Source organism: Ruminococcus sp. FMBCY1, assembly GCF_023921805.1.
GTDB classification, from domain to species: Bacteria; Bacillota; Clostridia; order Oscillospirales; family Acutalibacteraceae; genus Ruminococcoides; species Ruminococcoides intestinale_A.
In genome coordinates, this window is sequence record NZ_CP074197.1 from 461,369 (window position 1) to 519,039 (window position 57,671).

Consider the following 57,671-nt stretch of genomic DNA (forward strand, 5'->3'; position numbering starts at 1 on the left):
TACCTTAATGAGGCGCTTGAGGACTTCAAAGATGACAGCATTGTTGTAAAATTTATCGGAGATAAATCTCATTTCAGCTTAGATTTGCAAAATCTTATGATTGAAAACGAGGAAAGTTCAAAAGACCGTGACGGTATGGTGCTTAATATTGCTATGAATTACGGCAGCCGTGACGAAATTGTGCGTGCCGTTAAAAATATAAGCACAGATGTAAAAAGCGGTAAGATTGATGTTGAAAATATTGACGAAGCGCTTTTTTCAAATTATCTTTATACCGCCGGTCAGCCCGATCCCGATTTGATTATCAGACCGAGCGGTGAATACAGAATTTCAAACTTTATGCTATGGCAGGCTGCTTATACCGAGTTTGTCATAATGAATAAGCTCTGGCCTGATTTTGAAAAATCAGACCTTGACGAGGCTATTAATATATACTCTCAACGCAACAGGCGCTTTGGAGGAGTATAAAGAAGCAGGTAGATCAGTTATGAAATCATTAAAAGCAAGACTTCTTACAGCGGTTGTCGGCATTTCCATAATTTTAGTTTTGCTGTTTTTGGGAGAAATACAGCCGCTCGTAATCGCCTTTGCGGTAGCTGCGGTTACGGCGTTTATGACAGGCGAATACTTACACGCTAACAAGCTGTTGAAAAAATATTTTATTTCGGTTCCGTGCATACTATTTGCAGCAGTAATTCCCATAGTATTAAATACGGGCTTGGTATATCCGATTATTGCCGTTTTTATGATAGTGGGGTTTGCTATGCTGATATATAATCACAAGCAAATCAATTATCTTGACTTTGCGTATGCGATGTTCGGCACACTTCTTATCACATTCGGAATGAGTGCGTTTTCGGCTCTTTGCCTTAATTGCAAGCCGTTGAGTTTTTACTTTGCAACTATTTTTTCACTTCCTTGGATGGCGGACGCAGGCGGATTTTTTATCGGCGCAAGCTTTGGCAAACATAAACTTTGTCCGAATGTCAGCCCTAAAAAAACAGTTGAGGGCGCAGTCGGCGGAGTAATTTTCTGCGTATTGACTGCCGTTGTACTCGGTTTGCTCTTTGCATTTGTAATTGCTCCCGAATATAAGTTTAACTTTGTTGCTCTTATCATTCTCGGTGTTGTTGACGCCGTGGTTTCTATTTTCGGCGACTTGAGTTTTTCTCTTATCAAGAGAAGTGTAGGCATTAAGGACTACAGTTCTGTATTTCCGGGTCACGGCGGTATGCTCGACAGATTTGACAGCATTATTTTTACCGCTCCTGTTATGCTTGCAATCAATCAGTTTTTGCCTTTTGCTACGGTGGTGTAAATTATGATTAAAAATATTTCCGTTTTAGGTTCAACAGGTTCAATCGGTACTCAAACGCTTGATGTTGTCGATAAACTTAATTTGAATGTTACAGCGCTTACCGCAAATTCAAATGTAAAGCTAACGGAACAGCAGATAAGAAAGTATAAGCCGCAGATTGCAGTGCTTTTTGACGAAGAAAAAGCAAAAGAATTACAGCTTGCGGTCAAAGATACAAATACAAAAGTTCTCGGCGGAATGGACGGACTTATTGCGGCGGCAACCGAAAAAAGCTGCGAACTTGTACTTAATTCCGTTGTGGGAATGGTAGGCTTGCTGCCCACAATTGCGGCGGCAAATGCCAAAAAAGACATTGCGCTTGCAAATAAGGAAACTCTTGTTGCGGGCGGACATCTTGTTACGGATGCTGTCAGAAATAATAATGTAAGGCTTTTGCCTGTTGACAGCGAGCACTCGGCAATTTTTCAGTGCTTGCAGGGGATGCCGCAGAATAAGGCGCTTAAAAAGCTGATACTTACGGCATCGGGCGGTCCTTTCTTTGGCAGAACCCGTGACGAACTTAAAAATGTTACGGTAGAGCAGGCTCTTAATCATCCGAATTGGAGTATGGGTGCTAAAATCACCATAGACTCTGCTTCAATGATGAATAAGGGACTTGAAATTATAGAGGCAAGCAGACTTTTTGATGTTGAGGGCGACAGAATTGATGTTGTGGTTCACAGAGAAAGTATAATCCATTCGCTTGTTGAGTATGACGATAATTCGGTTATCGCTCAACTCGGCTTGCCCGATATGCGTATTCCTATTCAGTATGCTGTTACATATCCCGACCGTTATGAGTCGCCTGTGGGCGAGCTTAAACTTGCGGATATTGCCAAAATGACATTTTTTGAGCCCGATTACAAGACCTTTGAATGTCTTACAGCATGCAAGAAAGCCCTTGATACAGGCGGTACGGCTACGGCTGTGGTAAACGGAGCAAATGAAGAGGCAAACGCTTTATTCCGTCAGGGAAAAATATCTTTCCTTGAAATCGGCAGTCTTGTTACGGAATCATTAAATGCCGTAAAGACAATTAATCAAAAAAATGTTGAGGATGTTCTGAACGCAGACGCACTTGCAAGAGAGTTTGTACGCAGAACGGTAAACAAATAATTAGATTTTGCGGAATTTTTATCTGGAGTTGATTGACCAAATATGCAAATATTAGTAACTATAGCCTTGGTAGTAATTGCGGTGCTGCTTTTTGAGCTGATTATAGGATTACATGAGTTCGGACATTTCATTACGGCAAAGCTTTCGGGCATTAAGGTAAATGAATTTGCACTTGGAATGGGGCCAAAGCTTTTTAGTTTTAAAAAGGGCGAAACACAGTATTCTTTAAGACTTTTTCCAATCGGCGGATATTGTGCAATGGAGGGCGAGGACGAAGACAGTCCCGAGCCGCGCTCGTTTAATAATGCAAAGGTCTGGAAACGAATGATAGTCATTATTGCGGGTGCGGTAATGAATATAATTCTTGGCATAATTTTTTCTTTTATAATGGTCATTCCGCAGGAGGCATACACTTCTACGACTGTTGAACAGTTTGACCCACGCTCTTATTCCGCAAACTGCGGTTTACAGATTGGCGATAAAATCGTTAAGGTCAACGGATATGATATTTACAATTCAAAGGATTTATCTTTTTCGTTTGCAGGTGTAAACTGTGAAAATGTTGACGGTAAGTCTGTATCCGTATATAAGCAGGACTGCGCAAATGCAATCTGTACGGAGTACAGTAAAATTGCAACCGATAAAAAGCCCGATGACGATACGCTCCTGAAACTTTACAATATCACAACCGACGGTTGTACGGCGGTGAATAATTCTGCCGACAAAACCGAGGCTAAAAAAGTGATGGACGATACTGTCAAAAAACTTTATGATACAATCGGTGTAACAGACTATACTCTCCCGACAATTACCGAAAAAGATACCCGTCAGCGTTATACTGCAACTGTTACGGTAATAAGGGACGGCAAAGAAGTTGAGCTAAACGATGTTCAGTTCTTTACTTACTATAAAAACGAAGAGGATAAAGAGGCAGATAAGCCGTCGGTTTCTCTTGATTTTTATGTTGAGCCAATCGACAAGACATTCACTTCTGTAATTAAACAGGGATTTTCCGAAGCTTTGTCAGTCGGCAGAATGGTATGGCAGTCGGTTGTATGGATTGCGCAGGGCAGATTTGGATTTAAAGATATGTCAGGTCCTGTCGGCATTGCATCTGCGGTAACACAGGTTGCCTCACAGGGACTTGAAACAAACTTCGGTTCTGCGGTATTTAATATTTTAAATGTTATGACCTTGATTACAATAAATCTCGGTATATTCAATATGCTCCCGTTCCCGGCACTTGACGGCGGAAGATTTTTGCTTTTGCTTATTGAGTGGATATTCAGAAAGCCGATACCGAGAAAGGTTGAGAAATATATCAATGCGGCAGGCTTTATTATTCTTATGGGCTTTATGGTTGTTGTAACCTGTAAGGATATCTGGCAGTTGTTTACCGGACAGCTAAGCCTGTAGCACAGGAGGAATTACGGTGGGAAGTAAAAAACAAGTTAAGGTCGGCAATGTGCTTGTCGGCGGGGGTGCACAAGTAAGCGTTCAGTCAATGCTGAATGTACCGTCAACTGATATTGAGGGTTCGGTTAAACAGGCGGTTGAACTTGAAAAAGCAGGTTGTCAGATTATAAGAGCCGCTATTCCTAACAAGGATGCGGTTAAACTTATTCCGGCATTAAAGCAGGCTCTTACAATTCCCGTTGTTGCCGACATACATTTCGATTATAAATTGGCGCTTGAGGCTTGTGCCGCAGGTGTTGATAAAATTCGTATCAATCCCGGCAATATCGGTTCTGATGACAGGGTAAAGGCGGTTGCCGACGCTTGCCGTCAGAGAAATATTCCTATCAGAATCGGCGTAAATTCCGGCTCGCTTGAAAAGGAAATTCTCGCAAAGTACGGTCACCCCACACCGCAGGCGCTTTGCGACAGTGCGCTTTATCATGCGTCTTTGCTTGAAAAGTTCGATTTTAACGATATTGTTCTTTCAATGAAAAGCTCAACCGTTCCGTTTATGGTTAAGGCTTATGAGCTTGCAAACGAGCAGTGCGATTATCCGCTCCACCTTGGCGTTACCGAGGCAGGTACCGAACGAATGGGCATTATCAAGTCGGCTGCAGGTATCGGTTCGCTGTTGCTTCACGGAATCGGCGACACAATCAGAGTTTCTCTTACGGCTGACCCTGTAAAGGAAATCTATGCCGCTAACGATATTTTAAAAGCGCTCGGACTTAAAAAGAGCGGTGTGCAGTTTGTATCCTGCCCGACCTGCGGCAGAACAAGAATTGACCTTGTAAAAATTGCGGGAGAGGTTGAAAACAGACTTAAAGACTGTAAAAAGAATATCAAAGTAGCTGTAATGGGCTGTGTTGTAAACGGCCCCGGAGAAGCAAGAGAGGCTGACATTGGTATTGCAGGCGGTGACGGTTGCGGTCTTGTATTCAAAAAAGGTGAAGTAATCAGAAAAGTTCCCGAGGAGCAGCTTGTTGACGCTCTTATGGATGAAATCGATAAATTATAATTCTTATAAGGAAGAATATGAAAACACTCGGAGAAGTCTTTAATCCGTATCTTGCGGATAAACCGCTCGCTGATGATATATCATCAGCCGAGCTTTTAAAACTTAATATTAACAGTAATAATCGCTCAATCACAATGACTGCCAAATTTGGCGGTCTTGTGTTGAGGGATAACCTTTTTGCTGCCGAAAAACAAATTTCCAAATCCGAATTAAATCTCGGCTCTGTCAGAATTAATCCGATTTATGATTCTAAACTTTTTTCAGCAGATTATTTTCCTGAGCTGTATAAGGCGGTTAAGCGTGATATTCCGAGTATTAACGGCACACTTAACAACGCATTTGTTACCTATGAGGAAGGTAATTTGCAAATCACACTTAATAACGGCGGCAAAAGCCTTTTAGATGCCAAGGGTTTTGACAAGGCTCTTAAAAGGCTTGTTGCAGAGGAATTTTCGCTTGAAATCAACATTATATATACAGGTACGCTTGAAGTTGACGGACAGAGCGAAGAATATATGCAGGCAATGAAAAATGCCGCAGAAAAAATCGAAAGACAAAAGATTGAAGAAAGCGTGCACGATACTGCGAGCAATGAGGCTGTTACAAAAGCTGTAAAGGAAAAGAGAAATTCCGATGCAGTGCAGGAAATTGAAGTGCGGGAGGGCAAGTTTTTGCTGCCGCAGATTGTTGAAGCCTCAATAAAACCTTTTTACGGCAGGTCTATACGAGGTAAAATCGAGCCAATCAGCACAATTGTTGCCGACACAGGCAGAATAGTAGTATGGGGCGATATTTTTGATATTGAAAAAAAGGTAACAAAGTCGGGAGATAAAAATATTTTTGTAATCGACATTACCGACTATTCGGGTTCTACATCCGTAAAAGTTTTCGGAACAATCAAAGACACCGCAATTCTCGATAACCTGAAAAAAGGTGACACTGTAGTTGTTCAGGGCGATGTTGAATATGACCGCTACGCAGGCGAGCTTATGCTTATTGCAAGGTCAATCGGCACTGCAAATAAGGTTAAGGTTGTGGATAAAGCGGAGGAGAAGCGTGTCGAACTGCATTTGCATACGAATATGTCGCAGATGGACGCAGTAACCTCGGCAGGCGACCTTGTAAAAAGAGCCGCCGATTGGGGACACCCGGCAGTTGCAATCACAGACCACGGTGTTGCACAGGCTTTCCCTGACGCTATGAAAGCCGCCGATAAAATTAATAAAGACGGCGAAAAAATCAAGGTTATTTACGGCACAGAGGCTTACTTTATGGATGACCTTGTAGAATCTGTTTCGGGCAAAAGCGAAGAACCGCTTGACGGCACATTTATCTGCTTTGATATTGAAACTACCGGTCTTTCCGCAAATCGTGACAAAATCACAGAAATCGGTGCCGTAAAGGTTGAAAACGGACAGATAACCGATACTTTTTCAACTTTTGCAAATCCGGGTATGCCGATTCCCGCAAAGATAACCGAGCTTACGGGCATTACCGACGCTATGGTAAAAGACGCTCCGTCACAGAGCGAGGCAGTTAGCGCATTTCTTGAATTTGCAGGCGACAATGTGCTTGTTGCGCATAATGCACCGTTTGATACCTCGTTTATCCGTAAGGCTTGCGAAAATATGAACAGGGAGTACAACTACACTTCCATTGACACCGTTGCAATTTCAAGAGCCATTTTGACCGATATTAAAAACTGCAAGCTGGATACCGTTGCAAAGTATTTGCGACTTGGCGACTTTAATCATCACCGTGCAACCGACGATGCGGAAATGCTTGCAAGAATTTTTATAAATCTTTGTACCCGTCTTAAAGATGACTACAATATTACAAAAACCAACGAAATCAATACACAGATTGCAGGCGGCGGTGACTTCAAAAAACTGCCGACTTATCACCAAATAATTCTTGTAAAGAATTTAACAGGTCTTAAGAATTTGTATAAATTGATTTCTTACGCTCATCTCACATATTTTTATAAAAAACCGAGAATACCTAAGAGTGAACTTGTTAAGCACCGTGAGGGACTTATAATCGGCTCGGCTTGTTGTGCAGGTCAGCTGTATCAGGCTATACTTCTCGGAAAGCCGTGGCCTGAAATCAAAGCAATTGCATCATTTTATGACTACCTTGAAATTCAGCCTGCGGGAAACAATAATTTTATGATTCGTGAGGGCAGATTTGCCAATGAGGCAGAACTCCATGAAATTGATAAGACTATAGTAAAACTCGGCAAAGAACTCGGCAAGCCTGTTTGTGCTACTTGCGATGTTCATTTTATGGACCCGAAGGACGCCGATTACAGAAAAATTCTTATGGCTGGTCAGGGCTTTAAAGATGCCGAAGACCAAGCTCCGCTTTACCTTAGAACCACAGCGGAAATGCTCAAAGAATTTGAGTACCTCGGCAAAGAAAAGGCATACGAAGTGGTTGTCACAAATCCACGCAAAATTGCTGATATGTGCGAGTCGATAAGACCTATTCCGAAGGGAACTTTCCCGCCTAACATTGAGGGTGCGGAGGAAGAACTCGTTTCTATCACATGGGAAAGGGCAAAGGAAAAATACGGTGACCCTCTTCCTGAAATTGTTAAGGCTCGTCTTGACAAAGAACTTAATTCAATTACAACCTATGGTTTCTCCGTACTTTATATGACCGCTCAAAAACTCGTTGCCGACAGCGAGGCACACGGTTATCTTGTAGGTTCCAGAGGTTCTGTAGGTTCGTCATTCGTTGCGACAATGTCGGGTATTTCCGAAGTAAATCCGCTTTGTCCGCACTATATATGCCCAAAATGTAAACACAGCGAATTTATTACAGACGGCAGTTACGGTTCGGGTTTTGATATGCCTCCTAAGAATTGCCCCGAGTGCGGCACTCTTATGGACCAGGACGGTCACGAAATTCCGTTTGAAACATTCCTTGGATTTAAAGGCGACAAAGTGCCTGATATTGACCTTAATTTCAGCGGTGAGTATCAGTCAAAATCGCACAGATACACGGAGGAACTGTTCGGTAAAAACAATGTGTTTAAGGCGGGTACTATTTCTACCGTTGCGGAAAAAACCGCTATCGGCTATGTAAAGGGTTATGCCAACGATAAGGGTATGATTCTTCATAAGGCTGAAATCAAGCGACTTGCTCTCGGCTGTACGGGCGTTAAGCGTACAACGGGTCAGCACCCGGGCGGTATGGTTGTTGTACCGAGAACAAGCGAAGTTTACGACTTCTGTCCTGTTCAGCACCCTGCAAACGATATGAAGTCCGACAATATTACCACTCACTTCGACTTCCATTCTATTCACGATACAATTACAAAACTTGATGAGCTCGGACACGATGTTCCGACAATTTATCACTATCTTGAACTTTATACTGGTATTCCCGTTATGAAAGTATCAATGAGTGACCCCGAGGTTATGAGCCTGTTTACATCAACCAAAGCTCTCGGTGTAACTCCCGAAGATATAGGCTCAGAAACAGGTACATTCAGCTTGCCCGAATGCGGCACTTCCTTTGTACGAGGAATGTTGGTAGAGGCTAAGCCAAAAACATTTACCGACCTTTTGCAGATTGCAGGTTTGTCACACGGAACAGGTGTATGGCTTGGCAATGCGCAGGAGCTTATTCATAATCATACCTGCGATATTTCAAGCGTTATCGGTACTCGAGATTCCATTATGACTTACCTTATGCATAAGGGACTTGAGCCGGGTATGGCATTTAAGATAATGGAAATTGTCCGTAAAGGTAATGCGACAAAATTGCTTACCGAAGAACATTTCAAGGCGATGAGAGATAACAATGTTCCCGAATGGTACATTGATTCCTGTATGAAAATTCAGTATATGTTCCCGAAAGCCCACGCCGCCGCATATATGATTTCTACATTGCGACTTGGCTGGTACAAGGTGCATAAGCCTGTTGAATATTACGCAGCTTACTTTACGGTACGAAGCGAAAACCTTGACGGTGTTGTGCTTATGCAGGGACATCAGGCTGTTAAAAACAGAATGAAACTTATAAAGCAAAAGCAAAGCGCCCACGAATCGTCTACAAAAGAAGATCAGGAGTACGCTACACTTCAGATTGTAAATGAAATGCTTGCAAGAAAAATTGAAGTTCTGCCTGTTGACATTTACAAATCCGAGGCTAAAATGTTCAAGGTTGAGGACGGCAAAATAAGACTTCCGTTTTCAACAATTCCCGGACTTGGCGAAAGCGCCGCAATATCTCTCGCTGAATCGGGAAAGGTAAATACATACCTTTCCATTGAAGAAATGCAGATAAAGACAAAGGTTTCCAAGTCTATTATTGAGTCGCTGAAAAATATCGGCGCACTTGAGGGACTTCCGGAAAGCTCACAGATGTCATTGTTTTAAGGAGTGGCGTAATAAATGAAAAAACTTTTTACATTAAAAAATGTCCTGATTTGTATTCTTTTTACAATATTTTTGCTGTTTGTAAAGGATAATTTCAGTGTGGTATGGAACGCAATTTGTATGTTTGCATCTATTCTGACACCGTTTGTAATAGGATTTTTGTTTGCGTATATTTTGAATTTTCCTTACAAATTCTTTTATTCAAAAGTATTCGGATTTTTGAAAAACAAAAAAGCTTTTTTTGCGAAAATGCGCAAACCTTTATCTATAATTTGCACATATACGGCGGTAATTGCCGTACTCGGATTTTTGATTGCCATTCTTGTTCCGCAGATCGGCGACAATATTTCGAGCCTTGTTGAAAGAGTGCCGTCATATTTTAATTCAGTATATGAATGGCTTTCAAGCGTTGCCGATTGGGCTAATAAGACTTATAATGCAAACATTGATATTGACGCATCTTTTGCTCAACTCGGCAAAGAGATTGCAAAAAATTTAAACGGCACTACAATTGCAAATTTCTCAAAAAATGTGTTGTTTGATACTCTTCTACCTATGATTACAAACACCACGGCGGGAATTTATAACTTTATTATGGGTATTGTAATTTCCGTTTACTTCCTGTCAGCAAAGGAAATGCTGTGCAGACAGGTAAAGCGCCTTGCCGTTGCGTTTATTCCGATAAAATTCTTGCCTAAAGTTTATGAGATTGTCGATATTACCGATACAAAATGCGGTAGATTCCTTGTTGGCGACATTATTGACGCCGCTTTTATCGGAGTGCTCACATTCATTACAATGTCTATTTTTCAATTGCCGTATGCCGCATTGATTGCGGTTCTTATAGGCGTAACAAATATTATTCCTTTTTTCGGACCTTTCATAGGTGCAATCCCGAGTGCTATTATTCTTTTCCTTGAAAGCCCTTGGGATATGATTATATTCATTGCTATTGTATTTGTTATTCAACAGCTTGACGGCAACCTTTTCAAGCCGAAGATTATCGGCAGTCAGGTCGGACTTTCAAGTTTCTGGGTACTTTTCAGCGTTATCGTCGGCGGAAGTTTATTCGGTATGGTAGGCTTTATTTTAGGTACTCCTATATATGCGGTTATTTATACGCTGATCGGCAAAAGAGTTAAAAACGCTATTGACAACAAAGGCAAAATCGCTCAGGAGGCACTTGACTTTGAGGTACTGAATTATGTAAAGATTGCCACAGAACAAAAGAAGATAAGAGAAGAAAAGGAAAACGCTCAAAAGGAAAAGCTTTTGAAGTTTATCAAACCCGATAAACATACAAATTCCGAAAGCGATGACGATAATAAAGACGACAAAGAATAATATTTATTTTGCAGAGCAGTAAAATTGTTTGCTGCTCTGTAATTAAAAATATTTTTGTTATAAAATTGACAAGTACATTTTTATGTGTTATTATATTAGCATATTAGCACGCTAAAGCGTTTTATAAAGAGGTTTTTATGAAAAAGAATTTAAAAATTACCCCCGAAGGAATGAAAGATTTTCTTTTTGCAGAGTGTTCGGCAATGGACGATGTATGCGGCAAAATAGAAAAGGTATTTACAAAGGGTGGTTTTAAGAAAGTAATCACACCGGGCATTGAATTTTACGATATTTTTTCAATGGAATGCAGCGGAATTGACCAGCAGTCAATGTTTAAATCAGTTGACAACAAAGGCAGACTTCTTGTTATGCGTCCCGATTCAACACTTCCGATTGCAAGAATGGTGTCGTCAAGACTTAAAAACAGCATTATGCCTGTAAGACTTTACTATAAGCAGGCAGTGTACAGAAATAACCCTACACTTATGGGCAGAAGAAATGAATTTATGCAGATGGGCGTTGAATTGCTCGGCGTAAAGGGCAAGAGGGCAGACCTTGAGGTGCTCTCTACAGCAATCAGAGCGATTATGAGCGTAGCTGACGATTTCAGAATCGAGCTTGGACACGCACAGGTATTTAACGCACTTATCAGTGAAATAGATATTGACGAGGATTTCAAAGAGAAAATCAGAGTTACCATTGAGGGCAAAAACTATTCTGCTCTTAATAACCTGCTTGACAAACTTGAGCCTTGCAAGGCTGTAACCGCTATCAGAAGTTTGCCGTCGCTCTTTGGCGGTGACGAAGTGTTTGACAAGGCAACAGAGCTTTGCAGCGGCACAAAGGCTGTTGACGCACTCAATTATTTACATACACTCTACGATTCGCTTAAAACTCTCGGACTTGGGGACAAACTCATTGTTGACCTCGGTCTTGTACAGAGAAACGATTATTATACAGGTTTTGTTTTCTGCGGATATATTTCAGGCATAGGTGACGCAGTTCTTTCGGGCGGCAGATACGATGACCTACTTTCTGAATTTGACGCTCCTATGGGCGCAGCGGGTTTTGCGATTGATACGGACGCAATCACAGAAAAACTGCTCTCGGACAAAAACACAAGCTATACTGATGTACCCGATGTTCTTGTATATGCAAATGATGGTGCGGAGATTAAAGCAATCAACGCTGTTGCCGATATGCAGAAAAACGGAATTAACGCCCGTTTCTGCGTGCTCGAAACTCTTGAAGAGGCAAAGGCTTTTGCAGAAAAAATGGGTATAGACAAAGTACAAATAATCGGCTGAAGTGCGAAAGGATTTTCTAAATGAAACCATTAAGAATAGCTCTTACAAAGGGCAGACTTGAGAAAACAACTATTGAGCTTTTTCAAAAAATCGGTTACAACTGCGACGAGGTTATCAATAAGGGCAGAAGACTTATTCTTCCGATTGGTGACAACGACTTTGAGGTTGTGCTTGCAAAGGCGGCCGATGTTATTACATATGTTGAGCACGGTGTGTGCGACCTCGGTGTTGTAGGTAAAGACACCATTCTCGAAAACGGCAATTCTTTTTATGAATTGCTCGACTTAGGCTTTGGCAAATGCAGATTTGCCCTTGCCACTAAAAAAGGCATTGATTTTTACAGCGGATACAACACAAAGACTATTGCAACTAAATATCCGAATGTAACTCGTGCGTTTTTTGATGATAAAAATATGGATGTCAGAATTATTAAAATTGAAGGCTCGGTAGAGCTTGCTCCGCTTGTCGGACTTTCTGACGGCATTGTTGATATTGTAGAAACAGGTTCAACACTCAAGGCAAACGGACTTGAGGTTATTGAGTGGGTAACTGAGATTTCGGCAAGACTGATTGCAAACACAGCAAGCCTTAAACTTCGCAAGGCTGAAATTGAGGAACTTCAAAAGAAACTGGAGGCTGTAACAAAATGATTACTACTGTAATTGCTGACGGAAAAAAGGAATACGATTTTATAGAGCTTCTCAAAAGCAGAGCGCAAAATTCAGACAAGAATGTTATTCCGATTGTGTCTGAAATCATTGAAAATGTTAAGACAAACGGCGACAAGGCGGTATATGACTACACCGTTAAATTTGACGGCAAAGCACCTGAAAAGGCAGAGATTTCTGCTGATGAAATCGATGCCGTAATTTCTGAATGTGACCCTAAATATATCGAAACAGTAAGAAAAGCCGCAAAGAATATTGAGGATTTCCATAAGCGTCAGGTTCAGCAGAGCTGGCTTACCACAAAGAATAACGGCGTTATTATGGGACAGCGTATCAGAGGTTTGAAGCGTGTCGGCATCTATGTTCCCGGCGGTACAGCTGCGTATCCGTCATCTGTACTTATGAATGCAATTCCCGCTAAAATTGCAGGTGTTGAGGAAATTGTAATGTGCACACCTCCTATGAAAAACGGCAAGCCAAACCCAAATATTCTTGCAGCCGCCAAGCTTGCGGGTGTTGACAGAATTTTCCTTATGGGCGGCGCACAGGCTATTGCCGCTATGGCATACGGCACAGAGAGCGTACCTAAGGTTGACAAGATTGTAGGTCCGGGCAATATCTTTGTTGCCACAGCAAAAAAACTTTTGTACGGTACAGTTGATATTGATATGATTGCAGGCCCGAGCGAAATTCTTATTATTGCCGATAAATCGGCTAATCCTAAGTTTCTTGCCGCCGACCTTATGAGCCAGGCCGAGCACGACAAACTCGCCTCTGCAATTCTTCTTACAGACTGCGAAGAACTTGCAAATCAGACTGTAAAAGAGCTTGAAAGACAGGTTCAGACCCTTTCGAGAAATGAAATTATAAATTCTTCACTTGACAATTTCGGTGCGATTATTGTGTGCAGTGATATGAAACAGGCTGTACTTTTCGCAAACGAGCTTGCTCCGGAGCATCTCGAAGTATGCTGTGAAAATCCGATGGAGTATGTAGGCAAACTCGACAACGCAGGTTCGGTATTCCTCGGCAACTATTCACCTGAACCTCTCGGCGACTATTTTGCAGGTCCTAACCATGTTCTTCCTACAAGCGGTACAGCAAGATTTTTCTCACCGCTCTCGGTTGACAGCTTTGTTAAGAAATCAAGCTTTATCTGCTACACAGAAGAGGCATTAAGAAACGATGCGCAGGATGTAGTTCGCTTTGCGGACACAGAGGGACTTACAGCACACGCAAATTCAATCAAAGTCAGATTTGAGGACATTGATTTTGAATAAATGATTTTGAGTTAAAATGAATAGTGATTTGACAGAGTGTTTTGTCAAAAAATTATTTGATTTAAATTTACGGAAATTATTAAAATTTTGTAATATTTATTGTAAATCGTCTTTAAAAAGGATATAATCATATAGACTGAGCTTTTAGGCTCTGTTTAGATAACTTATTTGAGGTGAGAAAATGCGCCAAACAGAAATCAGCCGTAAAACCAAAGAAACCGACATCAAGCTTTCACTTTGTCTTGAGGGCGGAGATATTTCAATTGACACAGGCATTGGTTTTTTTGACCATATGCTCAATTCGTTTGCCACACACGCAGGCTTTGGTCTTGAGCTTAAGGTTAAGGGCGATTTGTATGTTGACGAGCATCATACAGTTGAGGATACGGGTATAGTCCTCGGCAAAGCATTTTCTCAAATTTTAAAAGATAAATCTTCTATCGACCGTTTCGGCAGTTTTTATGTACCGATGGACGAGGCGCTTGCGTTTGCCTCTGTCGATATAAGCGGCAGACCTTTCCTTGTATTTGAAGCAGAATTTCCGCAGGAAATGTGCGGTCAGTACAATTGTGCAATGACTGTTGAGTTTATGAGAGCACTTGCTTACAATGCAGGCATTACTCTGCACATAAAGTCTTTGTACGGTGACAATTCTCACCATATTACAGAAGCAATTTATAAAGCGGTTGCTCACGCATTAAGACTTGCCGTAAAGGAAAATACCTCAAATAAACCTCTTTCCACTAAAGGAGTGTTATAAATGATTATTTTACCTGCAATAGATATTAAAGACGGTAACTGCGTAAGACTTTTTAAAGGTGATTACTCAACAGTAGAAAAGGTGTGCGACACACCTTATAAAGCGGCTGAACAGTTTAAAGCTGCAGGCGCACAGTATATGCATATGGTTGACCTTGACGGCGCTAAGGACGCTACTCTCGCAAATGCAGACCTCATCATTGATGTGGCAAAGCAGAGCGGACTTAAGGTAGAAGTAGGCGGCGGTATTCGTGATATGGCTGCTATTGAACGCTACCTTAACAACGGCATCGACAAGGTTATATTGGGTTCGGCGGCTGTAAAAAATCCTGACTTTGTAATTGAGGCGGTAAAGGCTTTTGGCGACAAAATTGTTGTTGGCATTGACGCTAAAAACGGTATGGTTTGTGCCGAGGGTTGGATTGACGAGTCGGAAATCAACTACATAGAGCTTGCAAAGCGTATGGAGGATATTGGCGTTGGTCAGATTGTGTTTACCGATATTGACCAGGACGGTACACTTGCAGGCCCTAATTTAAAGCAGCTTGACGACCTTGTTCACGAGGTAAACTGCCGAGTAGTAGCAAGCGGCGGCGTGTCTGTTCTTAAAGACATAATTAACCTTGCGGAGCTTGATGTTTACGGCGCAATCTGCGGTAAGGCTATCTACACAGGCAACCTCGATTTGAAACAGGCTATTGAAATTACAAGCAAGATTTAAGGAAAACACTATGGAAAAAAATATTGATTTTGATAAATTTTTTGTGAAATCAGATTTAATTCCTGCAATTATTCAGGAAAAATCAACAGGCGAAGTGCTTATGCTTGCCTATATGAATAAAGAGAGTATGAAAAAGACCTTTGAAACAGGCTACACATGGTTTTGGTCAAGAAGCCGTCAGGAGCTTTGGAACAAGGGCGCTACATCGGGACATCTTCAAAAAGTAATTGAAATTTTCGGAGATTGCGATGACGATACTTTGCTTATTACGGTTGAGCAGACAGGCGCAGCTTGTCACACGGGCAATCATTCCTGTTTTTATACACAATTAAAATAATATATAAAGGGTGAATACAAGTGAACGAGAATGAAATTCTTTCAGCACTTTATCAGACAGTTGTAAACAGACGAGATAATCCAAAGGAAGGTTCATATACTTGTTACCTGCTTGACAAGGGAATTGACAAAATTCTCAAAAAAGTAGGCGAGGAGTGCAGTGAAACAATTATTGCCGCAAAGAACGGCGACAACAGCGAAACTGTTTATGAGATTGCAGACCTTATTTATCATCTTACGGTTATGATGGTTCAGCAGAACATCCCTCTTGAAGATGTGCTTGCAGAGCTTGACAAGCGCAGCGAAAAGACAGGTAACTTAAAGAAGTTCCATACTGTTGATAAAAATTCCTGATAAAACAAAAACCCTATGGCAAATGTCATAGGGTTTAAAAATGCGTAAATTTTATTTATGCGGCAACCATATATTTTGAAAGCGCATTTGTAAAGCTTTCTGTCGGCTCGGAGCTTAAAACAAGCTCAACAGGCTTGTTAATATCTAACGAGAAAAATCCCATAATAGAGTGTCCGTCAATGGCGACATCGCCGTTTTTTATCATTATAGTTTCGTGGGGAAATTTTGTGAAAATTTCAAATACATCCATAATTTCTTTTTGACTTGTAATTGTAATCGGAATATTAAACATCTTATATCACCTCGTTAAAATAATAACAGCACTATAATACCATTTTTTTGACATTTATTCAATAACAAAATAAGCAATATTTTAAAATCCACATATTATACGAAAAAAAGGAAAATCAGTATGAATTTTAATATAATTACCCTCGGTTGTAAAGTAAACCAGTATGAATCACAGGCAATGCGTGAGGATCTTCTGAAAAACGGATTTGAACTTGCCAAGCCAAACACACCTGCCGATATTACTGTTGTAAACAGCTGCACCGTAACTTCGGTAAGCGACGCTAAAAACCGTAAACTTATCAATAAAATCCGCAGAGAAAATCCTGACGGAATTATTGTGCTTACAGGCTGTATGCCGCAGGCTTTTCCCGACAGACAGGAAAATTTTGAGAATTGCGACATAGTGCTCGGAAACGCAAAAAGAGCGGAGCTTGTTCCCGCAATTTACGAATATATTGAAAACCATATGAAAAATGTTTTTATATCACCGCACCCTGTAAAAAACGAGAAATTTGAAGATTTATCCATATCTTCTCTCGGCGAGCATACAAGAGCATTTATAAAAATCGAGGACGGCTGTAACCGCTTCTGCTCATACTGCATTATTCCTTTTGCGAGAGGCAGAGTTCGTTCAAAGAGCATAGAGGCGCTTAAAGCCGAAGTGGAAAAAATCGCAAACAACGGTTATCTTGAGGTTGTGCTTGTAGGTATCAATCTTTCCGCATACGGTCAGGACGAGGGACTTAACCTTGCCGATGCCGTAGAATGTGTGTGCGCACAAGAGGGAATTGAGCGTGTCAGACTTGGTTCTGTTGAGCCGGAGCAAATGGACGAACCGATGATAAAAAGGCTTGCCGCTCAACCTAAGTTTTGCCCACAGTTCCACCTTTCACTTCAGAGCGGCTGCGACAACACATTAAAAGCAATGAACAGACATTACGATACCGCCGAGTACAGCAAGATTGTATCTAACATCAGAAAGACATTTGACAATTCTTCAATAACAACCGATGTTATGGTAGGTTTTGCAGGCGAAACCGAAGATGACTTTAAAGATTCTATGGATTTTGTAAAGCAGACAGGTTTTGCAAAGGTTCATGTATTCCCATATTCAAGACGAAAAGGCACTGTTGCCGATAAAGCGCCAAATCAGATTGCGCCTCATATCAAGGAACAGAGAGCCAAAGAAATGGGCGAGCTTGTAGCAAAATCAAGAGCCGAATTTTTGAAAACTCAGGTCGGAATGACCGAGTCGGTACTCATAGAGCGCCTGCGCCACGGCTATCTTGAGGGTTACACAAAAAACTACACACCTGTTCATATTATATCCGACGACGAAAACCTTTGCGGTCAGATTGTGAATGTTAAAATTACATCTGCCGAAGATGATTACTGTATGGGTACTGTTGTTTGATTTTCGGCATCTAAATTATTGCTCATAGCCTTTGTAAGATTAGCAATCTCCGTACTTGCGTTTTCGTCTTTAAGTGCGGAGTATGAGTAGAGCATAATTCCGCTGACTTTTTCCTTATTAACAGCTATTTTATATTCGTCGGCAAGAATATTGTTGCTGTAAACCCAAGTGCCCTCGTCGGCATCGCTGTTTGCTTTATAGCCCGCCAATCCGACATATAGTTTTACCGATTTATTAATATCAAGATTAGACCATGCGGTGAGTGAATCTTCAAATGTCAATGCGGGATTGTCAAGGCTGTAATAAAGCTGTGGGCAGATATAGTCCACAAAACCTTTGCAGATACACCATGTTTTTACATCGGCGTAAATCTGTGCATTGTTGTCGATATTTCCCTGCGGGGAAATGCCGAATTCCACATCATCACTGATTTTATGAATTGCTCTGTAAGTATCACAAATCAGTGTGTTTACATTGGCAATTCGCCAGTTATCCACCGACATACAGTTCATTGCACCCACAGTGTCCACATATTCGGCATATTCCGTATCGTCAAAATCACTGTCTTGCGTGGGATAAAAATAATCGTCAAATTGTATTCCGTCAACATCATAATTCCTTACAATTTCGGTTACACCGTCGATTATAAGGTTTCGTGCCATTTTGTTTGCTGGATTTAAAAAAATTCCGTTTTCGGTTTCTTCGCCTATTTCGTTGTCAATCACATACGGATTGGTTTCACTCAAGGCTTGCGGAGTGCTGTCTGTGCTGATTCTGTATGGGTTCACCCATGCGTGAATATCAAGGTCAAGCTGCGAACAGACCTCGCACATTACCTCAAGTGCATCATAACCCGGATTTACTCCCTGTTCGCCGCTCAAAATGTGCGAATACGGGAAAAACTTTGAATCGTACAGTGCGTCACAAAACGGACGGACTTGTACTATAAGCGTGTTAAATCCTGCATTCTTGCTGTTGATTGCTATATTTTTAAATTTTTCTCTGAATGAGGCTTCACTTTTGTCCGTTTCGTTCTGCATATCAAGTTCTATGTAAGAAACCCACACGCCACGCATTTCTTTTTCGGCTTTTTTTGGCTGCTCATCGACTGCACTGTCGATTGTGGCAGTGTCAACCGTTGCGGTTGAGGTTGGTTTTACTTCGTTTTTCACCGAGTACGCTCGTGCCACGAGGGCGGTTATCAGCAGAACGGCAGATACAATTACAGGTGCAAGTTTTTTTACAGACATCTAAATCCTTCCTTTTGAGGTGTAATATGGAAATTTATTCACAATTGTTACTGATTTATCTTGTACTGATAAACCTTGTATCAATCATTGTAACAATATCAGATAAAGTAAAAGCAATTAAAAGAAAGTGGAGAATTCCCGAAAGCACCTTGCTTTTGCTTTCGGCGCTCGGCGGCAGTGTGTCTATGTATATAACTATGCTGATTATCCGCCACAAAACCAAACATCCGAAATTTATGATTGGTATTCCTGTAATTTTTGCACTTCAATGTATTTTAGTATTTCTGATATGGAGATATATTTATGTCTGATAAGCTGATTTTTACCGTTCCAACCGAATATAACGGGGTGAATGCCCTTAGCTTTCTGCGCTCGTTCTGCGGACTTTCATCAAGAATGATAACACGATTAAAGCGTGAAAAAGACGGTATTTTGATGGACGGAAAAATTTTGCGTACGATAGATACTGTGTCGGCAGGAAAAACTGTAGAAATCAGTCTGCCCGATGAAAAAATCGGTATTGAGCCTGTCGAGGGCGAGCTTGACATTTTGTACGAAGACGACTATATTTTAATTGTAAACAAGCCGTATTCAATGCCTGTTCACCCTGTAAAACAGCACCAAAGCGACACGCTTGCCAATCTTGTGGCATTTTATGCGCAGAGCAAAGGTAAGGAGTTCACTTTTCGTGCAATCAACAGGCTCGACAAGGATACTTCCGGTATAGTTTTTATTGCCAAAGACCGATACACGGCAAATGCTGTAAAATTTGCTCTTAATAAAACATATATTGCAGTCTGCTCGGGAATTATAAATGAAAACGGCACTGTAAATGCACCGATTGCGTTAAAAAAAGACTCCAAAATGGTGCGAGAGGTCACATCAGACGGCGCACCGTCCGTTACGCATTACAAAGTCCTTGTAAAGGGCGAAGACTGCACGCTGGTAAGTCTTGTGCTTGAAACAGGCAGAACGCATCAGATTCGCTGCCATATGGCATACCTCGGTCATCCGCTTGAGGGCGATGATTTGTACGGAGGCAGACTTGATAAAATTCAAAGGCAGGCTTTGCACTGCGGTAAACTTGATTTTGTGCACCCGATAACAAAACAGCTGATTACTGTCACTGCGCCGATTCCCGATGATATGAAAAATATTTCTCGGGAAATAAATGCCGCTCTCAAAAACAACATTGTTTTATAAAGTGTCCGCATCGGTCGGCAGGTAGTTGTAAACTTCTTTGTATGACTCAAGCTGTGCCTCGTTTTCGGGCTTGCTCGGAATTAGCCCTGTGCAGTCGTAGGTTGAATAAGCGTTCGCCATTTGGTCAAGGCAACGCTCAAGATTTTTATTTGCGTTTGCAAATTCATTTTCTTTTGCCGCATTGTTTGTTTTATTTTTACTTTTCATAAAATCACCCCATAGTTATTATTTTACGCAATGCCGTAATAATTCGGTGATATTTTTAATCTTGTCGGTGAAATGTCGCAAAGCGGCAAAAGGTTAGCCGTTTACGCAGAAAAAACTGTAAGTGCTAATTATATATATAAACCATAATATCTAAAAACATAACCTGTGTGAACAAGTATTTACACGATGCTTTACACACAGCTTTTCTTAAAAGGAAAGTTAGCTAAAACTAACTTAATGAAAATAACTTTAAAAGAAGTTAAGAAAATGATTAAAATTACAAATTTATCGGAAAACGAGTTTAAGAAGATTGGCTTGGCTTATGCTGTGTTTACCCGACCGATGATTGCTAAGTTATAAAAATACAATTGGATAATTTACAACTTGCGTTTGCTGTGATATAATTTTATTAATTGATTTTTGTATTATTTTGCAGGGTACGGTGATAAAATGAAGAAAATCGCAGTCGGAATACTTGCTCATGTTGACTCGGGAAAAACCACGCTTTCAGAGGCGCTTATGTACTGTTCGGGCAATATTACAAAGCTTGGCAGAGTTGACCACAGGGATTCTTTTCTCGACACATTTTCGCTTGAGCGTGACAGAGGCATTACCATATTTTCAAAACAGGCTGTAATGAAGTACAACGATACCGAATTTACTCTGCTTGACACCCCGGGGCATATTGATTTTTCGGCCGAGGCGGAGCGCACCTTGCAGGTTCTCGATTATGCAATTCTTGTAATCAGCGGTACAAACGGTGTGCAAAGTCACACTGCAACACTCTGGAAACTCCTTAAAAGATACAATGTGCCGTGTTTTATTTTTGTAAATAAAATGGATCTTGACGGTGCGGATAAACTTGCGGTTATGGCACAGCTTAGAACAAATCTTGATGAAAACTGCATTGATTTCACATACCGAAATACAGATGCTTTTCGTGAGAGCGTTGCTGTATGTGACGACAAAATTCTCGAGAAATTTTACGAAACCGACAGCGTTGAAAATTCGGATATTGTAAGAGCGATTAAACAGCGCAAAATTTTTCCGTGTATGTTCGGTTCGGCACTGAAGCTTGACGGCGTGCGTGAATTTATAGATTGCTTTGACTTATATACACAAATGCCCGATTATCCCGATGAATTCGGTGCGAAAGTCTTTAAAATCGCAGAGGATAATCAGGGCAACAGACTTACTTTTTTAAAAGTGACGGGCGGAAGTTTAAAGGTGCGTGAAGTGCTTAAGAGCGACAAAAATGTCAATGCCGAAAAAGTGAACCGAATCAGAGTGTATTCGGGAGAGAAATTCACTGCGATTGACGAGGCGGCGGCAGGTACTGTCTGCGCAGTAACAGGCATTACCTTTGCAAAACCCGGTGACGGGCTCGGTGCACAAGCGGATTCCGATTTGCCAATGCTTGAGCCTGTTCTCACTTATCGTGTCGACCTTTTGGACGGAACAGACCCACACACTGCCCTTACAAAACTTAAGATTATAGAGAATGAAGACCCACAGCTTAATGTGGTTTGGAACAGCCGACTTGCGGAAATTCATATTCAGCTTATGGGCGAAATTCAGCTTGAAGTGCTCAAAAGTATAATTTACGAACGCTTTGGTATGAAGGTTGAATTCAGCACAGGCAGTATTATTTATAAAGAAACCGTTGAAAATACCGTTGAGGGAGTAGGCCATTTTGAACCGCTCAAGCACTATGCGGAGGTTCATCTGCTTATAAAACCGCTTAAGCGTGGCAGTGGAATTATCATAAATTCACGCTGTAAAGAAGATTTGCTTGACCGTAATTGGCAAAGGCTTATTCTTACTCATCTGCACGAAAAAACGCACATCGGAGTGTTGACAGGTTCACCGATTACTGATGTTGAAATTACGCTTGTATCGGGCAAAGCGCACGCAAAGCATACCGAGGGCGGAGATTTCAGACAGGCAACTTACAGAGCTGTAAGACAAGGCTTGCGCTCGGCAAAATGCGTTTTGCTTGAACCTGTTTATGAATTTACGCTTGAAGTTCCCAATGAAAATATCGGCAGGGCAATGACGGATATTCAGCGTATGAACGGTACATTTTCATCACCGGAAAGCAGGGGAGATGTTACGGTTTTGAGCGGCACCTGCCCTGTTTCGGAAATGGGAAGTTACACAAAAGAGGTTATGCAATACACTCACGGCAAGGGCAAACTTGCGTGTATTTTAAAGGGATATGAGCCGTGTCTCAATGCAGAAGAAGTTATTGAAGGTATCGGTTATGACTGCGATGCCGACTTGGAAAATCCCTGCGGCTCTGTCTTTTGCTCGCACGGTGCAGGTTACAATGTGCCGTGGAATGAAGTTGCACAGCATATGCATTTGCCGAGTATTCTTGAACCCGTTAAGGAGGACAGCGTAAGTACAAACAGAAAAAACGCCTTTGAAAAATGCAAAAATCAGGACGATGTTTTTGCTCTTGACAAAGAACTTATGCAAATTTTTGAACAGACTTACGGCCCAATTACTCATAAAAAAGCACCCGAAAAGCGAAAGGTTACTGCGGTTTCCGCAATAGATAAGGCGGCCGAAAAATTAATGAAAAATCCGCAGTACAACGGCACGGAATATTTGCTTGTAGACGGATACAATGTGATTTTTGCCTGGGAACACCTCAAAGAATTGACGGAACGCAGTCTTGACGGTGCAAGGCAGGTGCTTATAAATATTCTTTGCAATTATCAGGGATACAGCAAGTGCAATCTCATTCTCGTATTTGATGCTTACCGTGTAAAAGGGCAGTACAGAGAAGTGGAAACCGTGAACGGAATCAGCATTGTTTACACCAAAGAGGCGGAAACGGCTGATATGTACATAGAGAAAGTATCGCATAAACTTGCGAAAAACAACAGAGTGCGTGTTGTCACTTCTGATGCACTTGAGCAAATGATAATTCTCGGAAACGGCGCATTGCGTGTATCCTCACTCGCTTTTCTTAAAGAAGTAAGACAGGCGGAAGAAGAAATCAGAAATATTATAAATAACGATTAAACTAAAGTTGGCAGAATACAATCTGTCGGCTTTTGCTTTGTGAAGTATTGACAAATATAAATACTGATAATATAATTAAATTGTTATTAATATTACTGATTTTTCAAGGTGATAAAATGGAATTTTTATGTGATACTAATTATATATTGTTCCCGACAAGCGATAACGCACAAAACAAAAGACTGTATTTTTATATTGACAATCAACTCGTTTATGATATAGTTTTAAAACTTGACAATGCTTCTCCCGATTATAAATTTCCTGTTAATATGAGAAGATTTAAGGGTAACAAGATAAAAATTATATCCAATCCTATGATGAATATTTGCTTTGATAAAGCCGAAGAAATCAGCTTTGAATATGACGGCAAATACAGACCGCTGGTGCATTTTACAGCCGCCAAGGGTTGGATAAATGACCCGAACGGACTTGTGTATGCAAACGGAAAATATCTAATGTATTTTCAGCACAATCCGGTTGCCACAACATGGGAAAATATGCATTGGGGCGGCGCAGTAAGTGATGACCTTATTCATTGGGAAGAAATCGGAGATGTACTTTTTCCCGATAAAGACGGCACAATGTTTTCGGGCAGTGCAATAATTGACAAGAAAAATCTGACAGGATTACAGAGAGGTAATGAGCCTGCAATCTTATATTTTTATACTTCTGCGGGAAATACATCTGAAACCTCTAAAGGCAAACCGTTTACACAATGTCTTGCTTACAGTAATGACGGCGGCAAAACGCTGATTAAATATGATAAAAATCCTATAATTAAAAATATTATAAAAGAAAACCGTGACCCTAAAGTAATATACTGTGAACCTGATGACAGTTATATTATGGTGCTTTTCCTTGACAGTCACAGCTTTGCGATTTTAAAATCCAAAAATCTGCTTGATTGGTCGCAAATACAGGAAATTACATTACCCGACGATGGGGAATGTCCCGACTTTTATCCGCTTTGCGCAGACGGTGACAGCAAAAATATTAAATGGATATTTTCAGCCGCCTCCGACAGGTATTATATCGGCTCGTTTGACGGCAATAAATTTATTATTGAAACCGAACAAAAAAGACTGAATTTCGGTAATGCGTCATATGCCGCTCAATCCTGGTCAGATATACCTAACGGCAGACGAGTGAGAACTGCTTTTGCGTCATTTGTAATACCGAATAATCCGTTTGGCAGTTGTCTTAATATACCGCAAAATATGACTATAAAAACAATTAACGGTGAACCGTATCTTTCGGCATTGCCTGTAAAAGAATTTGAAACGCTTTATAAAAACAGAGATGTCAAAACCAATGTTGTGATTAATTCGGATATGCCGTTTATTAAGAGTATTCAAAGCAAAGCCTGCGATATTTCTGTTTCTGCAAGTGCTGAAAAATCTTTTTCTTTGGAGCTTTTCGGTCTTAAAATATCTTTTAATGCAGATGATAAAATATTGCAGTGTCTTGATAAATCCGCACCGCTTAAATGTGAGAACGGCACAGTAGATTTGAGAATTATTTTCGATACTTTATATACTGAAATTTTCGCTGACTTCGGCACTGTATTTATGGGTATGACATATATCGCCGACAGTAATCTGAATAGCTTGAGTATCGAATCAAAAAACGCAACAATTCACAATATAAGAGTTTCCGAGTTAAATTCAATTAACTAAAATTTTTATTTACTGCTTGAATATATTTACAAAATGTGATATTATATATAATGTTTATAAAATATTTAAAAATACGGAGGAAAATTATGTCTGTTTCATATATGACACACCCGCTTATCCGACACAAAATCACATTGCTCAGAAAAGAGAGCACATCTACAAACGAGTTTAGAAAACTTGTTGAAGAGATTGCTATGCTTATGGGATACGAGGCACTTTCTGACCTTGAAACACAGGAAATTAATATTAAAACTCCGCTTGAAGAGTCAAAACAGCCTGTAATTTCAGGTAAAAAACTTGCCGTAGTACCGATTTTAAGAGCCGGTCTTGGTATGGTAAACGGTATTCTCGCACTTGTACCGTCAGCAAGAGTAGGTCACATCGGACTTTATCGTGACCCTGTCACTCACGAGCCTCACGAATATTACTGCAAGCTTCCCGAGCCGATTGACCAAAGACAGATTGTTGTTGTAGACCCTATGCTTGCAACAGGCGGTTCGGCAGTTGCCGCTGTAGATTACATCAAAGAGCACGGCGGTCAAAAAATTAAATTTATGTCAATTATCGCAGCACCTAAGGGCGTTGAAACCCTTATGAAAGCGCACCCTGACATTCAGCTTTATGTTGGCGCACTCGATCGTCAACTCGACGATAACGCATATATCCGTCCGGGCCTCGGCGATGCCGGCGACAGAATTTTCGGTACTAAATAATAAAAAACGCTGATAAATATAGGAGTAGCCATAAAAACCGACCTCCAAAAAGTTAGATTTTCAGTCTAACTTTTTGGGGGCGGCTCAAATTTACGGTTACTCCTTTTTATGACAGAGCAATTGCCTTCAAAGCAGTAGGTCAATCCTCTTTGATATAATATAGTGTATAATGATAATGACCTGACAGCCGATATAGTTATACACAGAAATTGGAATGATATTTATTCTTACGGTCTAAATTATATTTGATTAAGGTGGACAGCATTTTTGTGCTGTCTGCTGTAAAACAAAATATAAAAATCTCGCCTATCCGATTGACTTTTATTAATTGATTTGATATAATAAATCTGTTAGTATGATATTTTTGAGTATCGCTAACCTGTCGCAAGAACACAAATTAATAAATATGCAGGTATGGCGGAATTTAAGTGAGTATCCAAATCTGTGATTTGGCAATACGAACTTATGCAAAATCTATTTTAATAGATTTTGTAGGCAGACTAACCTGTCGCAAGAATACAAATTAATAAATATGCAGGTATGGCGGAATTGGCAGACGCGTATGGTTCAGGTCCATATGAAAGCAATTTCATGCAGGTTCAAGTCCTGTTACCTGCACCACAAAGAGGTATTAGTACACATAAGTATTAATACCTCTTAAAATTTTGTTGATTTTCTTTCAGGACTTGAAGACGAGCGTTAAGAAAACAGTCCGGTGGACTGTTTTTAGCGAGAGCGTTGATGATACTTTGACTATGGACAAGCCGCAATAGGCGAGGTAAAAAGTTTTTTCTAAAACAAAAGTATGTTACCTGCACCAAAAGAGTAGTTTTTAACTGCTCTTTTTTCTTTTCTGAAAAACTAATTATAATATTTCGGAAAATTTAAAAAACGGTTCTTGCGGTAAGGATAAGGGGATATGAATAAAATTCAGTATTAAAAATTAAAAAGCACAGGCTTTTCAAAATAACGAAAGTCTGTGCTTTTTATTTTCCTGTAACTATTTACTATTTCCTCTAAGCATTACATCGGCGGTGAAGATGCCGTCTTTTTGCGTGAAACGGCAGTAGCCGCCGCCCTTTTCGGCTATGCGACGGACGGATTGTGTGCCGATGCCTTCGCCGCTGTGTTTGCTTGATTCAAAAATTCCGTTCTTTTCTTTTACAACTCCGTTGTAGAAGTTTTCTACTTTAATAAGCACTACATTATCCGAGTGCATTCTTGCAAACACGGTTATTCTTCGTTTGTCGGGTGCGGTTCGCATACTTGCCTCAAGCGCATTTTCAAGCAAATTAGAGAGCACAAGGCAAATATCAATTTCAGATACGGAAAGTTCTTTTGGAAGTTCGAGCTTGAATACACACGGTATTTCCAAATCTTTATACCTATGATAATAATGCCCCGCTACTCCGTCAATCGCATTGTTTTCGCACAGCTTGAGTTCCGAACTCGGAATACTCTTGCTCATTTTGCTTAAATAATTTTCAAGTTCTGCCCAATCTTTTCGTTTAACAAACGAATTAAGAATCGACAGATGATGCCGCATATCGTGACGGGCATGTCGGGTTTCTTCAATCGCCTTATTAAGCGTGTTGTACTGCTCTTGCTGCATATACAGAATTGTGTTTTCCTGCGTGAGCTTGTGATTGTTATTAAGGCTTTTTGCCATTATGTAAAACAGAGCGTAAAAAAGCAAAAGCAAACCGAGCATCGTACAACAGATTACAATATATCCCTGCATAATTCTTCCTGTATGCAGAATGTTTGGATTCCACGGTATTATAAATATGTTTATGGCGATAAAAACAGTGGGCAATATCCAGAACGCATACCATGTGTGAGCAATGTTTTCGTCGTCTATTAGGTCGCATACTGCGTGAGAGGCAGGGTAAAACGCAAGCATTACAAATATCCAGCAAAAAATATTGAAAACAATTCCGCCCGTAAGCCCGAACCAAGGCTCGATATTTTTAGGATAAACTATTGAGTCAATGGCTCGTGTTATGCTTGCAAGGCAGGCATAAACGCCGCACACGGCAAGTGCAATATTTGCGGATTTCAATATAGATGTCCTAAGCGTTGCGCAGTAGGCAATGGTCATAAGCATAAAGGCAGGCAGGATTAAAGAAATTGTTTTTATTTCAAACGAATAACAAAACAGTCCGCCCACTATGCAAAGCATAAGGAGTGTTGACAGCCAAATTGCCGTCAATGCGCCCATTTTTATTTTTAAATGCTCTTTCATAGGCAGGTATGCAAGTAAAGTGCCGGGTATCAGCACGGCAAGCTCAAGCATAGGTCGTAGCATTTCCGTCACAATATCACCTCTTGTTAAAGATAAAATCGGCGAACCGACTTTTTGCGGATTTTGTAAGACTTCGGCTGACCGAAATTCTCACTCCGTTGTTCAGTATAAATTCCGTTCCGTCAAAATCGCTTGCGTAATCAAAATTAAGAATTACTCCACGGTTGCACATAAAAAATCGTTCGTCGCTTTCAAGCTGTTTGCTGAACTCCGCAAATGTACTGCGAACCACGGTGGTTGCACAGTCGCTTTTGTATATGTTGATGCAGTGCTTAAAATGTTCGGCGTAGATTATTTCATTCAGCCTGATTCTCTGTGTGCCGCCGATTACTTTTACTTCTATATATTTGTCCGATGACGGCAGGCGGTTTAAAATATCCGTGAATGCAATTTTAAGTTCATCTGTCGTATATGGTTTGACAAGGTAGTCAAATGCCCTTACTTTAAAGCCCTCGAGTGCATAGTCCGACGAAGTGGTTGTAAAAATCAGGATACATTCCTTATCAAATTCTCTAAGCAGTTTTGAAATTTCTATTCCGTTTTCTTTATCTATGTAAATATCCATAAATGCAACTTCAAATGCAGTTTGCTTTGAGGCATTTATAAAATCAATTCCTTTTTCAAATTCGTATATTTCTCCGTTAATGCTATTATCCGAAAGTAACTTGTTAAGCCTGCTTATCAGCAATTGTCTGTCACTTTTCAGATCGTCAATAACAGCAATGCGCATTGTAATCCCCTCGGTATGATATAACTATATTCAACATTGTACCACATTTTTTTGTAAAAATCTTGTCTTTGCATATCAATTTGTGACGGATTTCTGCAATTCGTGCTATTTGTATAGAATAAATCGCAAAATATAGGTATAATTATAAAAAATAAAAATATTGTTAAAGAAGGGAAACAAATGAACAAAGCAATCAGACTGACTAAATCGTTCACGGCACTGCTGCTCACAGCGATTATTACGCTCGGCACTTTTGCAGTGACTGCAAATGCGGCAGAGCCAAAAAGTATGGACGCCTCAAAATCGGCAAAGTTTGATACAGCCAAGCTGTATTATATTTATCTTAATTTGCCTGATAATGACACCGATAAGCCGCTTGCCCGCAACGAGTTCCGTTGGAACATCAACGGTACAGGATATGGAGCAAATGTAGCTCATCTTGATTATCTCGGCGGTAAGCAATGTAAGATGAAGCTTCAGCAAAAAGATGATTATTACGGTATAAAATGTGATGATTTTAAAAAATGGCTCGATGTTGAACATAAAAAGTCGGAGGTAGGTAATGTTATTCATCAATGGGACGACACATTGAAAAATGATAATCAATATTTCAGATTTGAGCCTGTACCGAACAAAGCAGATACATACTACATAATTGCTAAAATTACCGACCAAAAAAACAACAATCTTTATGTCGGTACGGAGAATAATGCTTATAAACAAGAATCAAAAATTGCATTGACATCTAAAAAAACAGAGTGGGTTGTTAGGGCTACGGATGATGTATCCGAAAATTTCGGAGAACAGCAGATTCCCGGCGGTGATTCCAATAAAATAAGGCCGCAGGAAAACGCTCCTGTTTTTATGCTTTATCCAAAAGATTATATCAGTGATGTAAATGTAAATAATGACGCAAAAGTTGAAGGTAATTGCCTGCAGCTTTATTACACCGGCACAACTCCTAAAATTACTGCGGAATGGGTCAGCTCAAGAAGAGCTTACAGACTGAGAAGCTATGATATTAACGAGAATGTTCCGTATAACATTTATGATCCGTCACTCTCGTATGACGCCGTATGGGATGTAGACGGTACGAATAACCCCGATAAGGCTGTTATTCATGTTTGGGAAAATTTAGGCGACAATCATTTGAGTCAGCTTTGGAGATTTATTCCTGTTGATTCCGAAGCTAATGTTTATTACATTTATAATGTAGGCAACAAGCTGTATCTTTCGATTGAGGGATATGAAAATAAAAACGATAACAATGATGTAAAACTTATTCTTTCCAAAAAAGCTTTTAAGTGGGATTTGAAATTTCTTAACATGAATTCATTAAATTCATATACTGCCGAAGATGTAAAAAACAAAACCGATAAAAGCTATGCAATAAACAGCGGCAATTGGATGTCACATTTGCCTGATGATATGTATCTTTCAGAGGTTAATATGCCCGGAACGCATGACACAGGCGCAACTTATATGACTGATGTCGCAGAACAGGTTTCAAAAGTATGTTGTCAGCAGCTTTATCCCGACGAACAGCTTAATTCGGGAGTAAGAGCATGGGACATAAGAATTAACAGAAGAAAATCAATTAACGAAGACAGTAATCCTACTATTATTCACGGATTGAATTATTACGACTGCCACAACAGGGACGGCAGTGATATGACTCTGCGTAACATAATGGACACTGCCAAAGATTTTCTTAAAGAACATCCTTACGAAACTGTCGTGATGACCTTGAAGGGAGATTCGGGCGGCAGCGACGAAATTATCGGTGATATTGTTTTAAAGCAATATCTGAATAATAAAAATTATCCGATTTACAAACCGCAGAAAGGCGGAAGTGAGTATTCGCCTAAGCTCAAGGATGTAAGAGGAAAAATTGTGTTTGTTCGCAGACTTGATTTTTCAGACAGTTACATTAAAAAAATGGAAAGCAAAGATTTAGGCTTTTCTGTAATGGACGCTTTCGGTATGGATGCAAGCAGATGGGACGATAATGATTATTCTCTTAATAAAAAAGCCGTTCGTGTAGGAAACAGCAATATTTATGTACAGGATAATTACGGCGAGCGCGACGCAGATACAAAACTCCTTTATTTTTACAGCACAATTTCCGATGCTACTACGAATAAATATACCGAGCAAGGAAATTATCTTTTTAACTATTCGGGTGCTAAGGATAATATTAATCAGCCAAGAATAGTAAACAGGTCGCTTATGGAGGACAGCTTTTTGTCACAGCCTGCCACATCAAGCGCTATACAAAGCATTGGTTTTGTTATGGCAAACTATATTGACGCAAAGCTAAGCGAAAGAATTTATATGACAAACTTTGTATCCCAACACACTCATACATATAATGAAAAGGGCTTTTGCACAATTTGCGGTCAGTATCAGCCTGCCGTTTATAATAAGAGCACCGATGTTTATACGATAAACAACGCAGGTCAGCTTTTCTGGTTCTCATCACTTGTAAACGGCGACCACAGCTATGCTGATTTTGATAAGCAAAATGCAGGTGCAAACGCAGAACTTGCCGCAAACATTGACCTTGAAAATAAGGAATGGGCGCCTGTCAATAATTATAAAGGCAATTTTAACGGCAAAGGACACAGTATTTTAAATCTTAATATAAGCAAGGCTTCAGATTACACAGGACTTTTCGGTTCTGTAAACGAGGGCAGTGTTTCCGATATTACGGTTTACGGCGACATTACAGTCAAAAATTCCGCAAGTCATATTGGCGGTGTTGTCGGCTACATTAATTTGGGTTCTGTCAAAAATGTAGTTTCTTATGTAAATATAAATAATGACAAATACGGTTCGCAGGTAACGCACGCAGGCGGCATTATCGGCTCTGTAGGAAATGATAAAACAGATATTGAGAAATGTATGTACTACGGAAACATTCACCTCAATAATTCTTCCGATTGTATCGGCGGCGTAATAGCTTACTCAAACGGCGGCGCAAGAGTTAAAAACTGCGCAAACTCAGGCACAGTTACAGCAACGCAAAGCGGCGCATATGTCGGCGGTATTCTCGGCTACCTTAACAATACAAACCCGACAATCGAAAACTGTTACAATTACGCAAAGATAAGCGATAACGGCAGTGGCATACATTGCGGCGCAATTATCGGTTGGGCAAGGAATTTTAACAAGTCGAATATTGCAAACAATTATTACAACAAAGATACGGGAAACACTCCGTTCGGTACAGACAGCAAGTTGGGGTTATCGGCAAACGAAAAAACAATTTCCGAATTTAAGTGCGGTGAAGTTGCTTTTAAACTCAACAACGGTGTTACCGACGGCACACAGGCTTGGTATCAGAACATAGACAACGGTCTTACTCCTGACGATTACCCCGTATTTAACGGCGGTACGGTTTATTATGCGGACTTTGACAATACATATTCAAACTTTGAGAGAACACCCGATGAGTTTGACAAGGACGACGACGGCAACTTTATTATAAAAACCTACAGCGACCTTGTAAAACTTTCACAGGTTGTAAGAACCGATTACAAGCGATACGGCGACAAGAATTATATTCTTGTAAATAATATTTACGCAGATGAAAATTCAAGCTGGGCACAGGGAATCGGCTCTGTTGCTGAAAACAAACCGTTTAACGGCACATTTGACGGCAACGGCTACAGCATAGGCGCACTTAATATTTCCGCAGGCGAATACGGCGGACTGTTTGAATTTATCGGAGAAAAAGGAATTGTAAAAGATTTGTTTGTTTATGACTGCGACTTTAAGGTCAGTGCAAAAACAGGCGGCGGAATTGCGGCTGTAAATGACGGTGTGATTGACCATTGCGTAAGCGGTATAAACGCTGTTTCGGGTACAATCTTTATCAAAAATTTAAAAATCAACGCATCGGAGCTTAACTCGATTCTTAACGCAGATGTCTGCGGCGGTGTTGCGGGTATTAACAACGGTAAAATTACAGGCACACGAAATTGCTCAATTGTAAAGGGCAACGAGTGCGGCGGTATTTCGGCAATTAACACAGGCGAAATTTACGGTTGTGCAAACACAGGCAAGACAGGACTCGATACTTCAACGGTTGCAGGCGGTTTAGTCGGCAAGAACAGCGGCAAAATAGAAAGCTCATATAACTGCGGCAATGTACTTTGCAAAATCAATTCTGCAAAGGGTTCGATTGTCGGCTTGAACGGCATTGCGGGAACTGACGGTGTAACAGTCAAGAATGTATTTTACACAGCACAAAATTCACTCAATGCAGTAGGCACGGATTCACAGGCAAAAGCCGACAGTACAAATATTGCATACGAAAGAACGGTTGAAATGGCAAGCGCAAGCCTTGCGGATAAGTTAAACAGTGTTACAGATGACAGCATAAACTTTATTTGCTCTGACTTTAACAGAGGTTATCCGTACATCAAAGGCAGCTTCCTAAAGTACAGCGTTAAATCTGTAGGCAGCGGCATTACTCTTTCGGGCAATATGCACTCGTCACTCAATGTAAGCTACACTGCTTATTCAACAGATGACAAACAGTATAAAAAATTCGAGTCGCTTATTAAGGGCGGAAAAATTCTTGATTTTTACAAGGGCACACTTTCGGACAATAACGGAAACTCTGCATTTGCGGAATTTTGGTGTGACAATAATTTAAAACTCACCTTGCCGGTAAGCGGCAAAAATGTAAGCCTTGCGGTACTTGACGGCGACGGCGGCATAAAATACATAAAGCCCGACTCTTTTGAAAACGGAAAAGCAGTGTTTACATTATCACAGCCGACTGATTTTGCACTTGTGGAAACCTCGTCAAGCGGCGGCAACAACACAGGCAATACACAGATTGACAATACAACAATAAAGACAGGCGCAACCGTGATTTATACAATTTCATTTACGGCAATTATCGCTTTGCTTGCCTTTGCTGTATTGAAGAAAAGAGGACGCATTGAAAAATAAAAAAATATATATTGCAATTACTGCGGCACTTATTGCTGTAATCGGAGCGCTAAGTGCAGTATTAATCTACAATAACATAAACTCTCAACCTGCCGCACTTGGCGCACTTTAATAAGGAGGTACTATTTATGGGTATATTTGACAGCTTAAAAAATATGACAAATCAGACTCTAAAAAACAATGTTTCAAATGCTGTTTCGGGAGCAGTAAACAATGCAATGTACAAAAGCAAAACATTTGTATTTGCCGATTATCCGAAAAATGCAGATGAACTCAAAAAAATGCCGGAGCTTGACTTTTCGTCACCTCTTTCAACAGCGGCATTTGCAATGCTTGTGTTGCTTGAATATGATGAAAGTCCGGAAAACACAATAGAAATGCTCAATGTATTAAAAGGACCTCAGCCGATGAACGGGATGGATATTCAGTTTTTGCGTGACAGAATCAAGGGCAGGGGATATATTCCTCGCTCGTATTTTGAGGGTTCATCCGTGAAGAACGATTATACACCGAATGTTCCGTACAAAATAACCGTTTCCGAGTATGCATATACCTATCAGAGCGAGGGTTATGCAAAGGTTCAGGTTCAGTCGTCGGGAGCGGACTCACCTCGCCCGATTGAGCTTCGCAGAAAGGGCAATCAATGGTTCTTGTGGCGCAATCTTGCACTCTCCGACATACGAACTCCCGCTTCGAATGACCCTTGGGCATAAAGAAGAGATTTTTATGAAAATCAAGAAAAAAGCAAAGCGTATTTCGAGTGTTGCCCTGTGTGCTTATGCTTTTAACGGTTCTTCCGATTACATCCGTAACCGTAAATGCATTACAACAATTAAGACGGGCGCAACCGTGATTTATACAATTTCATTTACTGCAATTGTCGCTTTGCTTGCCTTTGCTGTATTGAAGAAAAGAGGACGCATTGAAAAATAAAAAAATATATATTGCAATTATAGCGGCACTTATTGTTGCAATCGGAGCGCTAAGCGCAGTATTAATCTACAATAACATAAACTCTCAACCTGCCGCACCCACACAGGGTGTGGTAGGGGAGATACGCACTGATTGGGATACAGGCATAGACGAAAACTCAAAAGGCAGTGACAATACCCAAAAAACAGGCGTGCAGATACCCGGCTACAGCACTGCTGAAATGAATGCGGGCGATACCTCTCTGCACATCAGTATCGGCAATCCAAAGTCAAACACCTGCGGCTTATACGCAACGCTAAGGCTTTCCGACGGAACTGTGCTTTATAAATCGGATTTGCTTGAACCCGGCAGCGGTCTTACAGATGTACCGCTTTCAAAGTCGCTTGAGAAAGGCGAGTATCAAGCAATGGTTTTGTATGAATGTGTAACTCTTGACGATTCGCATCAAAAACTCAATTCGGCGGAATCGGAGTTTACACTTAAAGTTAAGTAAAATACCGATAAATTCGGTAAAAATAAAGAAAGAAGTGTTTATATGAAAAAAATAAAATTTATATCGGCAATTATGGCGGCTATGCTCGCCGCAACAGGCGTGGTTTCCGTATCGGCGGCAACCCTTACAAACGAAAATCCCGATTCTTCCACAGAAGTTACCGCAAGAATTGAGGGTACACAGCCGGGAGATGTAAGCTATGTTATTACAATCCCCGATATGGTTGATTTCGGCACTCTTGCACAGCCGCAGACAGATACACAGAGCAACAAGTATCTCAACTTTGATGTGACTGCAACAGAGCTTAAACTTAACGATAACAACTTTGTATCTGTTTATATTAACGGTCAGGACATTGACGATAAGTTCTATATTACACAGAAAGACGCAACCAACCCGTTCAAAATTAAGTATGATATTTATTCGGAAAAAGTAAATGACGATAATGTTGCCGACAAAATCGCTATCAATGACGCAGGTGCTCCGGGTGCAAACGGTTTCCACTTTACAACCTTCAGCGCCGATTCACAGGGTCAGGTTCAGGAGGGTACACTTGTACTTAATCAGCAGGCACTCTACGGACAAGACCTTGACGCTATTGCAGGCAATTACAGCGGTACAATGACATTCCACAGCTCAATTGTAACAATATGATTATGAAATGACTGATTTTAAAAAATTGCTTAGTGCAATTGCGGTTTGTACGGTGATTGCCGCAGTCTTTATAACGGCTACCGTTTCGGTAACGGCAAGGGATGAGGGCAGTACGCAGATTACGGCTAACATTTTATCGCCGACAACTCAACCGTATTCCACAGTCCCGACCGTACCCGTACAGGATAACACGAGTATGGTAACGGGAACACAAACATATTTGCTGATAGCCTTGCTGTTGTGCATTGCATTGCTTGCATTTGTTATATTATTATTTTTTATTCACAATAAACATATGAGGTGACTATGAAGGTATTTAATTGTATTTTGGGTATTCTGACTGTTCTTGCGTCAATCTATTGCATATTTTATCCCGGACTTACATTTCTTAACATCGGTTGGATTGTAACGATAATTCTCGGATTATGGGGAATTTCCTCAATTGTTTCGTATGCAGCTTCACGCAACGACGGTAATAATAAAGAAAAAGCTTTAATGGGAACTTTAGGTCTTATAGCAGGCATAGCTGCGGCGGTTGTGTCTGCGCTCGCAATGTTTATGCCCGGCATAAGAGTGATGTTTGATATATTAATCCTTGCGATTTTTGCGGTATGGCTTATTGTAGACGGAATCTCCTCTATAGCAACATCATTCAAGGTTAAAAAATCAGGTTCAAGTGTATGGGTACTTCCGCTTATATGCGGAGTGCTCGTACTGCTTGCAGGCTTATACGGAATATTTAATCTTATATTCACAGCGCAAACACTCGGACTGTTTATGGGCATTTTGCTTATGACATACGGTATAAGACTGATTCTTTCGGCATTTAAAAATTAATTTGCTATCCACTCATTTCCCTTATATAAAACAACAGCCTCTCGGTGTTTTTACATCAAGAGGCTGTTGTGTTTTTTATATTTGGTACTGTTGTAAATGTTGGAGTAATATCGGTAAATTATATTTTAGCAGATTGCTTTATCAATCAATTACGCTCAATTACGCTTTTTCTTTACCCTTATTTGCAAATCTTTTTGACGGTCTGTAGATAATCAACGCTATAAATATCAGCACTGCCGTTGTAGCTAAGCTGACAGGGTAAGCGGTCATTATCGTTACAAAAGTTCTGTTTGCGGGGAATACAGTATTTATCCATATTATTCGCAGCACGCACACGCCTACGGTAGTGAGAATTGCAGGAACAAGTGAAAATCCGAATCCTCTTAAGTATCCCGACATTACCTCATACAGCATTGAGAATATGTAAGCTATAAAAATAATTACAAGTCTTGTATAGCCTATTTCTATTACTTCGGGGTTGTTGTTGAATATTGACAGCAAAAATTTTCCTGTTATAAGCACTATAAGTATTGCCGTGCCCGATGCAATTGCGTCTTCGATAAGACAAAGAAAAAGAGTTTTTTTACAACGGTCAAGCTTATTTGCGCCAAAGTTTTGTCCGACAAATGTTGTGCAAGCCTGACTAAACGAGTTCATTACATTGTAAGCGATAATCTCTATGTTGAATGCCGCACTTGACGCCGCAATTACAACAGTGCCGAGGCTGTTAATCGCACCTTGAATTACAATATTCGCAACGGCAAACACCGCACTCTGTATGCCTGCGGGAAGTCCTATCTGCATAATTTTCGCAAAGACTTTTCCGTCAATTCTTAGCTTTTTAAATTCTACTTTTATGTATTTGTCGCTTTTTACGAGCTTTATATAAAGAATACCTGCGCTCACAACATTTGCAAGCACTGTTGCGGTTGCTACTCCGTTTACCGACATTTTAAGTACGATTACGAAGAACAGATTAAGCAGTACATTCAAAATTCCCGACAGCGTAAGCGCAATAAGCGGCATTTTGGTTTCGCCTATACTTCTGAAAATCGCCGCCTCAAAGTTGTACAGCAGTATGACAGGCATTCCGAGAAAATATATTCTCAAGTACAACAGTGCAAGCTCAAGCACATCATTTGGCACATTAAGCGCCGTAAGCAACGGCTCGGCTATAAGTTCGCCGATTATCGCAACCAATACACCGCCGATTACCGACACTACCATTGAGGTATGCACCGCCTTTTGTACGGTCTGTTTGTCATCTCGTCCTATGGCATTTGCTATTACAACATTTGCGCCGAGCGCTATGCCGATAAATAAGTTCAGTATCAGACCAATAATCGGGCTGTTTGCTCCTACAGCCGCTACCGCTGCGGTTTTGTCGGTTTGTGCAAAGTTGCCTACGATTGCTATATCTGACGCATTAAAAAGCTGTTCAAGTATTCCCGTTGCCGCAATCGGCAGGGCAAAAACAGGCAGTTTGTTCCATATACTGCCGTTGAGCATATCAAGTTTTTGCTTTTTTAATTCTTTTTCCATTCAATCCACCTTTTTGTTTCACATAAATTCATACTATATAGATTATATTCCTTATTTTTACATTTTTCAACTGTTAAATGGTTGCATATAGACATAAGGTTTATTATAATATAAGGAAAGAAAAATTATGAAATGAAAAAATGAAATGAACATTTGCATTTATAGGGGTGGCATTATTTATGGAAATGGATAAACTAAAGCCAAAACAAAGTGCTTTTATTACAAGGGTTGGCGGTGACGGAGCATTAAGACACCATTTGCTTGATATGGGACTTACACCCGGCACTGAAATTACTTTGCAGAAAATAGCGCCGATGGGCGATCCGATTCAAATTGAAGTGAGAGGCTATGAGCTTACGCTCCGACTTGATGAGGCTAAGAAAATTGAAATTGAAAACATACACGAACGAAAAGTTGTTGCCGACAGCAAACCGCAAAGGCATAAATCTATTCCGCATCCACGAGTAGGCGAGCTTGGCGAGGCAAACGATTATCATATTCACGATGAAAGCAAAGCACTGCCGAAAGACAGCAAACTTACATTTGCGCTTGCAGGAAACCAAAACTGCGGCAAAACCACTTTGTTTAATCAGCTTACGGGCGCTAATCAGCATGTGGGCAATTTTCCGGGTGTTACCGTAGACAGAAAAGACGGCACAATTAAAAATCACCCTGAGGCAACAGTTACCGACTTGCCGGGTATTTACTCATTGTCGCCGTATTCGAGCGAAGAAATAGTTACACGAGATTTCTTGATAAAAGATAAGCCGAGCGGAATTATAAATATTGTAGACGCCTCAAACCTTGAGCGAAATCTATGCCTTACTATGCAGCTTATGGAACTTGGTATTCCTATGGTGCTTGCGCTGAATATGATGGACGAGGTGCGAGAAAACGGCGGAAGTATCAGAGTAAACGAGCTTGAGCAAATTCTCGGAATACCTGTTATTCCTATTTCAGCCGTAAAAAATGAGGGTATAGACGAGCTTGTAAGTCACGCACTTCATGTGGCAAGATTTATGGAAAAGCCGGGGCGAATAGATTTTTGCACAGACAGTGTAGATAAAAAAGACCCTGTCGGAGCGGTTCACCGCTGCATACACGCCGTAGTGCATATGATAGAGCCTGAGGCAAAGCAATCGGGACTGCCGCTGCGATTTGCCGCAACAAAGCTGATAGAAAACGATGTGCCTATTGAAAAGCTACTTAACCTGACCGATGACAAAAAGCAGGCATTTGAGCACATTGTATCCGTAATGGAAGATGAAACGGGACTTGACCGAGAGGCCGCCATTTCAAATATGCGATTCAGCTTTATAGAAAAAATGTGTCAAAAAACAGTTGTCCGTCCGCACGAAAGCAAAGAGCATAAGCGAAGTATGAAAATTGACCGATTGCTTACGGGCAGATATACCGCTATTCCTTGCTTTATTGCAATTATGGCACTCATATTCGTTATGACCTTTAACCTTGTGGGCGCATGGCTCTCTGACCTAATGAGTTTAGGCGTAGATTCTGTTATATCGCTTATAGACAACGCACTCACCGCCGTACAGATTAACCCTGTTGTGCATTCGCTTGTGGTAGACGGCATATGCAACGGTGTGGGCAGTGTAATCAGCTTTTTGCCTACAATCGTAACTCTGTTTTTCTTTTTGTCTATTCTTGAGGATACAGGTTATATGGCAAGGGTTGCCTTTGTAATGGATAAGCTGTTAAGAAAAATAGGACTGTCGGGCAGAAGTTTTGTGCCAATGCTTATAGGCTTTGGCTGTTCTGTTCCTGCAATTATGTCAACACGAACACTCTCAAGCGAAAGAGATAGAAAAATGACAATCCTGCTCACTCCGTTTATGAGTTGCAGTGCAAAACTGCCGATTTATTCGCTGATTATAAGCGTATTTTTCCCAAGGCAGTATCAGGCGCTTGTAATGGTGGGACTATACATATTCGGCATTATTTGTGCCATTATTTATGCTTTGATTTTAAAAAGCACAAAGTTCAAGGGCGAGCCTGTTCCGTTTGTAATGGAGCTGCCTAATTACCGACTTCCATCGGCAAAGAGCGTTGTGCATCTCATTTGGGAAAAGGCAAAGGGATTTATAGAAAAGGCATTTACAATTATTTTTGTAGCGTCAATTATAATTTGGTTTTTGCAGACCTTTGACGCAAGATTTAATGTTGCCGAATCACCCGAACAGAGCCTGCTTGCAATGATTGGCAGCTTGGTTGCTCCTATTTTTGCTCCGCTCGGATTTGGCGATTGGCGAGTATCAACAGCTCTCATTACAGGCTTTACAGCAAAAGAAAGCGTTGTGTCTACACTTACTGTACTTATGGGCGGAGATGCCGAGCTTGTAAGTACATTGTTTACTCCTTTTACCGCCGCTGTATTCCTTGTATTTACTTTGCTTTACACTCCTTGCGTTGCCGCTATTGCAACCGTAAAGCGAGAAATGGGCGGCACTAAGGCGGCTGTCGCAACTGTTATTATTCAGTGCGCAATCGCATGGTGTGTGGCTTTTCTTATTCACGCAGTCGGTCTTGCCTTTGGCTTGGCTTAACGGAGGGCGAATATGGATATACCGAGTATTATAATTTTAGTAATTGTAGCTCTTTTGGTTATTCTCGCCGTAAGAAAAGCTAAAAAGGATAAGATGATTTCAAAGTGTGGCGGTAATTGCTCAGCCTGCACGCTAAAATGCAATAAAAAATAATTTAAGCAAGGCGGTTTAATTTCCGCCTTGCTTTTTTGTGATTACCAAATGGCATAGCAAGCAATTTGAAATAGGCATTAGACATTTGTAAAACAAAGGAGTATAATATAAATACAGTTTAAATACAAGCTGAATTTCTTTGAAAGGTTGATTATAATGAAAAAGTTAATAGCATATTTTTCGCCAAGCGGTAACACTAAGGCAATGGCAGAAAAACTTGCAAAGGCAACAGGCGCAGACTTGTTTGAAATCAAGCCGCAGACGCCTTACACAAGAGCCGACCTTGACTGGACAAACAAAAACAGCCGTTCATCTATTGAAATGAATGACAAGAGCTTTCGTCCGCAGATTGCTCAGCTTCCTAACAGCCTTGCAAATTACGATACTATTTTTATCGGTTTCCCAATCTGGTGGTATGTTGCTCCAACAATTATCAACACATTTGTAGAAAATGTTGACTTAGACGGTAAAAAGGTTATTCCGTTTGCAACTTCCGGCGGTAGCGGAATGGGTAAGACTTTGGCAAATCTAAAGCCGAGCTGCCCGGGCGCAAATTGGGTAGAGGGCAAAGTAATCAACGGTATGAGCGAAAAAGCCCTTGCCGATTGGGCAGAAAAACTTTAATTTAATAAGGTAAAGCTATGCATAGGCTGTATGAGTGTTGGTGCGGCGGAGAAAACTATGACGGCGCACGACCATGTAATTTTGATTGGGTAAAGCACCTTAGAGAGGAATGTGAAAAGTACAATGTCACTTTTTGCTTTATAGAAACGGGTACTGTGTTTATCAAAGACAGCAAAACTTATCTTATGCCGAAAAAACAGCTTCAAAGCAAGATGGCTTATAAATCTAAAATGAATTTAAGCGAAAAACCGATCGAATGGAAACTTTGCGATAACTTCGGTGACAAAATCCCGAAAAATAAGCTCTATGTGCCATTAAGCGAAAATTAAAATACAGATAAATATTTTACATTATGCTTGACAGTGTATGATTATTTTTTATATAATTGTAACAGTTTGTTTTTAGGAGAGTTTCTATGGAAAGAGAAAGTTTTAAGTCACGGCTTGGATTTATTCTTGTAAGTGCGGGCTGTGCAATCGGCATCGGCAATGTTTGGAGATTCCCGTATGTTGCAGGTGAAAACGGCGGCGGTCTTTTTGTTTTGCTTTACCTCGTTTTCCTCGTTCTTATGGGTATTCCCGTATTGACAATGGAGCTTGCAGTGGGCAGAGCAAGCCGAAAAAGCGCCGTGCTCGGCTACAAAAAACTTGAAAAGCCAAAAAGCAAATGGCATATTCACGGTTGGTTCTGTATGCTTGGCTGTTATCTGCTGATGATGTACTACACAACCGTTTCGGGGTGGATGACAAGCTATTTTTACAAATTTGCAACAGGCACTTTTGAAAGCGGAATGACCTCTGAGCAAGTCAGCGGTGTATTCTCTCAGTTGCAGTCAAACCCGATTGAAATGGTTATATGGATGGCTATTATTACCATACTCGGCTTTTTGGTGTGCAGCAGAGGTATTCAAAAGGGAATAGAAAAGGTGAGCAAGGTTATGATGATTGCTTTGCTTGTGCTCATTCTCGCACTTGCCGTAAACAGCATTTTGCTTAGCGGTGCAGGCGAGGGACTTAAGTTTTATCTTGTTCCCGATTTTGAAAAAGTATCCGAAATAGGTATCGGCAACATTGTTTCCGCCGCTATGAATCAGAGCTTTTTCACACTCAGCCTCGGCATTGCGGCTATGGAAATCTTCGGCAGCTATATGTCTAAGGACAATACTCTTCCGGGCGAGTCCGTGAAAATCTGCGCACTCGATACTTTTGTGGCAATTATGGCGGGACTTATTATTTTCCCTGCGTGTTTCTCATACGGAGTTGAGCCCGACCAAGGCCCTGCACTCATATTCATTACCTTGCCAAATGTATTTGTAAATATGGCAGGCGGAAGAATTTGGGGCACACTGTTCTTTTTGTTTATGACTTTTGCGTGTTTTTCAACTATCATTGCCGTTTTTGAGAATATCATTTCGTTCTGGATTGATATGTTCGGCATCAGCCGTAAGAAGTCGGTAGTCATAAATGCGGTTATTATTCTTATTGCAAGTTTGCCTTGTGTGTTCGGATTTAATATTTGGAGCGGTTTTGAGCTGTTTGGTCAGAATGTTCTCGGTATGGAGGACTTCCTTGTAAGCAATATTTTGTTGCCTGTCGGCTCGCTTATTTATCTGCTGTTCTGCGTTACAAAATTCGGTTGGGGATTTGACAATTACCTTACTGAATGTAATACAGGCAAGGGTATGAAATTTGCAAGATTTTTAAAGCCTTATTTCCAATTTGTACTCCCGATTCTTGTGCTTATTGTACTTGTACAGGGCTTTATAAAATAATTTAAAATCAAATCTCCCGATATTGCATTAATCTTGCGTATCGGGAGATTTTTTTGTCTAAACAGTTAGTTAAACCGTAATTCTAAAATTCTCAAAAATATTTTCAGAAAAATTATTGCAATTAGTGCAACTTTTACCTTTTTTGAAATGTAATTGAGGTGATAATTTTGAAAAACATTAAAAACTTTTTTACATTACCAAACGAGGTTTTCTGCCTTATGCTCACTTCGTCTGAGCTTGCCGTTCTAAGCTATCTTGTGCGTTGCAGTGACGATACGGGAATGTGTTTTCCGTCGGTACACACCATTGCAACCGCCTGCGCAATGTCAGACAATACAGTACGCAAGTGTGTGCGAAAACTTGAGGACAGAGAGATTATCTCAAAGTCCGGCGGCTTTCGTGCGAGCAAATTCGGCAAGGAGCAGAACACTTCTTTTATATATGAACTCAACCCGAGTTTTTACAACGAAGGTTTTGCAAGAGCAAATCTTGTGGATTATTTTACAAAGAGAAACGCTCAACCTTAAAAAATCAATGCAGTAGGGTGCTTAAAATTTTGAGGATAACCGCTTTATTTTTTGCACCTGCCTGCTTCATAATCTGAACCCTAATAAAACTAAATAAAGAAAACTTATTAAAAAATACTAACTGAACATTCGCAGTCGGTCGCCGATTGTGAGTGCTTTTTGTATTTTCTCCGTTTAAGTATTTTACTGCAATATAACAGTGAATTTTATATGCTGAAAAGCATTATTTTTAAAAAAATTGAGTAAACTTTTTTGGAGGATAATTTAGCGTTAGCTAAATTTCAATGCCCGACCGACACTCCGCTAAACCATAATTTACTAATGCTGACATTCAGAACAGAACGCAAAAAGCAAAAAAATAAAAACCACTGCAAAAATGCAGTAGTCTTTAAAAAATATGACTGTATCTGTAAGCCGGGTTCTGTCGTGAACAGCTATCTATCTTGGCAGCCCGTTGCCGGAACTGCTCAATGCCACCTCCTAAGGACACGCCGAGCAAGCGTATAATGTCCTACCACGGTGTTGCTTCAAATAGGGTTTACACGGCAGATAACTCTCGCTATCTCCGGTGAGCTCTTACCTCACCTTTCCATCCTTACCACAAAAGTGGCGGTAATTTTCTGTTGCACTATCCCTGGAGTCGCCTCCGGCGGCCGTTAGCCGTTATTTTTGCTCTATGAAGCCCGGACTTTCCTCGCAAAACGCCTTTCGGCAATTTCCCGCAGCTGTTCAATACACTCATATCTATAATACTATATGATTTTTTGCAAAATGTCAACTTAAATTTTCATAAAATAGCTTGATATATCCGATTTTTCAGTTTATAATAAATAAAGATTTGTAACAAAGGAGAGTTTATAATGGACATAAGACAGAAATCACTCGAAAAGCATTACGAATGGAACGGTAAAATCGAGGTAGTATCAAGAGTTCCTATTTCTAATGCCGAGGATTTATCTCTTGCATATACACCGGGTGTTGCCGAGCCTTGCCTTGAAATTCAGAAAGATTACGACAAGTCTTTTGAGCTTACAAGAAGAAACAATCTTGTTGCAGTAGTAACAGACGGTACAGCGGTTCTCGGTCTTGGCGACATCGGCCCCGAGGCAGGTATGCCTGTTATGGAGGGCAAATGCGCTCTCTTTAAAGAGTTCGGCGATGTTGACGCATTTCCTATCTGCGTAAGAAGTAAAGATGTTGACGAAATCGTAAATGCAATTTACCTTATCAGCGGTTCATTCGGCGGTATTAACCTTGAGGATATTGCCGCTCCCCGTTGCTTTGAAATTGAGAAAAAACTTAAGGAAAAGTGCGATATTCCGATTTTCCACGATGACCAGCACGGTACAGCCGTAATCGTTGCCGCAGGACTTATCAATTCTTTAAAGCTTGTAGGCAAAAAGTTTGAGGACATAAAGGTTGTTATGAACGGCGCAGGCGCAGCAGGCATTGCCATTGCCAAGCACCTCCTCAATATGGGTGTTAAGAACATTACTCTTTGCGACAGTAAGGGTATCATCTGCAAGGGTGACGAAAGACTTAATGCCGTTAAGCGTGAAATGGCAGAGATTACAAACCTTGAGCATATGACAGGCACACTCGCAGACGCTATGAAGGGCGCAGATGTATTTCTCGGTATTTCAGCCGCAGGCTGTGTAAGCGAAGAAATGGTTGCTTCTATGGCAAAAGACCCAATCCTCTTTGCTATGGCTAATCCTACTCCTGAAATTATGCCTGACCTTGCCAAGAAAGCAGGCGCTGCCGTTGTAGGTACAGGCAGAAGTGACTTCCCGAACCAGATTAACAATGTTCTCGCTTTCCCGGGCATTTTCAGAGGTGCTCTTGATTGCCGTGCAAGCGACATCAACGAAGAGATGAAAGTTGCCGCTTCATTTGCAATCGCTTCACTCGTAAGCGAAAGTGAGCTTAATGCCGACTACATTCTTCCCGAGGCTTTCGATAAGAGAATCGGTAAGACTGTTGCCGAGGCTGTTAAAAAAGCCGCTATCGAAACAGGCGTTGCAAGAATTTGATAAATGTATAAATTTACGGGGCTGTCGAAAGGCAGTCCCTTTTGTATTTGAATTTTTTGTAATTATATAGTATAATAGATGTATTAAGACAAAAAGTTGGTGCATAGCTTGATAATTCACGATATTTCAAGGGATATTCTCACAAGCAAGGTCTACGAGGGCGACCCGCAGACCGAGGTAAACAGAATAAAAAGTATTGAAAACGGCGATGATTACAATCTTTCTGCCATTAGTATGAGCACCCACACAGGCACTCATATTGACGCTCCTCTGCATTTTTCGAGCGACGGCAGTTCTATATCCAAAATGCGCCTTAATACCTTTACGGGCAAATGTACGGTAGTTACCGTCAACGGTATTCTTACGGGCGAAGATATGGACAAAATTCTTGCGCACAGCCGTAAGAAACTGCTTTTGCACGGCAACTGCAAGGCTTTTGTGTCTGCTTTTGCCGCCAGAGTGCTCGCTGACAGCGATGTGGTTATGATTGGCACGGACGCACAGTCAATCGCACCCGAATATGACGAGAACGAAACGCACAAAATCCTTGCCGAGGCAGGCATTGCGATTTTGGAAAACCTTGATTTATCGGATATAGCAGACGGCGACTATGAGCTTTTTGCATTTCCTATTAAGCTTGGCGGTCTGGAGGCGGCACCTTGCCGTGCAATTTTGTTTGAACAGGAAAGAGGTCTTTGATATGGTAAAAATGGTAGTATTTGATTTGGACGGCACACTTGTAAATTCTCTTGTTGACCTTGGTATTGCCACCAATGAGGGACTTAAACAGGCAGGCTTGCCTGTACATCCTATGGAGAATTACAATCATTTTGTAGGCAACGGCAGAGAAATGCTTGTAAAGCGTGCAATGGGCGAGAAAAGCGAAGATAAGGCACTTTTTGATACGGTTATGAACGGATTTAACACTTACTACGGCGCTCACAGCAACGACCATACAGCCGAGTACAAGGGCTGTACCGAACTTTTGGAGCAGCTCGACAAAAACGGCATTATGACGGCCGTACTTTCAAACAAACCCGATGAATTTGTAGGCGCTATCCTTGCAAAAGTATTCCCGAACCATAAGTTTACCGAGGCTTGGGGCAACAAAAAGGAATATAAGTGCAAACCCGACGGCGAGGCTTTAAACGCAATTTTGAGCAAGCACAATGTAAAGCAAAGCGAGTGTATTTATATCGGCGACAGCGATGTTGATGTGTTCACCGCAAAGAATGCAGGCGTAAGTATGCTTGGCGTTGAATGGGGATTCAGAGGCAGGAAAGAGCTTACGGAGGCAGGCGCTCCGCAGGTTGCCGCAACCGCCGACGAACTTTTGAATATGATTTTGGCACAGAAATAAGGACGAACGATGAACAAGGTAAATTATCAGAAAATTCTTGACGGAATAATCTCAAATCTTCAAAAGACAAATACTGTTCCGACACTGCTTTTGCATGTCTGTTGTGCGCCTTGTTCAAGCTATTGTCTTGAGTATTTGTCGCAGTATTTTAAAATCACGGTTTTCTTTTATAATCCCAATATTTCTGAAAAGGCTGAATATCAGCACAGATTAAACGAAGAAAAACGCTTTATTTCCGAAATGAATTTTAAGTACCCCGTAAATATTATTGAGGGCGAATATTCTCCTTTAGAATATTTTTCTGCCGTAAAAGGTCTTGAAAACGAACCCGAGGGAGGGGAAAGGTGTAAAAAATGCTTTGAACTGCGCCTTGAAAAGACCGCCCGCATTGCCCGGGAAATGAATTTCGATTACTTTACAACCACTTTGACGATAAGTCCGTTGAAAAACGCACCGTTACTGAATCAAATAGGTGAGCGTTTTGCTGATGTTTACGATGTAAAGTGGTTAAACAGTGATTTTAAGAAAAAAGAGGGTTACAAACGCTCAATCGTACTTTCTGCCGAGCATAATTTGTACAGACAGAATTACTGCGGCTGTGTTTTTTCAAAGCGTGAGGCGGCGGAAAAAGAATAAATTTACAGAATTTTGAAAAAGTTTGAAAAAAATTCAAAAAAATCTTGACAAACGGCTGAAAAAATGGTATAAAATATATCGTTGCGTAAGATAATCGGCAATACGGAGAGATGTCCGAGTGGTTTAAGGAGCTAGTCTTGAAAACTAGTGATCCCGCAAGGGACCAAGGGTTCGAATCCCTTTCTCTCCGCCACTTGATTGCCGATTTTCTTATCGCTTTATATATACGGTTTAAAATATTTTATATAAAAATTTATTTTAACTGTTGACAAATATATCACAAAGTGATATAATAAATATCGTTGAGTTGTGATAACATTCAATACGGAGAGATGTCCGAGTGGTTTAAGGAGCTAGTCTTGAAAACTAGTGATCCCGCAAGGGACCAAGGGTTCGAATCCCTTTCTCTCCGCCATTTATTCAATATTTTTTGTAGTTTAACTACACGGAGGATTACTCAAGTGGTTAAGAGGCTCCCCTGCTAAGGGAGTAGGTCGCTAACGCGGCGCGAGGGTTCAAATCCCTTGTCCTCCGCCAAAGGATAGTCTGAGGTTTTATACTTCAGACTATCCTTTTTATTAACTAACAAAAGTTTTTTGGCGTTCAGTAAAAACTTTCCTCGACAATGAACAGGTGTAGGTATTTAACGCTTTCATACTCTACAGTCTATGTCACACTATCTCCCAACAGGGTGATTGTTTTATGCGAACTTTCACAAGTTGGCTCGAATAGAGTCTTTTTATCTCTATTCCTTCACACTTTTGTCAGGCTCACATTATTTTGTATTGTATCGCACTTTTAGACTTTATGTAGAAAAGTCGGGTTTTAATTATTATCATAGTATTAAAGGCTGTTACAAAATTTGTAGCAGCCTTTTCTTAGTTGAATTTTTGATTTTAAGTTGTAATTTTTGCTAATTAATTGGAATTTGCTTTAAACAATATTTCTTATACCAACTATTATCCGCTGATATTAATCTACTGTTCTATGACTTATAGCAAAGCCATAGAGCTTCCAAAACTTGCAAATGAAAATAGGAAATAATACGGTGCAGTTGTAATAGTTAAAATAAAAACCGAATAGAATTTTTTTGGCTTGCTTAATTCGGATTTTCTGAACACGAAAAAGTAATACATAATACAGCTTGCTATGAGAGAAACCGCAATCAAGGCAAGAATAATGTAAAAGCTCTCAGCAAATGCTTGATTGTTAACGCCCAAGTATGAATATTGAGGATAAATGGCATAGATGAACAGACAGAAGTAATACTGCAGAAATGTTATACCATCAATTTGAATTACAGAGATATTTGTAGTATTGCTTAAAATTATTAAAACTAAAGAAACAATGCCAATCGCTGCTAAGTCAGCCACAATGCCAAATATATAGGTATCTCTCTTCATCTGAGAAGTTATGTATTCATCGCCAAACTTAACCGAAAGGAGGTATGTAACATAGCCGGAAATTATAAGCTTGCCTAAAAATATTAATCCAAAGAAAAATAAAAATACTGTTACTACCATAAATGTAATATTCATTAAATCACCTACTTAATTTGATTTTAGCTTTTTGTAAACATAATTAGGAATAAATCTATTTTTATTTTCATTAAGTATATTTCTTCGATGTTCATAGTAGCTATAAAAATTCCCCCTCAATAAAGTTTGCATTGATACTTGTACGCAATTATAATCAAAAAGATTATAAATTATCTATAATGTTGGTTATGTTCTCTGGCTTATATTTAATCAGCGTTTTCCAAAGGTTCAACCTTTCATCAATACCATCTTTGGAAGCATAAACCATCATTAGTGTAAATATATCTTCTTCATCATAATCTTGTTTTCCTCTGCTCTTAGTAAGATAATTATGTTCAACTATTCGTGAAAAACCTCGGTTATCAAATTGTATTTATAAAAAGGATTTTATTATATATCAATTATAAAATAAAGTAGGAGAAATCAGGAAATAGTATGGAGCAGTCATTAACACAAAAATCAGCAAAGTACAGATTTTTTGCTTTTTTGTAAGATCCGGGTTTCTGAAAATTGTAAAATAATCAAAAAACAAGCTGATAAGTGCGGATATTGCAATTGTCACCAGAATAAAAATAAATGAAATGAAAAATGAATTCTGTTGGGAATAATCAGGCGCATACATAAACGAGAAAAGACTCATACTAAAATACACAACATAATTTTCAAAACCTGAAAAATAACTCGGCAAATCACTCAAATTCTGAATAAAGCCAATCACAATCATACTAAAAGATGCTATTAGATCAGCAAACACTCCATTGCGGTAAAGTTTTCTCCTGATTTCTTTATCAATTATTTTTTCTCTAAACAAAGCGTTATCCACGCATTTCGCCAACAGTACCATAAAATATTTTGGCAAAAGCAAAACTATGAGAAAAACCGGTAATATATATAAAATTATATCCATAGTAAAATAACCTTTCGTTATTTAATTTTTTTAATTCACCGAATATATTGTTTGAAATGAATTCTAAGTTGTATGACTCTATTTTATTTTTATATTTAACATACTGCTTATTAAATTATTAAACGAGCCTTCTAATAAAACTTCTATTGACACTTGAACACAATTATAACTATCTAAATCATATCCTCTATTTAATTCGTAATTGATGTATCAAATAATCTAACCGCATTACCGAATTGTACCCAATAAGCGTCTGTACCCTCAGGGTCTCTTTGATTTACAGGATTATTGTTGCAGTATGCAAACATATTTGTTCCAAAGATATTTGATTGAGTGTCACAATACATATCTGCATTTAAAAATCTGCCTGTAACCGGATCATAGTAACGGCTCTTGAGATAATACAAACCGGTTTCACTGTCATACACATATTCTCGATAACGGAACGGATTTATATTTGCAAGATCACAGTCCGAGGTATGTGCTTTAGTCATATCAGAGTCAATAATTTAAAGTTTTTACACGCTATATAATATCATAATAATAAAATTCAAAATATTTCCGAACGGAATTAACAAAAAATATGGAGCCGACATAATTGCAATAAGTAATGAATATCGTTTCTTTTTTTCTAATAAATCAAGATTTTTAAATATAAAAAATCTGCAAAGTAAGAATATTATTACAGATGATAAAAATATGGTCGAAATAGTAAATAATATACTCTGTAAATTTGAATAGTTAGTTCCTGTTGTTATCATATATATAAGTAGTATAACGGAATTTTGTACTGCATATTTAATGGATTCACCTAAAATTACAGGAAATAATATCGAAAGAATAACCATTGAAATCGATTCTGCTAAAAAGCAACAGCCTAAAATTTTCCAAATTGTATTATTGTATTCACTACTTAGAAGTGGCTTTGGTAATTTGGAATTAATTATATATACAGATACGCAATTTGCTAAAATTGTTTCCAAAAATGCTATAACGATTATAAAAAGCAGTGTAATAATCGGAGAGCATATGTAATCAATCATATTTAACACCTCTAAACTTTTAACAATTAATTAATTTGTTGTAAACTTTATTGGGATGAAAATCACGCTTAAATACATTACCATATATACTTTTGATTTTATCCTTGTATTTTTTACTTTCACTACTAAAGGTTCCTTGAAGTAATATATCCATTGAAGATTGAACACAATTATATCCATCTAAATCATATTCTCTATTTAATTCGTAATTAGTGGTATGTAAATCATTAAGCCATTCATTGCCAGTCCTATAATCACGGGCTATTTGACAAACATCATAAATTACTATGCGTTTACCGTTTTCGTAGCAAGTGAATTTTAAATTATTGGCATTTGACCAAGAATACATTTTTGTTAACTTTTTATAATCACATTTACAATATTAAATTTTTGCTAATGGATCAACTAATGGTCCGAATGAAATCATAAAATAATACGGAGCTGTAGTAATAGCCAATATACCCAAAGAACATATTTTTTGCATTTTGCTTAAATTAGATTTTTTAAATATAAACAAGTAATTAATTAGTAATCCTATCAAAGCCGAAAGAATAATTAAGTATAATAGAGGCTGAACAGAATAAATATACCAATCAACATCAGAAGCAATGGTTGAGTAATCAGGATATACTGCAATATAAAAAATATAAAAAATACAATTATATATGGTTATATCGTCAAATTTCAAAAAACTATCATACTCCAACAGATTTTGAATAATCAAAATAAGTGGTAGAATAACAACAGATAATAAGTCAGATATAAAGCCACAAATTATAGTCTTCTTTTTCATTTCTTTTGTAAAGTTGCTTTTACACAAAGTATTTGAAAGTATTTCTGAAGTTATAAAACAAGTTACACATTTAATAGCAATAGAAATGACTAAAAATAAAAAGCAAATCATAACAAACATAAAAACATAATTCATTAAAAACACCTCTTAACATTAGCTTGTTTTTTTAATTCGTTGTAGATATAATTAGGTACACAAGCCTTTTTTTAGTTAAATTTTGATTTTAAGTTGTAATTTTTGCTAATTAATTGGAATTTGCTTTAAACTATATCCCTTATACCGAGCGTTATCCATTCCTCGTGGCAGTAAATAGTCTTTTCTGTAGCAATAAAGATAATTTTCTGTTGCAAGCAAATCGTCAAATACACATTCATCAGAAAGCTTCTTTTTAGTTCCGGTGTCTATATCGACCTCCCACAAACCGTTATTTTCATCCTCAACGGTTGTTCTTACTATATTCCACTCTGACTTTTCAGCCGAAAAATAAATTTTATTATTATTGTAAGTAACTGATTGAACATAATTATGTAAGGCTGCTCGTGATATTTCTCCGGTTTTTAAATTGTATTTTAAGAAAGTACATTCTTCAGAAGTGTTTATCAGATCTTTGCAGCAATATAAAAAGTAATCATTAATAATAGCCGGCTCGTCCAAGTTACTCAATGTACTATGTTCGAAGTGTGATTTCTGCAAATATGTATCCACATCATATTGAAAAATTTCATATTTGTATTCATTTTTTGTAATAACATTAAGTGTATTGCTGTTTATAGAAATATAGAATATTTCACCGATATAATCTATTTCTTTCCTGTCGTTTATATTCTTAGCATCAACAATTACAAGTTTCTTTTTGTCAACTGAATATAAAACCCTGTCGCCATCAAAGAAAAGGATTTGGCTTTGTTCATCTAATTTTTGCTTTTCTTGTGTTGCGTGATTTTCCATATACAAACTGCCGTCATCGCAATAAACTTCAATATTCTCTATTCTTTGCGAAGTAATTGAAGTTGAAACATTTTCTTTTCTGTCAGAATAATAAATATCAGCCCTAAAATACATAGGGTCTTTTACATATAAATTGCCGTCCTTATATACCATATAATCATCTGACATAGGAAACCTTTTACCGTTATAAATACGCATACTGTTACAACCGTATTCATAGCTGTTATAATACGAAGTATCGCTATCCGGTTTAAGGTCAACTTTTTCTTTGCTCAAAACAAAAAATGCAATAATCAAAAGTAAAGCAGATAATATAATTAAACATATGATTAACGGCGACAATTTCTTTTTTACTTTCATAATATCACTTTCTCCTTAGAAATTTACAAATACAGTAATCATTATGTATTAATTAGTCTGAAACTTTTAATATATCAAATTCATAACAGCTACAATTTAATTTATTCTGCCAAAACACAGATAAGGCTGTATTCGTAATAATTTGTTTATTAACGGTTCCGTGAAATTTACCAGTAACATTTCCATATTTAACCTCAGCATAATTCTACCATACAAAAGATAAATAAGCAACGACAATTAATCAATTTGCATAAATTCATCTAATTGCACTATGTATTATTGTTTTAATTGTGCAATATTTTAGGCTGCTACAAATTTTGTAACAGACTTTTAAAATCTTATTTTATCTTTCACAATTTCATTTATCTTTTTACTGTTTTCTTATCTTGAAATTGCAAAAACAGATGATCATAGCTTACATCTAATTTTTTCACAAGCCTTTTATATTATCAATGCTATGCAAACTATTTTAAATTTCATATTAATTCGTCCTTTCATTTATATATACCAAATAGTTATTAGCTTACTGTAATCTCGGCTTTGTAGATTTTACCATCTATTTCTGCTCTGCACTTCGTTTGAAAATATACGGAGAGTAAAATAAGAATACAAACAGACAAGAAATAACTACTACGAGAAACTTGCGGCGTGAGCCATATTTTTTGTCCGATTCAAATAAAAAATAAATTTATTTACTATGCTTGTTTCTTGCATATATTATAAAGCGTTTCTTTGTTATAATAACTAAAAATACTGCGGTTAATTTGTTAAAATAAAACATATATTTTTGTGGAGTATTTTGGTATAATTAAATGGAAATCAAATACTTGGAAAGGACGGATTTCGTTTATGAGTAAACTTAAAAAGCTGACAAGCATTGTGCTTGCGGCAACTATCGTTTCTTCTGCATCTGCAATGGCATTGACCGCATCCGCAGCTGAAAATGATAATGCGGTTTCCGCAGCGGACAATAATCTGCAAAGAAATGTTCAGGACGGCGTAATTTTACACGCTTTTAACTGGTCGTACAAAACAATTAAGGAAAACCTGCCTGCAATTGCAGCAGCCGGTTATTCTACAGTTCAGACTTCACCTGTTCAGCAGCCGAAAGACTACTCAACATCAAGAGATGTTACAGGTCAGTGGTGGAAACTTTATCAGCCTGTAAGCCTTTCTGTAGCTAAAAACGCATGGTTCGGTACAAAAGACGAACTCAAAGACCTTTGTACAGAGGCTGAAAAGTACGGTATAAAAATTATTTGCGACATTGTTTCTAACCATATGGGCAATGAAAGCGAAGATACACCTAATGTTGTAAGCTCACAGGTTAAAACATATGATCCTGAAATTTACGACAATGCAAGTGCTTTCTTCCGTAACAACGATATTGTTGCATCAGACAGCAGTGTAAAAAATGTAGTTCAGGGACATGTTACTTCCTGCCCTGACCTCAACACAAACAGCAAAGTTGTTCAGGATAAGGTTATCTCACTCCTTAAGGAATGTATCGACTGCGGTGTTGACGGTTTCCGTTTTGATGCGGCAAAACACATTGAAACTCCCGATGACGGTGACTATGCTTCTGATTATTGGAAGAACATTACAGAGTCTGCAGGCTCATATTACAAAGCAAAAACAGGCGACAATCTTTATATTTACGGTGAGATTCTTAACAACTGCGGTTCCGGCAGAAGTTACAGTTCTTACACAAAGTACATTAATGTAACAGATAACAAAACAGGTGACTCTGTACTCGCAAATGTGGTAAAAGGCAAGGCATCAAATGCCGCAAACTCAAGCTACAAGTCAGGCGTTGACGCTTCCGATGTAGTTCTTTGGGCAGAGTCGCACGATACATACGAGGGCGATTCGGGTGCAGGCGGTATCAGCAATACCTCTAAAGTATCTGACGAAAATATCACTAAAGCATGGGCTATCATAGCCGCAAGAAAAGACGCTACTTCTCTTTACTTTGCCCGTCCGGGTGCATCGTTAATGGGTGAGGCAGCAGGCGATATAACTTATAAGAGCACAGCTGTTTCTGAAATTAATAAGTTCCATAACCTCTTTGTTGGTCAGAGTGAAAAACTCGGTGCCGTTGACAATGTAGCTTATGTTGCAAGAGGCACAAGCGGTATTGTTCTTGCTAACTGCGACGGCAACGAAAAGTCTGTAAGTATTTCAGGCACAGGCCTTGCAAACGGTACTTACACAGATACAGTTTCAGGCGCTAAATTCACTGTAGCTAACGGCGTTCTTACAGGTAATATCGGTTCAACAGGTGTAGCTGTTGTTTACAACGGCACAACAACTCCGAGAAATACTTGTTCTGTAGAGAGCGGTGATTTCAAGGGCGACACACTTACACTCAACCTCGGTCTTGACAACGCAGCATCAGGTACATACTGCATTGACAATTCTAAGCCTGTAACTTACACAGGTGACATTGCAATCAGAGTAGGTTCAGACTACGCTTACGGCGAAACAATCAACCTTACTCTTACAGCAACAGACGGCAAAAATACAACAACCACTACTTACAAATATACCAAGCAGAAATCTGCAAGTTCAGGTGTGTATGTATTCTTTGCTTCTGAAAAAAGAGAAACAAGCTCAAAATGGAAAGCTCCTTACTATGTTTACATCTACGACGAGGAATCTTCAAAGGAAGAAACTTATAAGGCATCAAACTGGCCTGGTACAAAGATGAACTATGATAAGGCAACAGGTTATTACTATGCAGAAGTTCCTACAACCTGTATTGCAACAGATGCAGATGAAAACGAGTCTGAGTCAAATTTTGACCTTGCACACTCTGCAAACACAAGAGTTATCTTCTGCGACAGCTCAAATGTAAACTCTGCTCCTCGTCAGTATCCGTCGGAAAAAGGCCTTAAATTAAAAGGAACTTCTAGAATTTTCGGTCTTACAAAGACAACTTCATGGGAAGAAACAACACTTGTACCTACAGTTGAATCACAGCCTGCAACCGAAGTTACAAGAGGCGACAAAACATATAAATACGGCGATGTAAACACAGACGGAAAATTTAATGTTCAGGATGTAACCTCACTCCAGTTTATTGTTGCAGAGTCCGTAAAGCCGTCACAGCTTATATATGCATTGAGCGATGTTACAGCTGACGGTGTTGTAGATATCAGAGATGTAACAATGATCCAGAGATATATTTCCGGTATTAGAGAGGACACAGGCAAAACAGGCGAAGTTTATAAGGCTGAACAACCTACACAGCCTACACAGCCTGCAAAACCTACAGAGGCAACCAAGCCTTCTACACAGCCGACAACTGCTCCCGCACCTTCTACTTACACACTTTACTTAAAGACACAGCTTCCTTGGATGACATCAATGGGTACAAATCTCTATGCTTTTGATAACAATACAAAGAAGTCTTATCTGCTTGAGCAGGATACCGACGATTATCCGAATGTATTTAAGGCAGAGGTAGCAAACACACTTACAAGTGTTACTTTCTACAGAGCATTAGATATGGTTGACGAAATGACAAAGGCGTCAAGTTCAGGCCCTGTATACAACGCTTGGGCAGCAACTGTAAGCAGCACAAACAATTGCTACAACCTTGAAAGCGTTGATGAAGCAACAGACAAAGCAACTGCAACAGTCGGTCCGTATGTAAAAGAAGAGGCTCCCGAATGGACACTTGATGTAGTATATTTTGATAATTCAAAAACAAAGTGGGGAGAAGTTTATATTTACGGTTGGGGCAACGGTCTTTACGAAGAGGCATATAAAATGACTCAAATTGAGGGCACAGACATCTGGAAATACGAACTTCCCGAACCTATTTATCCGGGTACAGAAAGTTTCCTTTTTAAGAATACAGAAAGCACTTGGGTTAAAAAGACTAAGAATGTAAAGGTTGTAGAAGGTAAAAATCTTTACGACGGAAAAGCACAGGCTTGGTCAGGCACTTACGAAGAGTGATTTTAAAGTTTAAATTCTAATTTTGCGGGCATACCAAAAGTATGCCCGCATTTTTATGTAAAAATTTTGATTTTTTATCAAAAATTGCGGTAAATT

Annotated in this window: 53 protein-coding genes, 4 tRNA genes and 1 other RNA gene (1 of these 58 cut by a window edge); 45 read left to right on the forward strand and 13 right to left on the reverse strand. The window is 39.5% G+C overall.

Going from position 1 to position 57,671, the window contains the following annotated elements; all coding sequences use genetic code 11:
• The 14 genes from KGF34_RS02085 to hisE all read left to right on the forward strand — a co-directional run.
• A protein-coding gene (locus KGF34_RS02085) for an isoprenyl transferase (RefSeq protein ID WP_252559663.1) crosses the window boundary here: on the forward strand, nt 1–468 show its 3' portion. It extends 276 nt beyond the left edge of the window; only the last 468 of its 744 coding nucleotides appear in the window; the start codon falls outside the window, past its left edge; it ends in the stop codon at nt 466–468.
• A gap of 19 nt (nt 469–487) precedes the next feature.
• Nucleotides 488–1,318 carry a phosphatidate cytidylyltransferase gene (locus KGF34_RS02090; protein ID WP_186934862.1) on the forward strand — a complete coding sequence of 277 codons (831 nt, stop codon included), beginning with the start codon at nt 488–490 and terminating at the stop codon, nt 1,316–1,318.
• Nucleotides 1,319–1,321: 3 nt separating this feature from the next.
• Nucleotides 1,322–2,473 carry a 1-deoxy-D-xylulose-5-phosphate reductoisomerase gene (locus KGF34_RS02095; RefSeq protein WP_252559664.1) on the forward strand — a complete coding sequence of 384 codons (1,152 nt, stop codon included), beginning with the start codon at nt 1,322–1,324 and terminating at the stop codon, nt 2,471–2,473.
• 42 nt (nt 2,474–2,515) lie between these two features.
• Entirely contained in the window at nt 2,516–3,889 is a 1,374-nt protein-coding gene (gene rseP / locus KGF34_RS02100) for an RIP metalloprotease RseP (protein ID WP_252559665.1), read from the forward strand.
• Between the two features lie 16 nt (nt 3,890–3,905).
• A complete protein-coding gene (ispG, locus tag KGF34_RS02105; protein ID WP_022235152.1) occupies nt 3,906–4,949 on the forward strand; it encodes a flavodoxin-dependent (E)-4-hydroxy-3-methylbut-2-enyl-diphosphate synthase in 1,044 nt (347 codons plus the stop codon).
• A 17-nt stretch (nt 4,950–4,966) separates the two neighbouring features.
• A complete protein-coding gene (locus tag KGF34_RS02110; protein ID WP_252559666.1) occupies nt 4,967–9,337 on the forward strand; it encodes a PolC-type DNA polymerase III in 4,371 nt (1,456 codons plus the stop codon).
• Nucleotides 9,338–9,352: 15 nt separating this feature from the next.
• Complete coding sequence (locus KGF34_RS02115) at nt 9,353–10,681, forward strand: AI-2E family transporter (protein WP_252559667.1); 1,329 nt, start codon at nt 9,353–9,355, stop codon at nt 10,679–10,681.
• 137 nt (nt 10,682–10,818) lie between these two features.
• A complete protein-coding gene (gene hisZ, locus KGF34_RS02120) occupies nt 10,819–11,988 on the forward strand; it encodes an ATP phosphoribosyltransferase regulatory subunit (RefSeq protein ID WP_186934857.1) in 1,170 nt (389 codons plus the stop codon).
• A 20-nt stretch (nt 11,989–12,008) separates the two neighbouring features.
• The gene (gene hisG, locus KGF34_RS02125) at nt 12,009–12,638 is read left to right on the forward strand and encodes an ATP phosphoribosyltransferase (protein WP_249376776.1); all 630 of its coding nucleotides are present in this window, start codon (nt 12,009–12,011) and stop codon (nt 12,636–12,638) included.
• On the forward strand, nt 12,635–13,936 hold the full coding sequence (gene hisD / locus KGF34_RS02130; RefSeq protein WP_249376777.1) for a histidinol dehydrogenase: 1,302 nt from the start codon (nt 12,635–12,637) through the stop codon (nt 13,934–13,936). The genes hisG and hisD overlap by 4 nt, the downstream gene beginning before the upstream one ends.
• 181 nt (nt 13,937–14,117) lie before the next feature.
• On the forward strand, nt 14,118–14,696 hold the full coding sequence (hisB, locus tag KGF34_RS02135) for an imidazoleglycerol-phosphate dehydratase HisB (protein WP_249376778.1): 579 nt from the start codon (nt 14,118–14,120) through the stop codon (nt 14,694–14,696).
• The gene (gene hisA, locus KGF34_RS02140) at nt 14,697–15,416 is read left to right on the forward strand and encodes a 1-(5-phosphoribosyl)-5-[(5-phosphoribosylamino)methylideneamino]imidazole-4-carboxamide isomerase (RefSeq protein ID WP_022235145.1); all 720 of its coding nucleotides are present in this window, start codon (nt 14,697–14,699) and stop codon (nt 15,414–15,416) included.
• A gap of 10 nt (nt 15,417–15,426) precedes the next feature.
• The gene (gene hisI / locus KGF34_RS02145) at nt 15,427–15,753 is read left to right on the forward strand and encodes a phosphoribosyl-AMP cyclohydrolase (RefSeq protein WP_022235144.1); all 327 of its coding nucleotides are present in this window, start codon (nt 15,427–15,429) and stop codon (nt 15,751–15,753) included.
• Between the two features lie 20 nt (nt 15,754–15,773).
• Nucleotides 15,774–16,106, forward strand: coding sequence for a phosphoribosyl-ATP diphosphatase (gene hisE / locus KGF34_RS02150; protein ID WP_022235143.1), 333 nt, complete (start codon nt 15,774–15,776; stop codon nt 16,104–16,106).
• Between the two features lie 55 nt (nt 16,107–16,161).
• Here hisE and KGF34_RS02155 read toward each other — a convergent pair whose 3' ends face one another.
• Nucleotides 16,162–16,398: a hypothetical protein gene (locus tag KGF34_RS02155; protein ID WP_022235142.1), complete on the reverse strand. Its 237-nt coding sequence runs from the start codon at nt 16,396–16,398 to the stop codon at nt 16,162–16,164.
• Nucleotides 16,399–16,518: 120 nt separating this feature from the next.
• Between KGF34_RS02155 and mtaB the strand changes: the two genes are divergently transcribed.
• Nucleotides 16,519–17,811 (forward strand): tRNA (N(6)-L-threonylcarbamoyladenosine(37)-C(2))-methylthiotransferase MtaB, encoded by a 1,293-nt coding sequence (mtaB, locus tag KGF34_RS02160; RefSeq protein WP_252559668.1) that lies wholly within the window; start codon nt 16,519–16,521, stop codon nt 17,809–17,811.
• On the opposite strand, the gene KGF34_RS02165 is transcribed toward mtaB, so the two are convergent.
• Entirely contained in the window at nt 17,787–19,061 is a 1,275-nt protein-coding gene (locus KGF34_RS02165; RefSeq protein ID WP_252559669.1) for a family 10 glycosylhydrolase, read from the reverse strand. The two genes, mtaB and KGF34_RS02165, sit on opposite strands and share 25 nt — an antisense overlap.
• Nucleotides 19,062–19,087: 26 nt before the next feature.
• On the opposite strand from KGF34_RS02165, the gene KGF34_RS02170 reads away from it, so the two are divergent.
• Together KGF34_RS02170 and KGF34_RS02175 are read left to right on the forward strand one after the other, a co-directional pair.
• Nucleotides 19,088–19,372 carry a DUF1294 domain-containing protein gene (locus KGF34_RS02170; protein WP_186934851.1) on the forward strand — a complete coding sequence of 95 codons (285 nt, stop codon included), beginning with the start codon at nt 19,088–19,090 and terminating at the stop codon, nt 19,370–19,372.
• Nucleotides 19,365–20,264 (forward strand): RluA family pseudouridine synthase, encoded by a 900-nt coding sequence (locus KGF34_RS02175; RefSeq protein WP_252559670.1) that lies wholly within the window; start codon nt 19,365–19,367, stop codon nt 20,262–20,264. The genes KGF34_RS02170 and KGF34_RS02175 overlap by 8 nt, the downstream gene beginning before the upstream one ends.
• Here the strand turns inward: KGF34_RS02175 and KGF34_RS02180 are convergent.
• Entirely contained in the window at nt 20,259–20,471 is a 213-nt protein-coding gene (locus KGF34_RS02180; RefSeq protein ID WP_022235137.1) for a hypothetical protein, read from the reverse strand. The genes KGF34_RS02175 and KGF34_RS02180 overlap by 6 nt on opposite strands.
• Nucleotides 20,472–20,657: 186 nt before the next feature.
• Between KGF34_RS02180 and KGF34_RS02185 the strand changes: the two genes are divergently transcribed.
• The 5 genes from KGF34_RS02185 (at nt 20,658) to KGF34_RS02205 (ending at nt 26,514) form a co-directional block, all read left to right on the forward strand.
• Nucleotides 20,658–20,831 (forward strand): hypothetical protein, encoded by a 174-nt coding sequence (locus KGF34_RS02185; protein WP_252559671.1) that lies wholly within the window; start codon nt 20,658–20,660, stop codon nt 20,829–20,831.
• Nucleotides 20,832–20,921: 90 nt separating this feature from the next.
• Nucleotides 20,922–23,504 carry a TetM/TetW/TetO/TetS family tetracycline resistance ribosomal protection protein gene (locus KGF34_RS02190; protein WP_252559672.1) on the forward strand — a complete coding sequence of 861 codons (2,583 nt, stop codon included), beginning with the start codon at nt 20,922–20,924 and terminating at the stop codon, nt 23,502–23,504.
• Between the two features lie 116 nt (nt 23,505–23,620).
• A complete protein-coding gene (locus KGF34_RS02195) occupies nt 23,621–25,180 on the forward strand; it encodes a glycoside hydrolase family 32 protein (protein WP_252559673.1) in 1,560 nt (519 codons plus the stop codon).
• Between the two features lie 86 nt (nt 25,181–25,266).
• A complete protein-coding gene (upp, locus tag KGF34_RS02200; protein ID WP_252559674.1) occupies nt 25,267–25,893 on the forward strand; it encodes a uracil phosphoribosyltransferase in 627 nt (208 codons plus the stop codon).
• 534 nt (nt 25,894–26,427) lie between these two features.
• Nucleotides 26,428–26,514 (forward strand) — tRNA-Leu (locus KGF34_RS02205).
• A 379-nt stretch (nt 26,515–26,893) separates the two neighbouring features.
• Here the strand turns inward: KGF34_RS02205 and KGF34_RS02210 are convergent.
• Both KGF34_RS02210 and KGF34_RS02215 read right to left on the reverse strand, forming a co-directional pair.
• A complete protein-coding gene (locus KGF34_RS02210) occupies nt 26,894–28,201 on the reverse strand; it encodes a sensor histidine kinase (RefSeq protein WP_252560195.1) in 1,308 nt (435 codons plus the stop codon).
• Between the two features lie 13 nt (nt 28,202–28,214).
• A complete protein-coding gene (locus KGF34_RS02215; protein ID WP_186934841.1) occupies nt 28,215–28,928 on the reverse strand; it encodes a LytTR family DNA-binding domain-containing protein in 714 nt (237 codons plus the stop codon).
• A 180-nt stretch (nt 28,929–29,108) separates the two neighbouring features.
• Between KGF34_RS02215 and KGF34_RS02220 the strand changes: the two genes are divergently transcribed.
• Genes KGF34_RS02220 through KGF34_RS02250 form a run of 8 tightly spaced genes read left to right on the forward strand, consistent with a single transcriptional unit; the run spans nt 29,109 to nt 36,810 of the window.
• Nucleotides 29,109–33,893 (forward strand): phosphatidylinositol-specific phospholipase C domain-containing protein, encoded by a 4,785-nt coding sequence (locus KGF34_RS02220; RefSeq protein ID WP_252559675.1) that lies wholly within the window; start codon nt 29,109–29,111, stop codon nt 33,891–33,893.
• Nucleotides 33,883–34,005, forward strand: coding sequence for a hypothetical protein (locus KGF34_RS11715; protein ID WP_271229645.1), 123 nt, complete (start codon nt 33,883–33,885; stop codon nt 34,003–34,005). The genes KGF34_RS02220 and KGF34_RS11715 overlap by 11 nt, the downstream gene beginning before the upstream one ends.
• A gap of 16 nt (nt 34,006–34,021) precedes the next feature.
• Complete coding sequence (locus tag KGF34_RS02225) at nt 34,022–34,606, forward strand: hypothetical protein (RefSeq protein ID WP_252559676.1); 585 nt, start codon at nt 34,022–34,024, stop codon at nt 34,604–34,606.
• Nucleotides 34,607–34,619: 13 nt separating this feature from the next.
• A complete protein-coding gene (locus KGF34_RS02230; protein WP_252559677.1) occupies nt 34,620–34,826 on the forward strand; it encodes a hypothetical protein in 207 nt (68 codons plus the stop codon).
• Nucleotides 34,816–35,319 (forward strand): hypothetical protein, encoded by a 504-nt coding sequence (locus KGF34_RS02235; protein ID WP_252559678.1) that lies wholly within the window; start codon nt 34,816–34,818, stop codon nt 35,317–35,319. The genes KGF34_RS02230 and KGF34_RS02235 overlap by 11 nt, the downstream gene beginning before the upstream one ends.
• Before the next feature lie 42 nt (nt 35,320–35,361).
• The gene (locus KGF34_RS02240; RefSeq protein WP_252559679.1) at nt 35,362–35,973 is read left to right on the forward strand and encodes a hypothetical protein; all 612 of its coding nucleotides are present in this window, start codon (nt 35,362–35,364) and stop codon (nt 35,971–35,973) included.
• 7 nt (nt 35,974–35,980) lie between these two features.
• Nucleotides 35,981–36,277, forward strand: coding sequence for a hypothetical protein (locus KGF34_RS02245; protein ID WP_195410280.1), 297 nt, complete (start codon nt 35,981–35,983; stop codon nt 36,275–36,277).
• A gap of 2 nt (nt 36,278–36,279) precedes the next feature.
• The gene (locus tag KGF34_RS02250; RefSeq protein WP_252559680.1) at nt 36,280–36,810 is read left to right on the forward strand and encodes a DUF308 domain-containing protein; all 531 of its coding nucleotides are present in this window, start codon (nt 36,280–36,282) and stop codon (nt 36,808–36,810) included.
• A 159-nt stretch (nt 36,811–36,969) separates the two neighbouring features.
• Here KGF34_RS02250 and KGF34_RS02255 read toward each other — a convergent pair whose 3' ends face one another.
• Nucleotides 36,970–38,352 carry an MATE family efflux transporter gene (locus tag KGF34_RS02255; RefSeq protein ID WP_252559681.1) on the reverse strand — a complete coding sequence of 461 codons (1,383 nt, stop codon included), beginning with the start codon at nt 38,350–38,352 and terminating at the stop codon, nt 36,970–36,972.
• A gap of 179 nt (nt 38,353–38,531) precedes the next feature.
• Between KGF34_RS02255 and feoB the strand changes: the two genes are divergently transcribed.
• The 6 genes from feoB (at nt 38,532) to KGF34_RS02285 (ending at nt 43,991) form a co-directional block, all read left to right on the forward strand.
• Nucleotides 38,532–40,916, forward strand: coding sequence for a ferrous iron transport protein B (gene feoB / locus KGF34_RS02260; protein ID WP_252559682.1), 2,385 nt, complete (start codon nt 38,532–38,534; stop codon nt 40,914–40,916).
• A gap of 12 nt (nt 40,917–40,928) precedes the next feature.
• The gene (locus KGF34_RS02265; RefSeq protein ID WP_117704606.1) at nt 40,929–41,069 is read left to right on the forward strand and encodes a FeoB-associated Cys-rich membrane protein; all 141 of its coding nucleotides are present in this window, start codon (nt 40,929–40,931) and stop codon (nt 41,067–41,069) included.
• Nucleotides 41,070–41,222: 153 nt separating this feature from the next.
• Nucleotides 41,223–41,693, forward strand: a complete 471-nt coding sequence (locus tag KGF34_RS02270) for a flavodoxin (protein ID WP_252560196.1) — start codon at nt 41,223–41,225, stop codon at nt 41,691–41,693.
• 17 nt (nt 41,694–41,710) lie between these two features.
• Complete coding sequence (locus KGF34_RS02275; protein ID WP_195410276.1) at nt 41,711–42,022, forward strand: DUF5131 family protein; 312 nt, start codon at nt 41,711–41,713, stop codon at nt 42,020–42,022.
• Between the two features lie 86 nt (nt 42,023–42,108).
• Nucleotides 42,109–43,464, forward strand: a complete 1,356-nt coding sequence (locus KGF34_RS02280; protein WP_252559683.1) for a sodium-dependent transporter — start codon at nt 42,109–42,111, stop codon at nt 43,462–43,464.
• Nucleotides 43,465–43,631: 167 nt separating this feature from the next.
• A complete protein-coding gene (locus tag KGF34_RS02285; RefSeq protein ID WP_252559684.1) occupies nt 43,632–43,991 on the forward strand; it encodes a helix-turn-helix domain-containing protein in 360 nt (119 codons plus the stop codon).
• A 394-nt stretch (nt 43,992–44,385) separates the two neighbouring features.
• Here KGF34_RS02285 and rnpB read toward each other — a convergent pair.
• An RNA gene (gene rnpB / locus KGF34_RS02290) (RNase P RNA component class A) lies at nt 44,386–44,732 on the reverse strand.
• A 119-nt stretch (nt 44,733–44,851) separates the two neighbouring features.
• Here rnpB and KGF34_RS02295 point away from each other — a divergent pair.
• From KGF34_RS02295 to KGF34_RS02325, 7 genes are all read left to right on the forward strand, one after another.
• A complete protein-coding gene (locus tag KGF34_RS02295) occupies nt 44,852–46,024 on the forward strand; it encodes a malic enzyme-like NAD(P)-binding protein (protein ID WP_252559685.1) in 1,173 nt (390 codons plus the stop codon).
• Nucleotides 46,025–46,132: 108 nt separating this feature from the next.
• Nucleotides 46,133–46,723, forward strand: a complete 591-nt coding sequence (locus KGF34_RS02300) for a cyclase family protein (RefSeq protein ID WP_252559686.1) — start codon at nt 46,133–46,135, stop codon at nt 46,721–46,723.
• 1 nt (nt 46,724) lies between these two features.
• On the forward strand, nt 46,725–47,384 hold the full coding sequence (locus tag KGF34_RS02305; protein WP_022235119.1) for an HAD hydrolase-like protein: 660 nt from the start codon (nt 46,725–46,727) through the stop codon (nt 47,382–47,384).
• A gap of 9 nt (nt 47,385–47,393) precedes the next feature.
• Nucleotides 47,394–48,020, forward strand: a complete 627-nt coding sequence (locus KGF34_RS02310; protein ID WP_252559687.1) for an epoxyqueuosine reductase QueH — start codon at nt 47,394–47,396, stop codon at nt 48,018–48,020.
• A 104-nt stretch (nt 48,021–48,124) separates the two neighbouring features.
• Nucleotides 48,125–48,213: transfer RNA gene (locus KGF34_RS02315), tRNA-Ser, on the forward strand.
• A 133-nt stretch (nt 48,214–48,346) separates the two neighbouring features.
• Nucleotides 48,347–48,435, forward strand: a tRNA-Ser gene (locus KGF34_RS02320).
• Between the two features lie 32 nt (nt 48,436–48,467).
• Nucleotides 48,468–48,557: transfer RNA gene (locus KGF34_RS02325), tRNA-Ser, on the forward strand.
• A gap of 455 nt (nt 48,558–49,012) precedes the next feature.
• Here the strand turns inward: KGF34_RS02325 and KGF34_RS02330 are convergent.
• From KGF34_RS02330 to KGF34_RS02340, 3 genes are all read right to left on the reverse strand, one after another.
• On the reverse strand, nt 49,013–49,558 hold the full coding sequence (locus tag KGF34_RS02330; RefSeq protein WP_252559688.1) for a hypothetical protein: 546 nt from the start codon (nt 49,556–49,558) through the stop codon (nt 49,013–49,015).
• Between the two features lie 397 nt (nt 49,559–49,955).
• The gene (locus KGF34_RS02335) at nt 49,956–50,402 is read right to left on the reverse strand and encodes a hypothetical protein (RefSeq protein WP_252559689.1); all 447 of its coding nucleotides are present in this window, start codon (nt 50,400–50,402) and stop codon (nt 49,956–49,958) included.
• Between the two features lie 254 nt (nt 50,403–50,656).
• Nucleotides 50,657–50,959, reverse strand: coding sequence for an RHS repeat-associated core domain-containing protein (locus KGF34_RS02340; protein ID WP_252559690.1), 303 nt, complete (start codon nt 50,957–50,959; stop codon nt 50,657–50,659).
• A 307-nt stretch (nt 50,960–51,266) separates the two neighbouring features.
• Between KGF34_RS02340 and KGF34_RS02345 the strand changes: the two genes are divergently transcribed.
• On the forward strand, nt 51,267–51,500 hold the full coding sequence (locus KGF34_RS02345) for a hypothetical protein (RefSeq protein WP_252559691.1): 234 nt from the start codon (nt 51,267–51,269) through the stop codon (nt 51,498–51,500).
• A 27-nt stretch (nt 51,501–51,527) separates the two neighbouring features.
• Here the strand turns inward: KGF34_RS02345 and KGF34_RS02350 are convergent, their stop codons facing one another.
• The 3 genes from KGF34_RS02350 to KGF34_RS02360 form a co-directional block, all read right to left on the reverse strand.
• Complete coding sequence (locus KGF34_RS02350; RefSeq protein WP_252559692.1) at nt 51,528–51,857, reverse strand: hypothetical protein; 330 nt, start codon at nt 51,855–51,857, stop codon at nt 51,528–51,530.
• Between the two features lie 33 nt (nt 51,858–51,890).
• On the reverse strand, nt 51,891–52,301 hold the full coding sequence (locus tag KGF34_RS02355; RefSeq protein WP_252559693.1) for a hypothetical protein: 411 nt from the start codon (nt 52,299–52,301) through the stop codon (nt 51,891–51,893).
• A gap of 240 nt (nt 52,302–52,541) precedes the next feature.
• Nucleotides 52,542–53,609 carry a hypothetical protein gene (locus KGF34_RS02360; RefSeq protein ID WP_252559694.1) on the reverse strand — a complete coding sequence of 356 codons (1,068 nt, stop codon included), beginning with the start codon at nt 53,607–53,609 and terminating at the stop codon, nt 52,542–52,544.
• Between the two features lie 849 nt (nt 53,610–54,458).
• On the opposite strand from KGF34_RS02360, the gene KGF34_RS02365 reads away from it, so the two are divergent.
• On the forward strand, nt 54,459–57,575 hold the full coding sequence (locus KGF34_RS02365; protein ID WP_252559695.1) for an alpha-amylase family glycosyl hydrolase: 3,117 nt from the start codon (nt 54,459–54,461) through the stop codon (nt 57,573–57,575).
• The last annotated feature ends 96 nt before the right edge of the window (nt 57,576–57,671 follow it).

What these genes read in the sequence shown, in the direction of transcription:
- KGF34_RS02090 (WP_186934862.1), top strand. Translation starts at nt 488, where the DNA reads ATGAAATCATTAAAAGCAAGACTTCTTACAGCGGTTGTCGGCATTTCC.
- KGF34_RS02095 (WP_252559664.1), top strand. Translation starts at nt 1,322, where the DNA reads ATGATTAAAAATATTTCCGTTTTAGGTTCAACAGGTTCAATCGGTACT.
- rseP (WP_252559665.1), top strand. Translation starts at nt 2,516, where the DNA reads ATGCAAATATTAGTAACTATAGCCTTGGTAGTAATTGCGGTGCTGCTT.
- KGF34_RS02110 (WP_252559666.1), top strand. Translation starts at nt 4,967, where the DNA reads ATGAAAACACTCGGAGAAGTCTTTAATCCGTATCTTGCGGATAAACCG.
- KGF34_RS02115 (WP_252559667.1), top strand. Translation starts at nt 9,353, where the DNA reads ATGAAAAAACTTTTTACATTAAAAAATGTCCTGATTTGTATTCTTTTT.
- hisZ (WP_186934857.1), top strand. Translation starts at nt 10,819, where the DNA reads ATGAAAAAGAATTTAAAAATTACCCCCGAAGGAATGAAAGATTTTCTT.
- hisG (WP_249376776.1), top strand. Translation starts at nt 12,009, where the DNA reads ATGAAACCATTAAGAATAGCTCTTACAAAGGGCAGACTTGAGAAAACA.
- hisD (WP_249376777.1), top strand. Translation starts at nt 12,635, where the DNA reads ATGATTACTACTGTAATTGCTGACGGAAAAAAGGAATACGATTTTATA.
- hisB (WP_249376778.1), top strand. Translation starts at nt 14,118, where the DNA reads ATGCGCCAAACAGAAATCAGCCGTAAAACCAAAGAAACCGACATCAAG.
- hisA (WP_022235145.1), top strand. Translation starts at nt 14,697, where the DNA reads ATGATTATTTTACCTGCAATAGATATTAAAGACGGTAACTGCGTAAGA.
- hisI (WP_022235144.1), top strand. Translation starts at nt 15,427, where the DNA reads ATGGAAAAAAATATTGATTTTGATAAATTTTTTGTGAAATCAGATTTA.
- KGF34_RS02155 (WP_022235142.1), bottom strand. Translation starts at nt 16,398, where the DNA reads ATGTTTAATATTCCGATTACAATTACAAGTCAAAAAGAAATTATGGAT.
- mtaB (WP_252559668.1), top strand. Translation starts at nt 16,519, where the DNA reads ATGAATTTTAATATAATTACCCTCGGTTGTAAAGTAAACCAGTATGAA.
- KGF34_RS02165 (WP_252559669.1), bottom strand. Translation starts at nt 19,061, where the DNA reads ATGTCTGTAAAAAAACTTGCACCTGTAATTGTATCTGCCGTTCTGCTG.
- KGF34_RS02170 (WP_186934851.1), top strand. Translation starts at nt 19,088, where the DNA reads ATGGAAATTTATTCACAATTGTTACTGATTTATCTTGTACTGATAAAC.
- KGF34_RS02175 (WP_252559670.1), top strand. Translation starts at nt 19,365, where the DNA reads ATGTCTGATAAGCTGATTTTTACCGTTCCAACCGAATATAACGGGGTG.
- KGF34_RS02180 (WP_022235137.1), bottom strand. Translation starts at nt 20,471, where the DNA reads ATGAAAAGTAAAAATAAAACAAACAATGCGGCAAAAGAAAATGAATTT.
- KGF34_RS02185 (WP_252559671.1), top strand. Translation starts at nt 20,658, where the DNA reads ATGCTTTACACACAGCTTTTCTTAAAAGGAAAGTTAGCTAAAACTAAC.
- KGF34_RS02190 (WP_252559672.1), top strand. Translation starts at nt 20,922, where the DNA reads ATGAAGAAAATCGCAGTCGGAATACTTGCTCATGTTGACTCGGGAAAA.
- KGF34_RS02195 (WP_252559673.1), top strand. Translation starts at nt 23,621, where the DNA reads ATGGAATTTTTATGTGATACTAATTATATATTGTTCCCGACAAGCGAT.
- upp (WP_252559674.1), top strand. Translation starts at nt 25,267, where the DNA reads ATGTCTGTTTCATATATGACACACCCGCTTATCCGACACAAAATCACA.
- KGF34_RS02210 (WP_252560195.1), bottom strand. Translation starts at nt 28,201, where the DNA reads ATGCTACGACCTATGCTTGAGCTTGCCGTGCTGATACCCGGCACTTTA.
- KGF34_RS02215 (WP_186934841.1), bottom strand. Translation starts at nt 28,928, where the DNA reads ATGCGCATTGCTGTTATTGACGATCTGAAAAGTGACAGACAATTGCTG.
- KGF34_RS02220 (WP_252559675.1), top strand. Translation starts at nt 29,109, where the DNA reads ATGAACAAAGCAATCAGACTGACTAAATCGTTCACGGCACTGCTGCTC.
- KGF34_RS02225 (WP_252559676.1), top strand. Translation starts at nt 34,022, where the DNA reads ATGGGTATATTTGACAGCTTAAAAAATATGACAAATCAGACTCTAAAA.
- KGF34_RS02230 (WP_252559677.1), top strand. Translation starts at nt 34,620, where the DNA reads ATGAAAATCAAGAAAAAAGCAAAGCGTATTTCGAGTGTTGCCCTGTGT.
- KGF34_RS02240 (WP_252559679.1), top strand. Translation starts at nt 35,362, where the DNA reads ATGAAAAAAATAAAATTTATATCGGCAATTATGGCGGCTATGCTCGCC.
- KGF34_RS02245 (WP_195410280.1), top strand. Translation starts at nt 35,981, where the DNA reads ATGACTGATTTTAAAAAATTGCTTAGTGCAATTGCGGTTTGTACGGTG.
- KGF34_RS02250 (WP_252559680.1), top strand. Translation starts at nt 36,280, where the DNA reads ATGAAGGTATTTAATTGTATTTTGGGTATTCTGACTGTTCTTGCGTCA.
- KGF34_RS02255 (WP_252559681.1), bottom strand. Translation starts at nt 38,352, where the DNA reads ATGGAAAAAGAATTAAAAAAGCAAAAACTTGATATGCTCAACGGCAGT.
- feoB (WP_252559682.1), top strand. Translation starts at nt 38,532, where the DNA reads ATGGAAATGGATAAACTAAAGCCAAAACAAAGTGCTTTTATTACAAGG.
- KGF34_RS02265 (WP_117704606.1), top strand. Translation starts at nt 40,929, where the DNA reads ATGGATATACCGAGTATTATAATTTTAGTAATTGTAGCTCTTTTGGTT.
- KGF34_RS02275 (WP_195410276.1), top strand. Translation starts at nt 41,711, where the DNA reads ATGCATAGGCTGTATGAGTGTTGGTGCGGCGGAGAAAACTATGACGGC.
- KGF34_RS02280 (WP_252559683.1), top strand. Translation starts at nt 42,109, where the DNA reads ATGGAAAGAGAAAGTTTTAAGTCACGGCTTGGATTTATTCTTGTAAGT.
- KGF34_RS02295 (WP_252559685.1), top strand. Translation starts at nt 44,852, where the DNA reads ATGGACATAAGACAGAAATCACTCGAAAAGCATTACGAATGGAACGGT.
- KGF34_RS02305 (WP_022235119.1), top strand. Translation starts at nt 46,725, where the DNA reads ATGGTAAAAATGGTAGTATTTGATTTGGACGGCACACTTGTAAATTCT.
- KGF34_RS02310 (WP_252559687.1), top strand. Translation starts at nt 47,394, where the DNA reads ATGAACAAGGTAAATTATCAGAAAATTCTTGACGGAATAATCTCAAAT.
- KGF34_RS02330 (WP_252559688.1), bottom strand. Translation starts at nt 49,558, where the DNA reads ATGAATATTACATTTATGGTAGTAACAGTATTTTTATTTTTCTTTGGA.
- KGF34_RS02335 (WP_252559689.1), bottom strand. Translation starts at nt 50,402, where the DNA reads ATGGTACTGTTGGCGAAATGCGTGGATAACGCTTTGTTTAGAGAAAAA.
- KGF34_RS02340 (WP_252559690.1), bottom strand. Translation starts at nt 50,959, where the DNA reads ATGACTAAAGCACATACCTCGGACTGTGATCTTGCAAATATAAATCCG.
- KGF34_RS02345 (WP_252559691.1), top strand. Translation starts at nt 51,267, where the DNA reads ATGGATTCACCTAAAATTACAGGAAATAATATCGAAAGAATAACCATT.
- KGF34_RS02350 (WP_252559692.1), bottom strand. Translation starts at nt 51,857, where the DNA reads ATGTATTCTTGGTCAAATGCCAATAATTTAAAATTCACTTGCTACGAA.
- KGF34_RS02355 (WP_252559693.1), bottom strand. Translation starts at nt 52,301, where the DNA reads ATGAAAAAGAAGACTATAATTTGTGGCTTTATATCTGACTTATTATCT.
- KGF34_RS02360 (WP_252559694.1), bottom strand. Translation starts at nt 53,609, where the DNA reads ATGAAAGTAAAAAAGAAATTGTCGCCGTTAATCATATGTTTAATTATA.
- KGF34_RS02365 (WP_252559695.1), top strand. Translation starts at nt 54,459, where the DNA reads ATGAGTAAACTTAAAAAGCTGACAAGCATTGTGCTTGCGGCAACTATC.